This window comes from Paludibacterium paludis, assembly GCF_018802605.1.
GTDB classification, from domain to species: domain Bacteria; phylum Pseudomonadota; class Gammaproteobacteria; order Burkholderiales; family Chromobacteriaceae; genus Paludibacterium; species Paludibacterium paludis.
The window spans coordinates 1,533,920-1,591,590 of record NZ_CP069161.1; the positions used below are offsets into that span (position 1 = coordinate 1,533,920).

At 64.3% G+C, this 57,671-nt stretch carries 44 protein-coding genes and 2 tRNA genes (2 of these 46 running past the window's edge); 25 read left to right on the plus strand and 21 right to left on the minus strand.

What is annotated here, in order from left to right; genetic code table 11:
- From JNO50_RS07005 to JNO50_RS07015, 3 genes are all read left to right on the plus strand, one after another.
- Window positions 1-374: the 3' portion of a hypothetical protein gene (locus JNO50_RS07005; RefSeq protein ID WP_189535454.1), read on the plus strand. It extends 217 nt beyond the left edge of the window; the window shows 374 of its 591 coding nt (coding positions 218-591); its start codon lies beyond the left edge, outside the window; it ends in the stop codon at window positions 372-374.
- 383 nt (window positions 375-757) lie between these two features.
- Complete coding sequence (locus JNO50_RS07010; protein WP_189535456.1) at window positions 758-1,351, plus strand: hypothetical protein; 594 nt, start codon at window positions 758-760, stop codon at window positions 1,349-1,351.
- Window positions 1,352-1,525: 174 nt separating this feature from the next.
- Window positions 1,526-3,394: a M48 family metallopeptidase gene (locus JNO50_RS07015; RefSeq protein ID WP_189535458.1), complete on the plus strand. Its 1,869-nt coding sequence runs from the start codon at window positions 1,526-1,528 to the stop codon at window positions 3,392-3,394.
- A 41-nt stretch (window positions 3,395-3,435) separates the two neighbouring features.
- Here the strand turns inward: JNO50_RS07015 and JNO50_RS07020 are convergent, their stop codons facing one another.
- The 7 genes from JNO50_RS07020 to JNO50_RS07050 all read right to left on the minus strand — a co-directional run bounded on the left by JNO50_RS07020 (window position 3,436) and on the right by JNO50_RS07050 (window position 9,164).
- Window positions 3,436-3,903 (minus strand): outer membrane lipoprotein, encoded by a 468-nt coding sequence (locus JNO50_RS07020; protein WP_229804806.1) that lies wholly within the window; start codon window positions 3,901-3,903, stop codon window positions 3,436-3,438.
- Window positions 3,904-3,908: 5 nt separating this feature from the next.
- Window positions 3,909-4,961: a quinone-dependent dihydroorotate dehydrogenase gene (locus JNO50_RS07025; RefSeq protein ID WP_189535462.1), complete on the minus strand. Its 1,053-nt coding sequence runs from the start codon at window positions 4,959-4,961 to the stop codon at window positions 3,909-3,911.
- A gap of 70 nt (window positions 4,962-5,031) precedes the next feature.
- On the minus strand, window positions 5,032-5,622 hold the full coding sequence (locus tag JNO50_RS07030; RefSeq protein ID WP_189535463.1) for a malonic semialdehyde reductase: 591 nt from the start codon (window positions 5,620-5,622) through the stop codon (window positions 5,032-5,034).
- Window positions 5,623-5,646: 24 nt separating this feature from the next.
- A complete protein-coding gene (motD, locus tag JNO50_RS07035) occupies window positions 5,647-6,480 on the minus strand; it encodes a flagellar motor protein MotD (protein WP_189535465.1) in 834 nt (277 codons plus the stop codon).
- Between the two features lie 48 nt (window positions 6,481-6,528).
- Window positions 6,529-7,479: a S49 family peptidase gene (locus JNO50_RS07040; RefSeq protein ID WP_189535466.1), complete on the minus strand. Its 951-nt coding sequence runs from the start codon at window positions 7,477-7,479 to the stop codon at window positions 6,529-6,531.
- 94 nt (window positions 7,480-7,573) lie between these two features.
- Complete coding sequence (locus tag JNO50_RS07045; protein ID WP_189535468.1) at window positions 7,574-8,233, minus strand: HAD-IIIA family hydrolase; 660 nt, start codon at window positions 8,231-8,233, stop codon at window positions 7,574-7,576.
- Window positions 8,217-9,164 carry an RluA family pseudouridine synthase gene (locus JNO50_RS07050; protein ID WP_189535470.1) on the minus strand — a complete coding sequence of 316 codons (948 nt, stop codon included), beginning with the start codon at window positions 9,162-9,164 and terminating at the stop codon, window positions 8,217-8,219. Before JNO50_RS07050 ends, JNO50_RS07045 begins: the two co-directional genes overlap by 17 nt.
- A gap of 518 nt (window positions 9,165-9,682) precedes the next feature.
- On the opposite strand from JNO50_RS07050, the gene JNO50_RS07055 reads away from it, so the two are divergent.
- Window positions 9,683-12,661: an Rne/Rng family ribonuclease gene (locus JNO50_RS07055; protein ID WP_189535472.1), complete on the plus strand. Its 2,979-nt coding sequence runs from the start codon at window positions 9,683-9,685 to the stop codon at window positions 12,659-12,661.
- 92 nt (window positions 12,662-12,753) lie between these two features.
- A tRNA-Asn gene (locus JNO50_RS07060) sits at window positions 12,754-12,829 on the plus strand.
- Window positions 12,830-12,883: 54 nt separating this feature from the next.
- Here JNO50_RS07060 and JNO50_RS07065 read toward each other — a convergent pair.
- Together JNO50_RS07065 and JNO50_RS07070 are read right to left on the minus strand one after the other, a co-directional pair.
- Window positions 12,884-14,308 (minus strand): hypothetical protein, encoded by a 1,425-nt coding sequence (locus JNO50_RS07065; RefSeq protein ID WP_189535474.1) that lies wholly within the window; start codon window positions 14,306-14,308, stop codon window positions 12,884-12,886.
- A gap of 182 nt (window positions 14,309-14,490) precedes the next feature.
- Window positions 14,491-15,120: a beta-ketoacyl synthase chain length factor gene (locus JNO50_RS07070; RefSeq protein ID WP_189535476.1), complete on the minus strand. Its 630-nt coding sequence runs from the start codon at window positions 15,118-15,120 to the stop codon at window positions 14,491-14,493.
- Window positions 15,121-15,517: 397 nt separating this feature from the next.
- Between JNO50_RS07070 and ugpB the strand changes: the two genes are divergently transcribed.
- From ugpB to JNO50_RS07105, 7 genes are all read left to right on the plus strand, one after another.
- Window positions 15,518-16,849: a sn-glycerol-3-phosphate ABC transporter substrate-binding protein UgpB gene (ugpB, locus tag JNO50_RS07075; RefSeq protein WP_189535478.1), complete on the plus strand. Its 1,332-nt coding sequence runs from the start codon at window positions 15,518-15,520 to the stop codon at window positions 16,847-16,849.
- Window positions 16,850-16,903: 54 nt separating this feature from the next.
- Window positions 16,904-17,785 (plus strand): sn-glycerol-3-phosphate ABC transporter permease UgpA, encoded by an 882-nt coding sequence (ugpA, locus tag JNO50_RS07080; protein ID WP_189535481.1) that lies wholly within the window; start codon window positions 16,904-16,906, stop codon window positions 17,783-17,785.
- The gene (gene ugpE / locus JNO50_RS07085) at window positions 17,785-18,624 is read left to right on the plus strand and encodes a sn-glycerol-3-phosphate ABC transporter permease UgpE (protein WP_189535483.1); all 840 of its coding nucleotides are present in this window, start codon (window positions 17,785-17,787) and stop codon (window positions 18,622-18,624) included. Before ugpA ends, ugpE begins: the two co-directional genes overlap by 1 nt.
- Before the next feature lie 35 nt (window positions 18,625-18,659).
- Window positions 18,660-19,769 (plus strand): sn-glycerol-3-phosphate import ATP-binding protein UgpC, encoded by a 1,110-nt coding sequence (locus tag JNO50_RS07090; protein ID WP_189535485.1) that lies wholly within the window; start codon window positions 18,660-18,662, stop codon window positions 19,767-19,769.
- Entirely contained in the window at window positions 19,729-20,478 is a 750-nt protein-coding gene (gene ugpQ, locus JNO50_RS07095; protein ID WP_189535487.1) for a glycerophosphodiester phosphodiesterase, read from the plus strand. Before JNO50_RS07090 ends, ugpQ begins: the two co-directional genes overlap by 41 nt.
- 117 nt (window positions 20,479-20,595) lie before the next feature.
- Window positions 20,596-22,155 (plus strand): thioredoxin family protein, encoded by a 1,560-nt coding sequence (locus JNO50_RS07100; protein WP_189535489.1) that lies wholly within the window; start codon window positions 20,596-20,598, stop codon window positions 22,153-22,155.
- Between the two features lie 108 nt (window positions 22,156-22,263).
- On the plus strand, window positions 22,264-23,577 hold the full coding sequence (locus JNO50_RS07105; protein WP_189535491.1) for a hypothetical protein: 1,314 nt from the start codon (window positions 22,264-22,266) through the stop codon (window positions 23,575-23,577).
- Here JNO50_RS07105 and JNO50_RS07110 read toward each other — a convergent pair.
- The 4 genes from JNO50_RS07110 to JNO50_RS07125 all read right to left on the minus strand — a co-directional run bounded on the left by JNO50_RS07110 (window position 23,570) and on the right by JNO50_RS07125 (window position 28,881).
- Window positions 23,570-25,621: a putative bifunctional diguanylate cyclase/phosphodiesterase gene (locus JNO50_RS07110; RefSeq protein WP_189535493.1), complete on the minus strand. Its 2,052-nt coding sequence runs from the start codon at window positions 25,619-25,621 to the stop codon at window positions 23,570-23,572. The genes JNO50_RS07105 and JNO50_RS07110 overlap by 8 nt on opposite strands.
- 12 nt (window positions 25,622-25,633) lie before the next feature.
- Window positions 25,634-27,436: a PAS domain S-box protein gene (locus JNO50_RS07115; RefSeq protein WP_189535495.1), complete on the minus strand. Its 1,803-nt coding sequence runs from the start codon at window positions 27,434-27,436 to the stop codon at window positions 25,634-25,636.
- A 69-nt stretch (window positions 27,437-27,505) separates the two neighbouring features.
- Window positions 27,506-28,456, minus strand: a complete 951-nt coding sequence (locus tag JNO50_RS07120; protein WP_189535497.1) for an SPFH domain-containing protein — start codon at window positions 28,454-28,456, stop codon at window positions 27,506-27,508.
- A complete protein-coding gene (locus tag JNO50_RS07125) occupies window positions 28,456-28,881 on the minus strand; it encodes an NfeD family protein (protein ID WP_189535499.1) in 426 nt (141 codons plus the stop codon). Before JNO50_RS07125 ends, JNO50_RS07120 begins: the two co-directional genes overlap by 1 nt.
- 544 nt (window positions 28,882-29,425) lie before the next feature.
- Between JNO50_RS07125 and JNO50_RS07130 the strand changes: the two genes are divergently transcribed.
- The 8 genes from JNO50_RS07130 to JNO50_RS07165 all read left to right on the plus strand — a co-directional run bounded on the left by JNO50_RS07130 (window position 29,426) and on the right by JNO50_RS07165 (window position 40,559).
- The gene (locus tag JNO50_RS07130; protein WP_189535502.1) at window positions 29,426-30,592 is read left to right on the plus strand and encodes an efflux RND transporter periplasmic adaptor subunit; all 1,167 of its coding nucleotides are present in this window, start codon (window positions 29,426-29,428) and stop codon (window positions 30,590-30,592) included.
- 15 nt (window positions 30,593-30,607) lie between these two features.
- Window positions 30,608-33,760, plus strand: coding sequence for an efflux RND transporter permease subunit (locus JNO50_RS07135; RefSeq protein ID WP_189535504.1), 3,153 nt, complete (start codon window positions 30,608-30,610; stop codon window positions 33,758-33,760).
- 1 nt (window position 33,761) lies between these two features.
- Window positions 33,762-35,201, plus strand: coding sequence for an AdeC/AdeK/OprM family multidrug efflux complex outer membrane factor (adeC, locus tag JNO50_RS07140; protein WP_229804809.1), 1,440 nt, complete (start codon window positions 33,762-33,764; stop codon window positions 35,199-35,201).
- 77 nt (window positions 35,202-35,278) lie between these two features.
- Window positions 35,279-35,929 carry a TetR family transcriptional regulator gene (locus JNO50_RS07145; protein ID WP_189535505.1) on the plus strand — a complete coding sequence of 217 codons (651 nt, stop codon included), beginning with the start codon at window positions 35,279-35,281 and terminating at the stop codon, window positions 35,927-35,929.
- Between the two features lie 115 nt (window positions 35,930-36,044).
- Window positions 36,045-38,429 carry a phosphoketolase family protein gene (locus JNO50_RS07150; RefSeq protein ID WP_189535507.1) on the plus strand — a complete coding sequence of 795 codons (2,385 nt, stop codon included), beginning with the start codon at window positions 36,045-36,047 and terminating at the stop codon, window positions 38,427-38,429.
- 127 nt (window positions 38,430-38,556) lie between these two features.
- Entirely contained in the window at window positions 38,557-39,105 is a 549-nt protein-coding gene (locus JNO50_RS07155) for a SycD/LcrH family type III secretion system chaperone (RefSeq protein WP_189535509.1), read from the plus strand.
- Window positions 39,106-39,180: 75 nt separating this feature from the next.
- Window positions 39,181-39,996, plus strand: coding sequence for a hypothetical protein (locus JNO50_RS07160; protein ID WP_189535511.1), 816 nt, complete (start codon window positions 39,181-39,183; stop codon window positions 39,994-39,996).
- Between the two features lie 77 nt (window positions 39,997-40,073).
- Window positions 40,074-40,559 (plus strand): SRPBCC family protein, encoded by a 486-nt coding sequence (locus JNO50_RS07165; RefSeq protein ID WP_189535513.1) that lies wholly within the window; start codon window positions 40,074-40,076, stop codon window positions 40,557-40,559.
- Between the two features lie 54 nt (window positions 40,560-40,613).
- Here the strand turns inward: JNO50_RS07165 and JNO50_RS07170 are convergent, their stop codons facing one another.
- The 6 genes from JNO50_RS07170 to glnE all read right to left on the minus strand — a co-directional run bounded on the left by JNO50_RS07170 (window position 40,614) and on the right by glnE (window position 46,880).
- A complete protein-coding gene (locus JNO50_RS07170) occupies window positions 40,614-41,189 on the minus strand; it encodes a hypothetical protein (protein ID WP_189535515.1) in 576 nt (191 codons plus the stop codon).
- Between the two features lie 118 nt (window positions 41,190-41,307).
- Window positions 41,308-41,904 (minus strand): TetR/AcrR family transcriptional regulator, encoded by a 597-nt coding sequence (locus JNO50_RS07175; protein ID WP_189535517.1) that lies wholly within the window; start codon window positions 41,902-41,904, stop codon window positions 41,308-41,310.
- Window positions 41,901-42,869 (minus strand): lipopolysaccharide heptosyltransferase II, encoded by a 969-nt coding sequence (gene waaF, locus JNO50_RS07180; RefSeq protein ID WP_244976383.1) that lies wholly within the window; start codon window positions 42,867-42,869, stop codon window positions 41,901-41,903. The genes JNO50_RS07175 and waaF overlap by 4 nt, the downstream gene beginning before the upstream one ends.
- 113 nt (window positions 42,870-42,982) lie before the next feature.
- Entirely contained in the window at window positions 42,983-43,183 is a 201-nt protein-coding gene (locus tag JNO50_RS07185; protein ID WP_189535522.1) for a zinc-finger domain-containing protein, read from the minus strand.
- 43 nt (window positions 43,184-43,226) lie between these two features.
- A complete protein-coding gene (locus JNO50_RS07190) occupies window positions 43,227-44,150 on the minus strand; it encodes a branched-chain amino acid transaminase (RefSeq protein ID WP_189535524.1) in 924 nt (307 codons plus the stop codon).
- 39 nt (window positions 44,151-44,189) lie between these two features.
- Window positions 44,190-46,880 (minus strand): bifunctional [glutamate--ammonia ligase]-adenylyl-L-tyrosine phosphorylase/[glutamate--ammonia-ligase] adenylyltransferase, encoded by a 2,691-nt coding sequence (gene glnE / locus JNO50_RS07195; protein WP_189535526.1) that lies wholly within the window; start codon window positions 46,878-46,880, stop codon window positions 44,190-44,192.
- Window positions 46,881-46,937: 57 nt separating this feature from the next.
- Here glnE and JNO50_RS07200 point away from each other — a divergent pair, with 57 nt between their 5' ends.
- The 3 genes from JNO50_RS07200 to tldD are packed head-to-tail and all read left to right on the plus strand — an operon-like array spanning window position 46,938 to window position 53,031.
- Window positions 46,938-50,768 carry a YhdP family protein gene (locus JNO50_RS07200; RefSeq protein ID WP_189535529.1) on the plus strand — a complete coding sequence of 1,277 codons (3,831 nt, stop codon included), beginning with the start codon at window positions 46,938-46,940 and terminating at the stop codon, window positions 50,766-50,768.
- Window positions 50,765-51,571, plus strand: coding sequence for a carbon-nitrogen hydrolase family protein (locus tag JNO50_RS07205; protein ID WP_189535531.1), 807 nt, complete (start codon window positions 50,765-50,767; stop codon window positions 51,569-51,571). The genes JNO50_RS07200 and JNO50_RS07205 overlap by 4 nt, the downstream gene beginning before the upstream one ends.
- 14 nt (window positions 51,572-51,585) lie before the next feature.
- Window positions 51,586-53,031: a metalloprotease TldD gene (tldD, locus tag JNO50_RS07210; protein WP_189535533.1), complete on the plus strand. Its 1,446-nt coding sequence runs from the start codon at window positions 51,586-51,588 to the stop codon at window positions 53,029-53,031.
- A 76-nt stretch (window positions 53,032-53,107) separates the two neighbouring features.
- On the opposite strand, the gene fumC is transcribed toward tldD, so the two are convergent.
- The gene (gene fumC / locus JNO50_RS07215) at window positions 53,108-54,493 is read right to left on the minus strand and encodes a class II fumarate hydratase (RefSeq protein ID WP_189535535.1); all 1,386 of its coding nucleotides are present in this window, start codon (window positions 54,491-54,493) and stop codon (window positions 53,108-53,110) included.
- Between the two features lie 137 nt (window positions 54,494-54,630).
- On the opposite strand from fumC, the gene acnA reads away from it, so the two are divergent.
- On the plus strand, window positions 54,631-57,336 hold the full coding sequence (gene acnA / locus JNO50_RS07220; RefSeq protein ID WP_189535537.1) for an aconitate hydratase AcnA: 2,706 nt from the start codon (window positions 54,631-54,633) through the stop codon (window positions 57,334-57,336).
- Between the two features lie 121 nt (window positions 57,337-57,457).
- On the opposite strand, the gene JNO50_RS07225 is transcribed toward acnA, so the two are convergent.
- Window positions 57,458-57,542 (minus strand) — tRNA-Tyr (locus tag JNO50_RS07225).
- A 120-nt stretch (window positions 57,543-57,662) separates the two neighbouring features.
- Between JNO50_RS07225 and JNO50_RS07230 the strand changes: the two genes are divergently transcribed.
- A protein-coding gene (locus tag JNO50_RS07230) for an endonuclease (RefSeq protein ID WP_189535539.1) crosses the window boundary here: on the plus strand, window positions 57,663-57,671 show its start. Its footprint extends 780 nt past the window's final position; 9 of the gene's 789 nt are visible here — the first part of the coding sequence; its start codon is at window positions 57,663-57,665; its stop codon lies off the right edge, out of view.

Sequence of the window (57,671 nt, forward strand, 5' to 3'; positions counted from 1 at the left end):
GTGAGTCTCTTGAGCAAAGTTTGATCAAAGCAAATGCATCGGATTCCTCGGTGGGACTATTTGGTGGCAACACGTTAATCGCCGTTGCTCGATATGAAGCGAATCCTATTTGCGTAGCTTCCGCCGCAAGCGATGCGCGAGATCAAGTGTTTTTGCTGGACACGATGAGTTCACCGAACTGGAAGCTAAGGTCCATTGCTACAAACTTCGAGCAGTTCTTGGCTCTCGCGGCAAATGTGCATCGCATATCCGACATGTATGATGGAGAGATTAAAGCTGGACAGGAGGAGATGGGTCGTTGCTGCGAAGCGTTGGCCTGTAGCCCAGAGCAAACTGCCTTCTGGCAAAGCCGGATAACGGAAATGCTTGCTTAGAGCCGTAGGTGCGGATAGCGCAGCGTATTCGCACGCATGCCAATACCAAAAAAATAGGCCGGTATCCCGTAAACGGATGTCAGCCTGTTTTTGTTGGAAATGCCAAAATCCACTCAGAATAACCGCCTCGACTCCGTCGATAGCCGCGCAGTAGCAAGCCGGCCGTTTTCCATCCATGGCTTGCGCCGAATCTGCTACCTCGAAGTAGCAGAGCGTTTCTCCGCCGTAAAACAATTCCCTCATTTAATCAGCTGTAGAAGTTCAGACTTGATCTGACCATCTGGCCAGATCTAAATTTCTATACATTGCGCAAAAATTCCGTTGCCGTGTTCGATTTTGGCGCTTAGCCTTCCCGTGTTTCCCCTCGCTTTATGCCCTGTGTCATGAATAAAAAAATTCTGCTGACCTTCCTCTCCATGGTGTTTTCCGGTTCCGTCGCTTTGGCTTCGGAGGCGGCTCGCGCGGATGACGCGCAGGCGGTTCCGCAATCGAGCGCGCGTATCCGCCTGTTCGGCCAGAACGGTGTGGGTGTCTGGTTCTATCGCAATATGGCCTGTTACAAAACCGGCATGTGGGGCCCGACGGACGCCGAGACGGTCTCAGGAGGCCTTGGGGACGCGTTCGCCTCGTTTGTCGGCGTTGCCTCCAACTCCGGCATCGGCATGCCGGAAACCACGACTACCCGGGAAATCGCCAAGCGCAATGGTATGCTGTCCAAAGCCTTTTTCCGCGAGTATTCCGTGGACGCGGACAAGCCGCTGACGGTGCTTGTGTCATTTGGCGATGTGTCGGGCATGAGGTGCGGCTACCTGTCGGCCAGCTTCGTTCCGAAGGCCGGCAAGGATTACGAGGGCGTGTTGAATATCTCGGTGGCCGAACGCGTGTGCCGCCTGGAAATCAAGGAAATCACCGGCACCCCGGAAGCGACCGAGCTCAAGCTTGTCGATGATATGAAACCCGCCGGAAAATGTCGCTGACCCTCTGGTCGTGGTGTGAAGTGCGGCGCCCGGTACCGGTCGGATTGCCTTTGCCCCCGGTGCCGGGTGCCGTTACCATACGGTTCGTTAACCTTGCGCGCTAGACAGGGTTCCAAACCAGCCGAAGAGCTGGTTTTTGTTTGACCGGATGTTGACTTGCTAATGGAATAATTGATGAAAGAAGAAAAATTTGCCGCCATGGTCGAGCGCCTGGAGCGGCTGGCCGTGGCGCAGCCGGGTGGCTATCGCGTCAGGGTGGTCCTGCTGGCCATGCTCGGCAACGCGTATCTCGCCACCATGGTCGGGCTGGTGTTGTGCGGCCTTTTGGTGTCGATCGTATCGATCACCCGCTTGCACTTCGTGGGCGCCAAGCTGACCCTGATCATGGGGTACCTGCTGTGGCGCGTCATCAAGGCGATGCGTGTTTCCGTGCCCGAACCGCAGGGCATTCCGCTTGACCGCCGCCGTTCCCCGGAGCTGTTCGCCATGCTCGACGGGCTCAGGAGCGAGCTTAAGGCGCCGGCGTTCCACGAGGTGCTGCTGACCGATGAGTTCAATGCCGCCGTGGTGCAGCGTCCGCGTCTTGGCGCGCTCGGCCTGTGGCAAAACTCGCTGCTGATCGGTCTGCCGCTTCTGAAAATGCTGACCCCCGATCAGTTGCGCGCCGTGCTGGCGCATGAAATGGGGCACCTGTCGCGCGGGGATGGCCGGATGTCCAACTGGATTTACCGCCAGCGGGTGCGTTGGGGGCAATTGCTCTCCGAACTGGAAAAGGATGACGGGCGCGGCAACTGGCTGTTCAAGCCGTTCCTTAACTGGTACGCGCCCTATCTGAACGCCTACGCGTTTCCGCTCGCCCGCGCCAACGAATACGCCGCCGACGCGACAGCGGCGCGCCTGACGTCGCCCAGGCTGATGGCCCAGGCGCTGAGCGCCTTGCCGGTGCGCGGCGGTTACCTGTCGCAGGAGTTCTGGCCACAGATTCACCGCGAAGCGGACGACACCGTCGAACCCCGTTGCCGGCCGTACCGGCAGATGAGCGGCGCGAATGTCGTCGGGCAGGAGGAGGTGGAACGCTGGTTGTCGGTCGCCTTGCAAGAGGAGACCGGGCTTGGCGATACCCACCCTTGCTTGCGGGAGCGCCTGGAAGCCCTGGGCGAGGAGGCCGACTGGCAGCCGCCCAAAGAGGGCGAGACCGCCGAGCGTCTGCTCGGGGAGGCGCTGCCGGGCCTGATGGACCGACTGGATGACGATTGGCGTCGCCGCATCTCGGACGGCTGGCGGGAGCATTACCAGACCACCTCGCGCAATCGCGCAAGACAGGTCGAGCTTGAGCGGCAACTCGCCGACACGGGCACGCTGGAAGAGCGCGATATGGTGGATCTGGCCTTTTTGCGGGAGCGGACCGCCAAAGACGAGGAAGGCGCCCTGGCGCTATGGCGCCGTCTCGCCGATGCGTCTGTGGACGAGCCTTACTTCTCTTACATGCTCGCCATGCGCCTGCTGGATCGTTCCGACGAGGAGACCGCCGAGGGCGAGAAGCGTCTTGCCGATTTGGTTAGCCACCATCCGGACTGGATCCTGCGCGCGGCCGAAGCGCTGCGCGATCACTGCTGGACCGAGGGGCGGGAGGACGAGGCGCACGAATGGCACCGTCAGTGGAGCGAGCGGGCCGAACTGGAGGCCTTGGCCGAAAGGGAGCGGGAAACGGTCTTGCTGGCCGACAGCTTCGCGCCGCATGGCCTGAGCGATGAGCGGGTAACCGCGCTGCGGGAGTTTTTCTCGTGCGTCGAGGAGCTGGGCGAGGCCTGGCTGGCCGCCAAGGAAGTGCGGTACCTGCCCGAGCGTCCGAGCCTGGTGCTGGCCGTGAGCGTGAGAGGCTGGTGGCAGCGCAAGCGGCGCGGCGACGAGCTGGTGGCGGGAATACTGCAGCGGAACGTGCCGTTGCCGGCGGGCACGCTGGTCGTGAGTCTGGAAGGGGGATTCAGCTGGGTGCGCCGACGGTTCCGAAAGATTCCGGACACTTGCCTGATCAAGCGGTAAGGGAGAGCCGCCAGGCCCGGTTTCGGGCCTGGCGCGCCGGATCAGTAGGGCATGATGCGGTCTGTGCCGCCGCCACGCATCACGCGCACGCGCTGGCCGACGGCGATCGGCACGTCGGGCGCCTGCACGATGGAGAGCATTTCACCCGTCCGGTCGAGTTTGACGGTGACTTCCACCGACTGTTTGCCCCCGATCGACTTCTGCGCCGCGTCGGCCGCGACGCCGCCCGCGATCGCGCCGACGATCGCGCCCACCGCGGAGCCCTTGCCCTTGCCGATCGAGCTGCCGGCGATGCCGCCGACGGCCGCGCCGCCGAGGGTCAGCAGTTCGTTCCTGTTGCCTTCGACTTTCACGGCCTGCACCGACACGACGGTGCCGATCTGCACGGTTTGCGCGCGTTGCGTCTGCCGGCCGGAGTAGACCATGGCCGAATCGGGGCTCGCGCAGCCGGCGAGCACGCCGACGGCCAGCAACGCCGCGATCACGGATTTACCAGAGTATTTGATCATCTTGTTCAGCTCCCTGTTCCTGGGTGGGGTTCTTGACGGGGGCGATCCTTGAGCGCGCGTGCGCATTCGGCGACGAGACCCGGGCCGCGGTAGACGAGGCCACTGTAAAGCTGGATCAGGCTCGCGCCAGCGTCAAGTTTTTCCTGGGCATCCTTCGCGCAAAGAATACCCCCTGCGCCTATGACCGGCAGGGCGCCGTCAAGTTCCCGCGCCAGACGCGCGATCACCCGTGTGGCGCGCTCGCGTACCGGCGCGCCGGACAGTCCGCCCGCTTCGTGTCCGTGAGGGTGACCCTCCACCGCTTCGCGCGCGAGCGTGGTGTTGGTGGCGATCACACCGTCGATGGCATGGCGCGCGAGCGAACGGGCGATGGCCGAGACACCTTCATCGTCGAGGTCCGGCGCGATCTTCACGGCGAGCGGCACGTAGCGGCCATGCGCATCGGCCAGCTCCGCCTGGCGGGCCTTGAGCCGCCCGAGCAGGACATCCAGTTCGTCGGCCTGCTGAAGCTGGCGCAGGTTGCGGGTATTGGGCGAGGAGATGTTCACGGCGACATAGCTGGCCGCCGGATACACCTGGGTGAGGCAGGTCAGATAGTCGTCGGCCGCCGACTCGATGGGCGTGGCGGCATTCTTGCCGATATTGATGCCGAGCACCCCGCGGAACTTCGCGTCGGCGACATTCCGGACCAGCGCGTCGACGCCCAGGTTGTTGAATCCCATCCGGTTGATGATGGCTTCGTGCTCCGGCAGCCGGAACAGCCGGGGTTTGTCGTTGCCCGGTTGCGGACGGGGCGTGACCGTGCCGATTTCCAGAAAACCGAAGCCGAGCGAGGCCAGCGCGTCGATATGGGCGCCGTTCTTGTCGAGCCCGGCGGCGAGACCCACCCGGTTCGGGAACTCGATGCCCATCACGGTGACGGGATCGTGAACCATGGTGCCGGCGGCAAGACCGGACAGGTGCAGGGCGTGGGCGACATCGATGAGTTTGAGCGTGACTTCGTGGGCCTGCTCCGGATCGAGGCGGAACAGCAGGGGACGCATCAGCGGGTAGAACATGGCGGGCCTCGGACAAGAAAATGCCCGGCATTATAACCGGGCATCGGGATGTCGGGCGAGCGGCGCCTTGTCACAGCACGGAGCAGACCGTGTCGAATTCGAAGCGCGGGTTGCGCGGGTAGAGCTTGCTCGCGTCGCCATAGCCGAGGTTGACGAGGAAGTTGGCCGAGAAGCGCCCGTCCGGGAAAAACTCGGCATTGAGCCTGGCCGGGTCGAAGCCGGACATCGGACCGCAATCGAGACCCAGCGAACGGGCGGCCAAGATCAGGTAGGCGCCTTGCAAGCTGCTGTTGCGGAAGGCGGTGGCATCGATCAGCGGCTGATTGCCCTCGAACCAGCTTCTGGCATCCGCATGGGGGAACAGGAACGGCAGGTGCTCGTAGAAGCGGTTGTCCAGGGCGACGATGACGGTGACCGGCGCGGCCAGGGTCTTTTCGACATTGCCTTCGGCAAGGCAGGGCTTGAGCCGGGCCTTGGCTTCGGGGGTCTTGACGAACACCAGGCGCGCGGGCGAACAGTTGGCGCTGGTCGGGCAGTGTTTCATCAGATCGAACAGATGAACAAGCACGGAATCGGGGACCTCGCGGGCCTGCCAGTGGCTATGGGTGCGGGCATCCAGGAACAGTTGCTCCAGAGCGGTTTTGCTGATCGGGGTACTCATCGTTTGTGTCTCCACGTGGGCATGCTAGGGCCGGCTGTTCTGGGAATCCGGCGCCGTGTTGGCCGGGGCCGCCAGTTCGCTGGTGACTTCGGCCGGAAGGGTGCGTTCGTCGTCCTGGGTGTTGGCCAGTACCGTGATGGACACGCGCCGGTTCCTGGCGCGGCCATCCGCCGTGGCATTGCTGTCAACGGGCTGATTGGCGGCCCGGCCGATGGCCACGAGCCGGTCCGGACTGATGCCGCTCTCTTCGAACAGCCGCACCACGCTTCCGGCGCGGGCGGCCGACAGTTCCCAGTTGGACGGGAACACCGGGTTGCGGATCGGCACATTGTCGGTGAAGCCCTCGACGCTCACCGAATTGTCGACCGTCGAGAGCACGTTGGCCATCTGCCGCAGTGTTTCGAAGGATTGCGTGGACAGCTGGGCCTGGCCGACCGCGAACAGCGCGGTGTCCTTGACTTCGATCGCCACGCCCTTTTTGGTCTGGGTGATGTTGACCTGACCGCTTTTCACCAGCGGATTGAGCACCTTGTTCAGATCGGCGGCGAGATTGCCGAGGCGCGCCTGCTCGGAGAGGGGGGAGCGGCTTTTGACCGCTTTGGAGATCGGTTTGGTCTGAGGTACCTCGACCATGGTGTTGGCGCCGCCGCTGGGACGCGGGTTGACGCTCAGGGTCGAGCCGGTGCGGAAGGCGTCGACGATGGCGAGCGACAGTACCCGGTATTTCCCCTCGTTGAGGGAGGAGATCGCGTACATCACCACGAAGAACGCGAACAACAGGGTGATGAAGTCGGCGTAGGAAACCAGCCAGCGTTCGTGGTTCTCGTGTTCCTCTTCCGGTTGGCGTCGGCGTGACATCGGCTCGGTCCTTGCATCGGAGCCCGCCCGCGGGGGCGGGCGGTGGCATCAGAAGAAGCGGGTATCCAGCAAATTGCGTACCCCGCCCTTGAATTCTACGCCAAGTCGGCGGGCAAAGCGGCTGCCCAGATCATCCTGCGGCGTGAGGTCGACGGTTTTTTCCGCGTGGATCACGTCGCGGGCCACGGAGTCAACCGTGCCATACCCGTCGGCGAGGCCAAGCGGCAGGCTCTTCTCTCCCAGCCAGACCAGCCCGCTGAACATCTCCGGGGTCGCCTTGAGGCGGGCGCCACGTCCGTCCCTGACCGCCTTGATGAACTGCTGATGGATGTCGTCGAGCAATTGCTGGCGGATGGCTTCGTGCTTGGGATTGACCGGCGAGAAGGGGTCGCCCATCGCCTTGTTCTCGCCCGCCGTTCTCAGGCGGCGCTCGACGCCGAACTTGTCCATCAAGCCGGTAAAGCCGAAGCCGTCGGACAGCACGCCGATCGAGCCGACGATGCTGGCCTTGTCGACATAGATCTTGTCGGCGGCGGCGGCGATGTAATAGCAACCGGAGGCGCAGACTTCCTCGACAACGACCACGATGGGCAGGGCGGGGCGCAGTTTCTTCTGGCGGCGGATTTCATCGTAGACCATGCCGGACAGCACCGGGCTGCCTCCGGGGCTGTTGGCCTTGATCACGATGCCGCGGGTATTGCGGTTCTCGGCGGCGTCGCGCAGGCCCGCGATCAGTTTGTTCGCGGAATCGTCCTCGCTGTCGATCACGCCGGACAGCTGGATGACCGCCGTGTGGCCGGAGCCGCCGACGGACAGCTTGCCGTCTTCTTTTTCGATGAAGGTGGATTTGAAGATCGCCGAGGCGATGACGCCCATGACCAGCAGCCAGGCCAGCCGGAAGAAGATTTTCCATTGGCGGGCGCGGCGCTGCTCTTCGAGCGAGGCGGCGGCGAGTTTCTCCAGCAGGTTGCGTTCCCAGTTCGGATTGTTGTCACTCACTGTGTGTCATGCTCCATGCGATGTTGGTGGCGTGCTGCCCGTATGTCATGGTACCCCAGGCTTTTTCCCCGGAAAAGCTCCATGAGCCGGGAGGTCAGGTCCGGTAGTCGGACAACCAGCCGTAAAAGTCGGCGAAGGTATCAAAGACACCCAGCGACGGACACAACTCCAGGATGTCCGCGTCGTGAGCGCCCTGGGTCAGGCCCGCGCCATGAGTACCGGCGTTGGCGGCCATCAGCAGGTCGTGCGTGGTGTCGCCGACCATCAGGGTGCGCGTCGGCGTGGCGCCCAGTTGCTCCATCAGCGCTTCGAGCATCGCCGGGTGTGGCTTGGACGGGCATTCGTCGACGGTGCGTGTGGCATCGAAGCAGTCGGCAAGGCCGGTGGCGGTCAGCGCGCGGTCGAGGCCCCGACGGCTTTTGCCGGTGGCGACGGCCAGCAGATAACCTTGCTGCGCCAGCGCCCGCATGGCTTCGCTCACGCCCGGGAATAGCTCGATGGTTTCGTCGGCGCTGAAATAATAGCGCCGATAGGCGTCGACCATGGCCGGATAGCGCTCCGGGGGCAAGTCGGGGCAGGCCTTCTGCAGGGCTTCGGCAAGGCCCAGACCGATCACGTGACTCGCCGCGGCGCGATCCGGAATGGCCGCGCCGACATCGCGCGCGGCGTTCTGGATGGAGTGGACGATATGGGCGGTGGAATCCATCAGGGTGCCGTCCCAATCGAAAACGATCAGATCAAAGGGAAGTGCCATGGTTTTTTCTCAGTTGGTCGAGATAGCGTTGCAGTTCGGCCGGCAGCGGCGCTTCCAGCACAAGCGATTCGCCGCTGACCGGGTGGGGCAGGGTGAGGCGGCGGGCGTGCAGGAACATGCGCCGCAAACCGTTCTTGGCGAATTCGCGGTTGCGCGCCGGGTCGCCGTATTTGTCGTCTCCGGCGATCGGGCAGCCGTTGGCGAGCATGTGCACGCGGATCTGGTGAGTGCGGCCGGTCTTGAGGCGGGCCTCGACCAGAGAGAGGTCGCCAAAGCGTTCTTCGACGGAGAAAATGGTGTGCGCGTGCTGGCCGTCCTCGGCCACGCGAACGCGGCGCTCGCCGTCGGGGGTGGTCCACTTGAACAGGGGTAGCCGCACATGGCGGCCGTTGGCCGGCCAGTGTCCGTCGCCCAGCGCGATGTAGCGCTTGTCCGGGACATTGTCGCGCATCATGTCGTGCAGCTTGAGCAGCGTCGAGCGCTTCTTGGCGAGCATCAGCAGGCCGGAGGTTTCGCGGTCGAGCCGGTGCACGAGTTCGAGGAAGCGGTACTCGGGATGCGCCTGGCGGAGCTGTTCGATCACACCGAAGGAAATGCCGCTGCCGCCATGGACCGCCACGCCGGCCGGCTTGTCGATGACCAGCATGAAGGGGTCTTCGTAAACGACGGGAAACTGGCCCGGCGGCGCGTCGGGGCCATCGCGGCGGGCGACGCGCACGGGAGGCAGGCGGATTTCGTCGCCCTCCCGCACGCGGTAGGACGCGTCGATCCGGCCCTTGTTCACCCGCACTTCACCCGAGCGCAGGATGCGGTAGACATGGCTTTTCGGGACGCCCTTGAGCAGCCGGGTGAGGTAATTGTCGATGCGCTGCCCGGCGCTGCCGTCGTCGACAGTGTGAAAGGTTACAGAGTCTTTGCGAATATCAGTCATTTTGCTTATACTTCATGCGCCGGACGGAGCGTTGTGTAACGTTCCTGGCCGGCGATCCGGATGATGGTCCCGGGAGCCGATCGCCCCCTGGACGCCGCTGCGGGGAAACAGCCCGGCCGGCAGGGTAGGACCCTGACCTGACGCCGAGTCTACCACCGGCCGCAGCCGCGGTTATCTCGCTCACCGAAAAGCAGCGATGGTAATGCATTTGGACGCATAGCGCACTCACGAGCATTCCATTTTCTGACGAAAAGCCCGTCAGGAAATTCCGCAGCAAAGTTTGACCCGGCATGATCCTGCCCCCCGTCGCCGCCGTCGCGCACCCCATGTCCGGTGCCCGGCAGGCGCCGGCCCCCGGGTTCGGGGACGTATCATGTGATGCATTCAGGAAGTCGGCTTATCGAAACCGTTACCTACGCTCTTTATACGAACACTTCTTTCGGAAAGCGCCCATTTTCAGACACTGGGCCGTCAAATACTTGCTGTGTCCTTGCGTGAGTGCCGCGCAGGGAACATACATGAAACGTATGCTGTTTAACGCGACGCAGGCCGAAGAGCTTCGCGTCGCCATTGTCGACGGGCAAAAGCTCATCGACCTGGATATCGAAACCGTCGGGAAGGAACAGCGCAAGGGGAACATCTACAAGGGTGTCATCACCCGGATCGAACCTTCGCTGGAAGCCTGCTTCGTCGACTACGGTACCGACCGACACGGCTTCCTGCCGTTCAAGGAAGTGTCCCGCAGCTACTTCCAGAACTACGAGGGCGGCCGCCCCCGCATTCAGGACGTGCTGCGCGAAGGCATGGAAGTCATCGTCCAGGTGGAGAAGGACGAGCGCGGCAACAAGGGCGCGGCCCTGACCACCTATATCAGCCTTGCCGGCCGTTATCTCGTGCTGATGCCGAACAACCCGCGCGGCGGCGGCGTTTCGCGCCGTATCGAGGGCGAGGAGCGTCAGGAACTCAAGGATCTGCTCGGCCAGCTCGAAGTGCCGTCCGGCATGAGCCTGATCGCCCGCACCGCCGGTATCGGTCGCAGCTTCGAAGAGCTGCAGTGGGACCTGGGCTACCTGATGCAGCTGTGGCGCGCCATCGAAGGCGCGGCCGGTGCGCAGAACGCGCCGTTCCTGATCCTGCAGGAAGGCAGCCTCGTCATTCGCGCGATCCGTGACTACTACCATCCGGACATCGGCGAGATCCTCATCGACACCGAGGAAATCTACGAGCACGCCCGCCAGTTCATGGCCCATGTGATGCCCGCCACGCTCAACCGCGTGAAGCTTTACAAGGATCACGTGCCGCTGTTCTCCCGCTTCCAGATCGAGCATCAGATCGAAACCGCCTTCTCGCGCAGCGTGCAACTGCCGTCCGGCGGCGCGATCGTCATCGATCACACCGAGGCGCTGGTGTCCATCGACGTGAACTCGGCGCGCTCCACCAAGGGCGCCGATATCGAGGAAACCGCGCTGCGGACCAACCTCGAGGCGGCCGAGGAAATCGCGCGGCAACTGCGTCTGCGCGACCTGGGCGGCCTGATCGTCATCGATTTCATCGACATGGAAAGCCAGAAGAACCAGCGCGATGTGGAAAACCGTCTGCGCGAAACGCTGAAGCACGACCGTGCCCGCGTCCAGATGGGCAAACTGTCGCGTTTCGGCCTTCTGGAGCTGTCGCGCCAGCGCCTGCAGCCGTCCCTTGGCGAAACCAGCCACGAGCCGTGCCCGCGCTGCCATGGCATCGGCTTCATCCGCGGCACCGAGTCGTCCGCGCTGCACATCCTGCGCATCATCCAGGAAGAGGCGATGAAGGAAAACACCGGGGCGGTGCATGCCCAGGTGCCGGTCGACGTGGCCACTTTCCTGCTCAACGAGAAGCGCGCCGAAATCTATGCGATCGAGTCGCGGCTCGACGTGAGCGTGGTGCTGATCCCGAATATCTATCTCGAAACGCCTCACTACAAGATCGCCCGTGTCCGTCACGACGACCTGGCCGAACTGGGCGAAGAGCCGAGCTACAAGCGCGTGGATATCCAGGAAGAGGACGTGACGACGAATTTCGGCCAGGAAAAGCCGAAGGTCGAGCGTCAGGAAGCCGCGGTGAAAGGAATCACCCCGCAGCAGCCCGCTCCGGTGGCCAGCGACAAGCCGGCGGCGCCGCGCAAGGCGGCCCCCGGTCAGAAAGCCCCGGAAGCCGGACTCTTCAGCCGTATCGCCGCCTGGTTCAAGAGCCTGGGCGCCGAATCCGCCGAGCCCGCCGCCGAAGAGAAGAAGCCCTCCCGTTCCGATCGCAACGGCCAGCGCCGTGGCAACCGCCAGAATGCGCCTCATCGCCGCGAGCGCGATGATCGTCGTCAGGGCAATCAGGACGAGCGTCGCCGTCAGCCTGCTCAGAACGACGAACGGAAGGAATCCCGCGAACCGGCCCGTCAAGAACGTGCGGATCGCCAGGATCGCTCCGATCGCCAGGATCGTGCCGACCGTCAGGAGCGTACCGATCGTCAGGAGCGTGCCGAGCGCCAGCCTCGTCAGCCGCGCCAGCGTCGCGAGCCGCGCGAGAATCGCGAAGCCCTCGAGCAGCGCGATGTCGCCGGTTTGAATGTGCCCGCCGTCGAGGAAAAGAAGGAGACCGCGCCGCGCCAGGAGCCGCGCCGTCGCCGCGAGGAGAAGCCGGTCGTACCGGCCGCCGAAGAGATTCGTGACGAGTCCGTGAGCGAAGTTCCGGCCGAAGCCGCCGCCGGCGGCGAGGCCGATGGTCAGGAGCGCGGTGAGCGCCGCCGCCGCCGCAGCCGTCGCAGCCGCCGCGAGTCGACCGACGTGAACGGCAGCGTGGTGACCGCTGAAGGCGCCGAAACCGATATGGCCGACAGCGCGATTGACGTCGCCGCACCCGTGGCCGAGAGCGAAGCGGTAAAAGAAACGGTAGAGCCGGCCGCTCGTCCCGATACGGAAAACGTCGCGGCGCGGATTGACCCGCCGGCTGTCGAGGCTGTTGAGACGGAACCTGTTGTGGAGGTCGCCGAAGCGGCGTCCGCCCCGGAACCCGTGCTCTCCGAACCAATCGCCGTTCCCGCGGCGGACACCGTTGTCGCCGAGACTCCGGTCATCGAAGCCGAGCCGGTGGTGGTTGCCTCCGAATCCCCTGTTGCTGTCGAAGTCGTTGCTGAAACGCCGGTGGTGGAAGAGGCCGTGGCGGACGTGCCCGCCGCCGAGCCGGTGATTGCCAAGGCTCCGATCGACGAGGCTCCGATTGCCGAGACCCTCGTGGCGGTGGCCGAGGTGGCAGCCAAGCCCGCCGTCGTGGCTCCGGCCGTTGCCGAACCGGTCGATCTGGGGGGGTTGGTGATGGTTAGCACCAAGGCGCATGTCGACATGACGACCGAAACCGAGGCCGCCGCTCCGCAAGGACCGCGCCGCCGCGATGTCGTTCGCCAATCGGGTGATGTCGCCGCCGAAGCGGCTCCGCTGCAGCAGGTGGAAACCCGTCGCGAAGACGCATAACGGGAAGTATCGGCCCCTCGCAAAAAAGTACGGCGAGGGGCTTGACTCCTGATGAAGGCATCCCTATAATTGCCTTCTCTGTTGAGAGCGATTCCCTGATAGCTCAGTTGGTAGAGCGACGGACTGTTAATCCGCAGGTCGCAGGTTCGAGCCCTGCTCGGGGAGCCAAAATACAAAAAGCCTTGTGGTGCGCCACAAGGCTTTTTTCATTTTCCCGGCGGATTAGTCGTCCGTGTCCGACATCCAGTCGTCGGAGTATTCCCCTGACACGTTGCCTTCCGAGATCTCGTCCTCCGACATGGCATCCTGGTTTTCCTCGCTCTCGCTTTCCGCATCGCTTTCTTCATTAAGCAGTTTGGCGTAATTGACCCTCTCGACCCTGGCGCCTAGCGGCGGGGCTTTGGGCTGCGTTGCGATATAGGCTTCGGCGGCTTTGAGCGCTTGGTTCCATGCACTGATGCTCCATCCGTCGCGTAACGCGATTGTATCGATGTCCTCAAAGGCAAGGGTCGCCGCGTCAAGCAACCGTGCTTTCATCATATGCGAGCAGCCGTGTATATTGGCATTGTAAAAGCGTTGTTCGTTGCTGCTGTCTCGCAGCCATTCCGCGCTTTCCTGATCGTTGAACCATTCCAGTTCTGCGCCGTCGGTCGGTTTTTCGATGTCGTCGCGGCTGTAGCCCGCCAGCTTGTGTTGATTGGCCGGCAAGGCGTGGATTCCGCTTGCCCTCCAAGGGAAACTCTCCGTGGCACTGTTATGCTCCGGATCCGACTCGATGGTTTGCGTGACCGGAGTGCCGACCGTTTGGCCGGTGGTGGGATTATAGGACCATAACTTGCAGTCGAATGTGGAAATCTGGGAGGTGCTATCGGGGCCGGTGGCGTCGACCTCGTACTTTACCGCCAGCAAATGATTATTGACCCAGTTTTTCGCGACATATTCGATGCCCTGACGATGCAAGGCGTTGGCCTGGGTGGTGATCGGGTAGAGATTGGCGACATGATTCGGGCCGCCCAGGTTGGCGTTGAGCAGATGTCCCTTGACCAGAGTGGTGCCTTGTTGCTTGTAATACGCGATATAGGGATGGTTTTTCATGACGGAGTCAGAGGTTTCCGCCCCCAACGGGTGATCCGGTCCAAGGATCGCCGACATGTGGCGCCCCGCCTTGCCCGTGCTGTTGTTCGGCGCGGTGATGTCGCCTTCGGTGAAACTGGCGGAAAACACCCGGCCGAGCGACGGATTATGGTTGGCATGGTCGCTTTTCGTATCGCTGGTGTAGGTCTGCTGATTGGGCGGCGCTTGCCTCGTGAGGCTGATTTTCGCCAATTGAACCGGCGGCGCGCCATCCGGCCGGATGGCCCGGGCTTGTACCGGCATCACTGCGGCATGGGCTCTCGCCGCTTGCGCTCCCATCGCATCGGCTTCCCGTTCCAGTCCGGGGTCGGTATTGAGCGCGATACCGCTCGGGCGAGCGTCGGCAAGGCGCTGCGCGGCATGCAACTGTGCGACGCGAGGACTCGCGTCGGCCATGGCTTGCCAGGGACTGCGCGCAAGGGGAGGGGCGTGTTGGGTGTTCGAAGCGGGAAGCGCTTCCCGCGCCCGGGCATCCGTGCGAGAGCCGGGGATGGTCTGGAGGTAGCTGGCCATGGATTCCCGTTCTGCCTGCCCGGTCATGCAGCAACATGACCGCCGCCGAGACGTGGAGTTAACGATAAGGGTTTATGCGAATCGTATCGCCAGTGGAAATATTGCGCAATATGGATCATGGCCGGACGGTGTGAACCCATCGCCTCCGGCGCCGAATACGGAAAACGCGATAGCGGTGGCGATCAGGCGCCAGTCATGATGAAACCATTTAATAATGCTTTTGCCATGCCCATTGGCGTTGTTCGGTGCAATGACGGCAGCGGTCGGTCTGTCCGGCAAAAAACGGCGCGAGCGATTCGCGCGGCAGGACGGTTCCGGATGGCGGACTTGTTTTCGTAGTGATCGTAGGGAGCCGGCATCGGGGCATCATAGACAATCAGCCGAACCGCTGGCGCCCCATCGTCAAGCAGGGCCGACGCCTCGCACAGGGCGTGTTCGGCCGTTTCTTCCCCGGCGGAGATCGCGGTGTAATGTCCCTTGTCGCCATTGAGGATGCTGAAGAGCGCGCCGATCGCGTTATGCACGGAAAGTCCGAATTGAGTCGGAGACAGATCGGAGCCCTGGGTCAGTTGGTCAAGCAGGGTGATGGAGCGGGACAGGTCGCCGTGACGGGAGGTGAAAATCAGCGGTGCATTGTCAACGGGGATCCGGTCCAGTTCGAACGCCACGTGAAGCGCGGCTTTGCCCAAGGCGCTGATGCGTCTTCTCTGCAACGGTGGAACGTGGGGCAGGGGAGGCGCGGCGGAATCCTCTGGAAGAGACGCGGGGGGCCAGGCTGCCCAGTCCTCGAGAATGAAACGGATGGCATGCATGGAGTGAGGCGAAATAGCGAAAGCGACGTGTCTGTGTCCCTGATGTTTAAGACATATTGATTTTTTAATTTCTAGCGCAATATTTTGTGGGTGGATAACTTGATGCTGGTCATGGCCAGAGTATTGATTTTAAAGGGATTCGCCCGGTTTTTTGCATAAAACCGGCGAGAGATGGCGCATCGGTCAACGCTAGGGGCCGGTGCGGTCAGTGTGGCTGACGCGCCATTGCCACAACCTGACTGACCTTTCGGACTACTGCCTTCGGCGTGCGGATTGCGCTGACTTGTTTTTGTCATATTAATGCCATTCAATCGTAAAAAACCGGTGAGACAATCCGCCGATTGATTCAAAGCCGCCCCCGGTTCTTTTACTCACGCTTACAGTCAGGAGTCCAAGCATGCGTTCTGCCGTTTCTCCCGATTCGCTGCGCCATATCGCCGGCGCACTTGTTCTCGCATCGCTCGCCGGCGCTGCCCACGCCACGACGGAAATCCAGTTCTGGCACGCGATGGAAGGCCCGCTGGGCGACCGGGTCAACGCCATTGCCCAGGATTTCAACGCCTCCCAGAAGGATTACAAGGTCGTTCCGGTGTTCAAGGGCAACTACGATGAAGTGCTGTCGGGTGCCATTGCCGCGTTCCGCAGCGGCAATGCTCCGCATATTGTGCAGGTGTTCGAGGTGGGAACGGCGACCATGATGCAGGCCGGCAAAGCGATCAAGCCGGTCGGCCAGGTCATGAAGGACGCGGGAGAGCCGTTTGATGAAAAGCTCTTCATCCCGGCTGTGGCGGGTTACTACTCCGATGCGAAGACCGGCCATCTGGTCTCTATGCCGTTCAACAGCTCGACGCCCATCCTGTATTACAACAAGGATGCGTTCAGGAAAGCCGGCCTGAATCCCGAGCAGCCGCCCAGAACTTGGCCGGAGCTGGCCCAGGCCGCCGCGAAGCTCAAGGCATCCGGCATGAGTTGCGGTTACACGACCGGTTGGCAGGGCTGGGTTCTTCTGGAGAATTTCAGTACCTGGCATGACCTGCCGTTCGCCAGCAAGGACAATGGTTTTGGGGGGGCCGGCGCGGAGTTGCGCTTCAATAGCCCCGCCCATGTCCGGCACATCGAGTTTCTGGCGAAAATGGTCAAGGACGGTACGTTCAGCTATGTCGGCCGCAAGGACGAGGCCACGCCCAAGTTCTATTCCGGCGAGTGCGGCATCATGACCGGCAGTTCGGGCTCCCAGGCCGCCGTACGCAAGAATGCCAAGTTCGCTTTCGGCATGGGCATGATGCCCTATTACCCGGATATGAAGGGCGCGCCGCAAAACGCCATCATCGGCGGCGCCAGCCTGTGGGTGATGGGGGGCAAGAGCGCGGCCGAATACAAAGGGGTTGCGCGTTTTCTCAAACGGGTCGCCGCGCCTGAAGTCGCGGCCGCCTGGCATCAGCAGACCGGTTACCTGCCGGTGACCGGCGCCGCGTTCGAGCTGACACGCAAGCAGGGCTTCTACGAGAAAAACCCGGGCGCGGACATCGCGGCGCGGCAGATGATGAACAAGCCGCCCAAATCCTATACCCGGGGCCTGCGTCTTGGGTACATGCCGCAGATCCGCAGTGTGGTCGACGAGGAGCTCGAGAGCGTCTGGAGCGGCAAACAACAGGCCCGGCCGGCGCTTGACCAGGCCGTCGCGCGCGGTAACGAACTGCTGCGCCGTTTCGAAAAAACCGCCAACTGACGAAGGGTCGCGCCACGGTGTCCGCCGTGGCGCGTCCCCCCTAGCGGATATCCGATGCAGCACAGATTCCATTTTTCCGGCAAATGGCCCGGTATCCTGCTGATGGCTCCCCAGTTGGCCATCACGGTGGTGTTTTTCGTGTGGCCGGCGGCCCAGGCGCTCTGGGAGTCGACCCGCATGCAGGATCCTTTCGGCCTGTCCGCCACGTTTGTCGGCCTCGAGAATTTCCAGCGGCTGGTCCGGGACCCCCTGTATTTGGGCACGATCCATACCACCTTGCTGTTCAGTGTACTGGTGACGGCGCTGGGCATGAGTTTCGCGCTGATTCTGGCCGCGATGGCCAATCAGATCCGGCGCTTCAGGCCGCTTTATCAGACCGTGCTGATCCTGCCCTACGCGATCGCGCCGTCGTTGGCCGCCGTGCTCTGGCTATTCCTGTTCAATCCCGGCATTGGCTGGATCGCGTACCTCTTCGGGCTGGTCGGCTATGACTGGAATCATGCCCTCAACGGCGGGCAGGCGCTGGCGCTGGTGGTGCTCGCGTCGGCCTGGAAGCAGGTCAGCTACAATTTCCTGTTTTTTTATGCGGCTTTGCAGGCCATTCCCGCTTCGCTGATCGAAGCCGCGGCGATCGATGGCGCCGGCCCCATCCGGCGTTTCCGCGATCTGGTGTTTCCATTGTTATCGCCGACCACGTTCTTCCTGCTGGTCGTCAACCTGGTCTATGCCTTCTTCGACACCTTCGCGGTGGTCGATGCCGCGACCGGCGGTGGACCGGGCAAGTCCACCGAGACCCTGATCCTCAAGGTCTACGCGGAAGGGTTCAAGGGGTTGGATCTTGGCGGGTCGGCCGCGCAGTCGGTGATCCTCATGGCCATTGTCGGGGTGTTGACCATCGTGCAGTTCCGCTACGTGGAAAGAAAGGTCCAGTACTGATGATCGAGAATCGCAAGGCTCTGGATATCTTCTGCCATTGCGTGCTGACGCTGGGCATGCTGCTGGTGTCGTTTCCGCTCATCCTGATGGTGCTGGCGGCCACTCATCGCGCCGATGTGGCCCTGCCGGGCCCCGTGTCGCTGGTTCCCGATGCCTACCTGTGGGAAAACCTCGTACGCGTCATGACACGGGCCGAGGGGGGGCTGACCGTTCCCCTGTCCCGCACGCTGTTCAACAGTTTTGTCATGGCCATGGTGATTTGCGTTGGCAAGATCGTCATTTCCGTACTGTCGGCGTTCGCCATCGTGTATTTCCGCTTCCCGCTGCGCCGTACCGGCTTCGTGCTGATTTTCGCGACGCTGATGCTGCCTGTCGAAGTGCGGATCTTTCCGACCGTGGAAGTGATCAGCCGACTGGACATGATCAATAGCTACGGCGGTTTGACCGTGCCGCTGATCGCATCGGCGACCTCGACGTTCCTGTTGCGGCAATTTTATCTGTCGCTGCCGGTGGAACTGGCCGAGGCCGCGAGAGTGGACGGGGCGGGGCCGATGCGTTTTCTGTTCGATATCGTGCTGCCGCTGACCCGGACCACCCTCGCTTCACTCTTCGTGGTGAATTTCATCTACGGGTGGAACCAGTATCTGTGGCCGCTTCTGGTCAGCCACGATCCGGCGATGTCGACCGCGGTGATCGCCATCAAGGGCATGCTGGGGGAGGGCGCCATCAACTGGCCGCTGGTGATGGCCGGCACACTCCTGACATTGCTGCCGCCGCTGGCCGTGGTGATCGGAATGCAGCGCTGGTTCGTCAAGGGGCTGGTGGACAGCGAGAAATGACAATGGCCGTGGACGGCCATGAAATGGAATGAACGATGGCGACACTTTCTTTGCATCATGTTGGCAAATCCTATCCCGGCGCGGCGCGGGCGGCGCTCGAGTCGATCGATGTCGAGGTGGCGGACGGGGAGTTCGTGGTGATCGTCGGTCCGTCCGGATGCGGCAAATCGACCCTGCTGCGCATGGTCGCGGGGCTCGAGGCGATCAGCGAGGGCGAGATCCGCGTGGGCGGCCGCCGTGTCAACGAGCTGGAGCCAAAAGACCGCGATATCGCCATGGTGTTCCAGAACTACGCGCTGTATCCGCATATGAGCGTGGCGGACAATATGGGCTATGCCCTGAAAATCCGCGGCATGCCCAAACGCGAGATCGCCGAGCGGGTCGGCCGCGTGGCGGCGATTCTCGAACTGGAGCCGCTGCTGGCGCGCAAGCCGCGCGAACTGTCCGGCGGGCAACGCCAACGCGTGGCGATGGGGCGCGCCATCGTCCGCGAGCCGGCCGTATTCCTGTTCGACGAGCCGCTCTCCAATCTCGATGCCAGGCTGCGCGGCCAGATGCGCCAGGAAATCCAGGCTCTGCACCGCCGCCTGCGCACCACCAGCCTCTATGTGACGCACGATCAGGTCGAGGCCATGACGCTGGCCGATCGTGTCATCCTGCTCGACAAGGGCCGCATCGAGCAGATCGGCACCCCCGAGGCCATTTATGACAGCCCGGCGTCGATGTTCGTCGCGGGCTTTATCGGCTCTCCACCGATGAATCTCTTGCCGGCCAGGATCGGCGCGGATGGACGGTCGCTGGTGTCGGGCGCCGGACGCATCGCCTTGCCGGAAGGCTGTGCGCCGCTAGCCGGGCGCGATGTGGTGTTCGGTATCCGCCCCGAACATCTCCGGCCGGACGATCACCCCGATGCCCTGATCCTTGAGGTGACCAGCGTCGAGAAGCTCGGTGCCGACAACCATGTGTTCGGGATGGCGGGCGGGCACGCCCTGACTCTGAAAGTGCCCCATCATGTCGCCCCCGAGCCGGGAAGCCGCTTGCCGGTCATGCCGGATGTGCGCAGACTGCATGTGTTCGATCCCGTCTCGCAAAGGAGAATCGCCGATGTCCGCACCGCATCGGATCCGGCCCTGGCCGTATCCTGAGTACCTTGCCCACCGCGGCGGCGGCACGCTCGCCCCGGAAAACACCCTGGCCGCCTTCCGGGAGGGAACCCGTTACGGCTACCGCGCGGCCGAGTGCGATGTGAAACTGTCCGCGGACGGCGTGAGTTTTTTGCTGCACGACGATACCGTGGATCGGACCAGCAACGGCACCGGGGAAGCGAAAGCGCTGACCATGGCGCAGATCGCGCGGCTTGACGCGGGACGCTGGCGTGGCGCCGCTTTCGCCGGGGAACCGATGCCGACGCTCGCGAGCGTGGCCGCGCATTGCCTCGCGCAGGGCATGGCGCTCAATATCGAAATCAAACCCTGCCCCGGGCGGGAGACCGAAACCGGCGCCGCCGTGGCGCGCGAGGCGGCCGCGCTGTGGCAACACGCCGCCATGGCGCCGCTCCTGTCCTCCTTCTCTGTCGAGGCCCTGCGCGCGGCGCGTGATGAGGCGCCCGGATTGCCGCGCGCGATGCTGTTCGAGCGTGTGCCGGACGACTGGCGGGCCGTACTGGAAGAACTCGGCGCGGTTGCCGTGCATTGCGATCACCGGGAGCTCGACGAAGCGCGGGTTCGGGAGATCAAGAGCGCCGGCTATGCCGTGATGTGCTACACGGTCAACCGTCGGGAAGATGCCGAACGTCTTTTGGCATGGGGGGTGGACGCCATTTGCACGGACCGGATCGATCAGTTGGGGCCGTGACCGTAGCCGTTTCCCGGCGTTAGGTTTTGTTGAAGATTGCTTATTCCTTTCGGCACTTTATTCCTTGGGCATGAGTGGTATACGATAGTCCAAATAGATAATGAGAAAGGGAAACGCATGAAGCAAACCATCCGTGCCGCCGCCTGGCTGGCCTTCTCGCCACTGGTTCTGCCGGTATCCCCGGCGCTGGCCGCCGCGCCGGAAGCCTCCAGCCATGTCTTGCCCGCCGGCATCGATTGGCGTCAGGGGGATGTCGATGCCGCGTTCGCCCAGGCTCGAGCCTCGGGCAAGCCGCTGTTCCTCTATTGGGGCGCTGTGTGGTGCCCGCCCTGCAATCAGGTCAAGGCGACCATCTTCAATCGGCAGGACTTCATCGATCGCACCCGCCAGTTCATCCCCGTCTATCTGGACGGCGACAGTCCCGGCGCCCAGAAACTGGCCAGCCGTTTCAAGGTGCGTGGCTATCCGACCATGATCCTGTTCCGTCCGGACGGTACCGAGATCACCCGCCTGCCGGGCGAGGTGGAGGGAGAGCGTTATCTGCGCACGCTGGAGCTCGGATTGGCCGCCGCCCGTCCGGTCAAAGCCCTGCTGGCGTCGGCGCTCAACGGCGATGCGCTAAGTGCCGGTGACTGGCAGCTTTTGGCCGATTATTCCTGGGATACCGATCAGACGCAGATCATCGCGGACGGGCAGCTCGCCGTCACCCTGCAGCGGCTCGCGGCCGCCGTGCCGGGCGGCGAAAGCGCCACGGCGCGCCGCCTGGCCTTGAAGGCGCTGGTGGCCACGGCCTCCGACGACAAGGCGCCGGCGATCGACAAGGATGCGGCGCGCGCCGGCTTGCGCCAGGTGCTGGCCGACACGAAACTGACCCGCGACAACTTCGATGTGCTGGCCAACAACGCCACGGAAGTCACCACTTACCTGACCGGGCCGGGGGCGCCGCGCCTCGAGCTCATCCATGACTGGAACGGCGCGCTTGTCAGGCTGCAGAACGATGCCGGCTTGTCGACCACCGATCGCCTGACCGCGCTGTACGCCGAGGTCGAGCTGGCGCGGCTGAGTGATCCCAAGGGGGCGATTTCTCCGGCTCTGCAGGACAAGGTGCGGCGTCAGACGGCCGAAGCCGACCGGCGCACCACCAACGGCTACGAGCGTCAGTCGGTGGTCAGCATGGCCGCTCATGTGCTGAGCCAGTCCGGTCAGATCGCCGAATCCGACACCCTGCTGCTGGCCGAACTCAAGCGCTCCCACTCGGCGTATTACCACATGCTCTCCCTGGCGGCCAATGCGCGCTCGCGCGGTGACAAGGCCGCCGCGGTCGACTGGTACCAGAAAGCCTGGGAGAGTTCGACGGGACCGGCCACGCGCTTGCAGTGGGGGGTTGGCTATGTCAGCGGCGCGATCGATCTGGCTCCGTCCGAAGAGGCCCGGATCGAAAAGGCGGCCACCCGTGTGGTGGCCGAGGCCGGCAAGACGCAGAACGCCTTTTACGAGCGCAGCCGCCGTTCGCTGGAGCGGCTGGTCGGCAAACTGCGCACCTGGAACAAGGACGGCAGCCACCGCGCCTCGGTCGGGCGCGTTCAGGCGGAACTGTCCGGGGTGTGCGGCAAGCTGCCCGCTTCCGATGCGCAAAAGCCGGTCTGCGATGCGCTCGCCTCTTCATTGAACGGCTGATACGCCCGGCGCGGGCGGACGGCGCATGTGTCCGCCCGCGAACATCCTGCTGTCATCCTCGCGCCGTACACTGCCGGCATCGCTTCGTTTTTCAAGGGGTTTGCCTCGATGTCCGCATCCGTTCGTCCGCGTCCCGCCCTGGCGGCGATTCTTGCCGCCGTCTTCCTGTCCTGCGCTCATGCGCAACCGGCCATCGCCGACCAGACCCGGCCGGGGGAGGGCAACCGCGCCGCCGCCGCGCTGGCGTCGGCATCCCCGCTGGTGAATTCGGCCCACCGCCTGCTGCTGGCGAATACCGCCCTGGTGAAGGATCCGCAGATCCGCCGCGAAACCCTCGATCTGATCCGCAATCCCAAGGTTTGCGTCAAAAGCCGCGCCGGGCTGACCGAAACCGACAAGGACGCGCTGATCGGCGAACTGACCGCGGCGGGACTGATCGACAGCGCCGACTCGGCGGCGTTTCCGGGAGGCTTGAAAGCCGGGGTGTTTCCTCCGCTGACCGATGACGGCTCGGCATGCCCCGCGTTGCCGCAACCCTTCCTCGCCGCGCCGGGCAGCGCGTACGGCGGTCACCATTCGATGCCGGGAGGCCTGGTGGTGCACGAGGCGTTCAACGATCTGTCGGACATCGCACTGGCGGGGCATTATCAGGCGGTGTACGGCACCATGGGGCGCAACGGGTTGCCCGTGGTGGTCGCGCGCGCGGGCAAGCAAACCGTCAAGGGCGATCTGCCGATCGATCGCGACCTGATCGTTGCCGCGCCGATGTGGCACGATTTTGCCAAGACCTGGGTGTTTCAGTGGAACGCCGACGGCAGCGAGTTTCAGGAACTGAACTTCGGCGGCAACGGCAAGACCGACAACGGGGGGCGTCCGGGCAACAGCAAGACCGGCGCCCATCATATCCTCGGTCTTGCCGAGGCGATGGCGCGGGGCATGCCGCCCGCGTTCGTGGTGACCCAGGCGTCGGCGCATGCCGCGCCGGGTGGCGGCAACGAGTACAAGGTCGCCAACTGGATCCGCGCGGCGGCGATACTCTCCCGCGTCGACCCGCTCAAGGCCGGCTACCTGATCCGCCGCGGCGACGAATGGCGGCTGCCGCCGTTGCGGGGCATGGCGAGCGTCGATCTGCAGGCGAAGCATCCGTCGCATACCCATCTGATGGTGGAATACGTGCTGCAGAACCTCTCCGACGCGGATTATATTTTCACGGGTCCGGCGGTCTCCGGCAGCGAGGCGCTGCTGGCCGAGCTGGCGCCGCCGTTCGGTTATCCTTCCGACGGCGCGCGTTTCAACACCGGGTTCCGCAATCCCGTGCTCAGCTATCTGAGCGCCGAACGCTTGTGGATTCTCTACACCGGCAAGGGCATCGGCGCGGTGCGCTCTGAGATCGCCAAGCTGCGCCGGCTAAAACTCATCTGAGCGGACGGGACGCCGCGAAGCCGGGAATCGCGTCCGCCGGGAGGGCGGGCGCGAACAGAAAACCCTGGCCGTGCGCGCAGCCGAGCGAGCCCAGCTGCTCCTGCTGCATCGGTGTTTCGATGCCTTCGGCGACAATGTCCAGCCCCAGGCTGTGGGCAATGGACACGATCGCCAGGGTCAGCGCGAGGGAGCTGCCGTTGTCGGGCAGGCCCTGAATGAAGGACTTGTCGATCTTGAGCCGTTCGATCGGCAAGTGCTGCAGCAGGCTCAGGCAGGAGAACCCGGTGCCGAAGTCGTCGATGGACAGGGTCACGCCCCTTTCGCGGATGCTTTCGAGCGTGCCGCGCGTCTTGTCCAGCGACAGCATGGCCGTTTCGGTGATTTCCAACTCCAGCCGGCCCGCCGGAAAACCGCTGCGCTCCAGCGCCGCATCGAGGATGTCGATGAATCCGCTCCCGGTCAGTTGGCGCACCGACACATTGACCGACAGATGCAGATCCAGACCGGATGCCCGCCAGATCGCGCCTTGCCGGCAGGCTTCCTCGAGCAGCTGGGCGCCCAGCACTTCGATCAGGCCGGTTTCCTCGGCGACCGGAATAAAGACATCCGGTTCGACCACGCCGATCTCAGGGTGGGTCCAGCGCGCCAGCGCTTCCACTCCGGTCATCGCGCCGTCGGCCAGGCGTATCTGCGGTTGGTACTGCAATGTCAGCGAATGATCGTGCCGCGCCTGCAGAAGCCCCTGTTCCAGCACCAGACGCTGTTTTGCCCGCGAGGCCATCTCTTCCGAGAACCACGCGTACCCGTTGCGGCCCGCCGCCTTGGCCGAATACATGGCGGTGTCGCACGCCTTGAGCAGCTCGTTGCTGCTGCGCGCATTGTCCGGATACACCGCGATGCCGATGCTGGCCGTGATGCTGACCGGATCGGGGGTGTCGGTCAGGGCGACCGGCTGGCTGAGCGCGCCAAGCAAGTGGTTGGCGATCACCGCGCAATGCTCCGGCCTGTCCAGGTCGGGAATGATCACGACAAACTCATCGCCGCCGATGCGCACCGCGACATCGCTGCCGCGCAGGACGCGCTCGAGCCGCCGCGCCATTTCAATCAGCAGGCAGTCCCCGGCGTCGTGGCCGAGCGAGTCGTTGATGATCTTGAAACCGTCAAGATCGATGAATAGCAGGCCAAGGCGGGTCTGGCGCCGTTCCGCCCGCTCGATCTCGCTGTCCAGCTTTTCCTGGAACAGGTGCCGGTTGCCGAGTCCCGTCAGGGCATCGTGATACGCCAGATGGTTGATGCGGTCTTCCGCCTGGCGGATGGCGCTGATGTCGCTGATGACCCCGATGATGCGGCGGTGCTCGCCAAAATAGCGGGCGTACAGGGATATCCAGCGCATTTCTCCAGAAGTTACGAACATTCGGATCTCGCCGCTGAATTGGCCGTCCCTGGCCAGCGCTTCGCTCAGCGCGTCGCGGTCGGCGCTGTGTATCATTTGCAAGAAGGCGTCCCGCCCTTCGTCGAAGTAGGTCGGCACCGTGCCAAGGATGCTCATGAAGTGGCCTTCGGCGACGAATCGGCGCGATGCGACCTCCCATTCCCAGACCCCCAGACCCGCCGTGTCGATGGCCAGTCGCAGCCGCTCTTCGCTGCGCATCATGCCTTCCTCCGCTCTGCGCCGCGCCAGCGCCATGCGCAATGTGGCTTCCAGTTCGCGCAGTTCGAACGGCTTGAGCAGATAGCCGTAAGGCATGCTGTCTTCGGCTCGCCGCAGCACGCCTTCCTCGGAGTACGCGGTCAGAAAAATGATCGGAATGTTGTTCTCGCGGCGGATTTCGCGCGCCGCGTCCGTGCCGTCCATCATGCCTTCCCCGAGGTTGATGTCCATCAGCACCAGATCGGGACGGATTTCACGGGCTTTCGCGATGGCGTCTTCCGCACGGGCGCACAAAGCTCCGACCTTGTAGCCGAGATTTTCCAGATTGTGCTTGAGGTCGAGCGCGACGATCAGCTCGTCCTCGACGATCATGATGCGGGTATGTTGCGGCATGACCGTTTCTCCTCAGGGGTAGGGCAGCACAATGTCGAAACGCGTGCCGCCCCCGACGTTCAGTTCCAGGCGCCCGCCGGCCTGGTCGACCAGCAACGGGATCAACTGGAACCCCAGCGTGGACGAAGTGCCGGGACGAATGTCGGCCGGCAGACCTATGCCGTTGTCGGCGACGCTGATCCTGACCTCTTCGGGCGTCGGCTGGCTGACCCTCACATCGATACGGCCGCCGCGGTGGTTGGGGAAAGCATGCTTGACCGCATTGGTGACCAGCTCGTTGACCAGCAGTCCGCAGGGCACCGCCCGGTGCAGGCTGAGCGTTACCGGCGCCGGCCCGATGTCAAGGGCGATGCTGACTCCGTCGCGCAGCGTGATGCTGTCCGACAGCAGGCGGCACAGCTGCTGGCAATAGACGGCGAAGTCCAGATCCATGAAGTCGCTGCGTTCGTACAGCAGCTGATGGATCAGGGCCATGGCCCGCACCCTGTTCTGGCTTTGCTCGAGCACCTCGCGGGCTTCGGGACTGGCGATGCCCGATTGCAGGCGCAAGAGACTGGATATCACCTGAAGGTTGTTCTTGACGCGATGATGAACCTCGTTGAGCAGCACGGTTTTTTCTTCGAGAGCCCGTTCGATCAGCATTTGGTCGGCCCTGCGCCGGGTGATGTCGGCCACGGTCGCGAGCGCCATGGTGCCCCGGGAGGTATCCAGCGCGTTCAGGCCGACCTCGACGGGAAACAGGCTGCCGTCCTTGCGGCGGCCGTGGATATCGTTGCGCTGGCTCATTTCCCGGTTGTGCGGCGCGCGCATGTAGCCGCTGAAATAGCCGTCGTGGTGAGTCCGTTGCGTTTCGGGCACCAGCATGGCCAACGGATGACCGACCAGTTCGTCCCGCTCGTAGCCGAACAAATGGGACATGCGCTGGTTGACCAGTTCGATCTGTCCTGACGTGTTGACGACCACCAGCCCTTCCGGCACGGCCTCGACCACCTGGCGGAAGCGTTCCTCCGACAGACGCAGCGCTTCTTCGCTGCGTTTGCGCTGGCTGATGTCAATGCTCGAGGCGATCAGTTCCGATATACGGCCGTGCTCGTCCCTGACCGGGGAGAGCATGAAATCCACCGCCACCAGTTCGCCTTGCGCCATGCGCGAATCGGTGTCGAAACGCGACACGCTGCCACTGGTCGCTTGTCCGACGGCATGACGGATGCACGCCTGGACAGCCGGGGAGTGGTTCCACCAGTAGCATTCCCACAGGGGACGGCCGATGACTTCGGCGGCGGCAATCCGCGCCGCGTCGAGCGGCGCCCGGTTCGATTCGAGCAGGATACCGTCGGGCGACAGGATGCCGACAAAGATCGACAGACTGTCGAGCATGCGCCGCGCGCGCGCCTCGGTGGCCTGTCTGAGTTTTTCCGCTTCGATCTGGGCGGTGACATCGGCAAACGTGCAAATGAGTCCGGCGATGGCGCCATCCCGGAGCAGGGGGCGGTAGGTTCCGCGCCAGAATCTGGGGCTGCCCGGCTGGGCCGGGATTTCGGCGGGAAATTCGAAGTTCGCCACCGTCTCGCCGCTGTCGAGAATTCCCCGCAGCGTTGTCTCCAGCGCATCGGCGATATCCGGAAGGATGTCGCGCAGCGAGCGCCCGAGGTGATCTTCGACGCTCAGCCCGTTGAGGCTCGCCGCCAGCGGTGTGATGAAACGGAAGCGCAGCTCGCGGTCGAACAGGCATACCCCGGTATCGATGGCGCCGGTCAGCGCATCGAGAATATCGGGCTTGGCCAGGAACTCTGGCAAGGAGGAATCAGGTTGCACGGCGTCGACCAGTCCGGCGTGACCATAACAACCTGATTTATAGGATACAAACCGCCAGACGGCGCTCTGTCAGTTTTGCCGGGGACCGGTGTTTTTCACCACGCTCATCGCCGAGGCGACCAGCGAGCCGATGTCGGAGACATTGGCCGGCAGAATCAGCGTGTTGTTCTCCTTGGCCAGTTGGCCGAAGGCGGTGACATACTGTTCGGCGACCTTCAGCCCGGCCGCTTCCATGCCGCCCTCGCGGCGCAGCGCCTCGGCGACCGTCGCGATGGCGCTGGATGTCGCGGCGGCCATCAGCTTCATCGCTTCGGCTTGCCCTTGGGCCCGGTTGACCGATGCCTGACGCTCGCCCTCGGACTGGTTGATCGTCGCTTGCATCTGGCCTTCGGACTCCTGAATGGCCGCTTCGCGGGCACCGCTGGCAAGGTTGATCTGCTCGGTCTTGCGGCCTTCCGACTCGGCGATGCGGGCGCGTTTTTCGCGTTCGGCGGTGATCTGGCGCTGCATCGAGTGCAGGATATCCTGCGGCGGCACGAGATCCTTGATCTCGTAGCGCAAAACCTTGACCCCCCAGCTGACGGCCGCCTCGTCGAGCGCGGCGACCACCGCGTGGTTGATCCCCTCGCGTTCCTCGAAGGTCTTGTCCAGCTCCATGCGGCCGATCACCGAACGAAGGGTGGTCTGAGCCAGTTGCGAGATGGCGACGATGTAGTTGCTCGTGCCGTAGGAGGCGAGCTTCGGATCGGTCACCAGGAAGTACAGGATGCCGTCGACGGTCAGCTGGGTATTGTCGCGCGTGATGCAGACCTGGCTTGGCACGTCCAGCGGCACTTCCTTGAGGGAGTGCCGGTAGGCGATGCGATCGACGAAGGGAATGATGAGGTTCAGGCCCGGCACCAGCGTGGCGTGGTAGCGGCCCAGCCGTTCGACGATCCAGGCATGCTGCTGGGGCACGACCTTGACGGACTTGATCACGAAAACAATAACGGCGACGAGCAGGATAATGGCGATTTCCATCAGTGTTGTCCTGTGGGATGAGTGGTCAGCAGTAGGCGGTTGCCCTCGCGGCCGGCGATCAGCGCCGTCTCGTCCGGGCCGGGAGGCTCCCCGGTGAAGCGCGCGTCCCATTGCGTGCCGCGGTAAGCGACGCGCCATAGTCCGTCGTGCTCCGAAATCAGTGTCACCGGCTGGCCGATGTCGGGATCGTCGGCCACCGGGTCCGACGGGCCAAGACGCCGTTTCAGGCGGCGCACGACAACGAGCGAGGCAAGTCCCGCCGCGCTCGCGCAAACGGCCTGCGCGATGCCTTCCATTCCGGCGAGGGCGGCAAGGCCGCCGGCCGCGAAGGCGGCCGCGAGCACCAGCAGATAGAAAGTGCCGGTCAGGAATTCGGCGATCAGGGCGACAAGGCCCAGAAGCCACCAGAAGGCTTGGGAAGTCATGGACTAATCCTTTTGACGGGAGTTCACGATAGCGCAATGAGTTTTGTTTGTCATTTCATGTCTGTTCCATTTATGATTTTTGGCCCGCTTCCGGTCAGTTCGAGCGGGGGGCCGTCAGTGGGCTTGTCAGGACACCCCGGCCTTGGATGAGAATTTTTTTCATTGGTTTCCTTTCCCGATGAAAATTTCCCTCCCGGATGGCGAATCGCCTGCTGAGTGTTGCGTAAATACCAATGCCAGCCGACGCCGCCGGGCGGGATGATTCCCATTCCCGCCCGGCGGGAAACCGCGCCGCCAGATGGTCGAGGAATCGCCGTTGTTGCCCGCGCGATGAGTTGTCCGTCCCGTGCCGGTTAGGGTTTTTCCGTATTTCTGCTCATGTGAGTGGTGGTCATCTGCGCTTCATCTTTAACCTGTTTGCCTATGGCACTATAAATAAGTTTGTTAATAATCGAGACATATACATACATGCTCGACTGTATGTATACTGCCTGCCTGATTTTCCCAGTTTCGTAACGTTTGTATCCTGCTATCGGGGAGTTTCATGCAAAACAAGCAACGCTTTTCCCCTCGGGTAACGGTCCTCGCTTTTGCAACGGCGCTTGCCTTGACCGGCTGCGGCAACAAGAACGGACAGCAAGGGCCGCAAACCGGCCCGCTCGAGGTCGGGGTTCTGACCCTGCAAACCGATTCCGTGCCCTTGATCCGGGAACTGCCGGCCCGTACCTCGGCCTTGCGGGTGGCGGATGTCCGTCCCCAGGTCGGCGGTGTCGTCGTCAAGCGGCTCTTCCAGGAGGGGGGAGTGGTGAAGGCCGGCCAGCCTCTTTATCAAATCGATCCGGAAACCTACCGGGCCGCCTACGAGCAGGCCCAGGCCAATCACGCCAAGGCCCAGGCCAATCTGACCACCGCGCGCCTGAAGGCCAAGCGCTATGCCGAGCTCGTCGAGATCAAGGCCGTGAGCAGCCAGGAGTTCGATGACGCCCGCGCCGCGCTGCAGCAGGCCGAAGCCGACGCCGCCGCCACCGCCGCCGCCGCCAAAACCGCGCGCATCAACCTGAACTATTCCACGGTGACCTCTCCGATCACCGGACGCATCGGCAAATCGTCGGTGACCGAAGGTGCGCTGGTGACCGCCAACCAGCCGACGGCGCTGGCGACCGTGCAGGAAATCGACCGGATGTATGTCGACCTGACCCAGTCGAGCAGCGAACTGCTCAAGCTGCGTCACGACTTCGAAGCCGGCCGCGTGAAGAACGGCGCTGGCCAGGCCAAGGTCAAGCTGATCCTGGAGGACGGCAGCGAATACCGCGAAATGGGCTCGCTGGCCTTCTCCGACATCACCGTTGACCCGACCACGGGCTCGGTGCTGCTGCGCGCGGTGTTCCCGAACCCCCGCCACGAGCTGTTGCCCGGGATGTTCGTCCGCGCCCGCCTCGAGCAGGGTATCGCCTCCAACGCCATCCAGGTGCCGCAGCAGGCCGTGACGCGCACGCCCAAGGGCGACGCGATGGTGCTGGTTCCCGACAGCCAGGGCAAGGTGACGCCGCGGATCATCAAGGTCGCCGGCACGGTGGGCCAGAACTGGCTCGTGACCGACGGCCTCAAGGCGGGCGACCAGGTAATCATGGACAACCTGATGAAGATCCGCCCGGGCATGCCGGTCAAGACCGTGCCGTACAAACCGGCCGCGCCGGCTGCGCAGAAATAACCAGGAGCAGGCTTCATGTCACGATTTTTTATTGATCGTCCGATTTTTGCGTGGGTGATCGCCATCGTCATCATGCTGGCCGGGGCGCTGTCCATCCTCGAGCTGCCGGTGGCCCAGTATCCGGCCATCGCCGCTCCGCAGGTCGCCATTTCGGCGAACTACCCTGGCGCATCGGCCAAGACAGTGGAAGACACCGTGACGCAGGTCGTCGAACAGAAAATGAACGGTATCGACCACCTGCGCTACATGTCCTCCACCAGCGATGACTCCGGCGGCGTGACCATCACGCTGACCTTCGATGCCAACACCAACCCGGATATCGCCCAGGTGCAGGTGCAGAACAAGCTGCAGCTGGCGATGCCGCTCTTGCCACAAGAGGTGCAGCAGCAGGGGATCCGCGTGGCCAAAGCCACGAAAAACTTCCTGATGGTGCTCGGCTTCGTCTCGGCCGACGGGAGCATGACCAAGAACGACATCTCCGACTATGTCGCCGCCAACCTGCAAGACCCCCTGAGCCGCGTCCCCGGCGTGGGCGACTTCCAGTTGTTCGGCGCGCAGTACGCGATGCGCATCTGGCTTGACCCGAACAAAATGACCAACTACAAGGTCACGGTCGCCGATATCGCCAACGCCATCAAGGCGCAGAATGCCCAGGTTTCGGCCGGGCAACTGGGCGGGCTGCCGGCGGCCAAGGGTGTCGCGCTGACAGCGACCATCGTGGCGCAGACGCGTCTGACCACCGCCGAGGAGTTCGGCCGTATCCTGCTGCGCGTCAACCAGGACGGCTCGCACGTGCTGTTGTCCGATGTGGCGCGCGTCGAGCTGGGCGGCGAGAACTACTCGATCGATACCTACTACAACGGCAAGCCGGCCGCCGGTATCGGCCTGAAGCTCGCCACCGGCGCGAACGCGCTGGACACCGCGGCGGCGATCCGCGCCAAGGTCGACGAACTCAAGCGCGATTTCCCGACCGGGCTGACGGTGGTGTATCCGTACGACACCACGCCGTTCGTGAAACTGTCGATCGAGGACGTCGTCAAGACCCTGGGCGAAGCCATCGTGCTGGTGTTCCTGGTGATGTACCTCTTCTTGCAGAACTTCCGCGCCACGCTGATTCCCACCATCGCGGTGCCGGTGGTGCTGCTCGGCACCTTCGGCGTGTTGGCGGCCTTCGGTTTCTCGATCAACACGCTGACCATGTTCGGCATGGTGTTGGCGATCGGTCTGCTGGTCGACGACGCGATCGTCGTGGTCGAGAACGTCGAGCGGGTGATGAGCGAGGAAGGGTTGCCGCCCAAAGAGGCGACGCGCAAATCGATGGACCAGATCACCGGCGCGCTGATCGGCATCGCGCTGGTGCTCGCGGCGGTGTTCGTGCCGATGGCGTTCTTCGGCGGCTCGACCGGCGTGATCTACCGGCAGTTCTCGATCACCGTGGTGTCGTCCATGGTGCTGTCGGTGATCGTCGCGCTGGTGCTGACGCCCGCCCTGTGCGCCACGATGCTCAAGCCGGTGGAGAAGGGGCATGCGATCGGTCACGATCACACCGGTTTCTTCGGCCGCTTCAACATCATGTTCGAGAACGCCACGGCGCGTTACGAGGCGGCGGTTGGCCGCATCCTGGGCAAAACCCTGCGCTACATGCTGATCTACGGCCTGATCGTCGGCCTCATGGCGTTCCTCTTCGTGCGCATGCCGACCTCCTTCCTGCCGGACGAGGACCAGGGGATCCTGTTCGGGCAGGTGCTGCTGCCGCCAGGCACACCGCAGGCGAAAACGCTCGAGGTGATCCGCAAGGCGGAGCACCATCTGATGACCAAGGAGAAGGATGCCGTCGACTCCGTGTTCGCGGTGGCGGGCTTCAGCTTCGCGGGTAATGGCCAGAACGCCGGTATTCTGTTCATTCGCATGAAGGACTGGAGCCAGCGGCGCGACAAATCGCTGAGCGTGCAGGCGGTGGCCGGCCGTTTCATGGGGGCGTTCTCCCAGGTGCGCGACGGGCTGGTGCTGGCGTTCGCTCCGCCCGCGGTGATGGAGCTGGGCAACGCGACCGGCTTCGACCTTGAACTGCAGGATGTCGGTGGCGTCGGGCATGAGCGCCTGATGGAAGCGCGCAACCAGTTCCTGATGCTCGCGGCCAAGGATCCGGTGCTCGCCGGGGTGCGTCCGAACGGCCTGAACGACACGCCGCAGTACCGCCTGGACATCGATCAGGAGAAGGCCAGCGCGATGGGTATCTCGTTGGCGGACATCAACCAGACGCTGGTGGCGGCCTGGGGGTCGAGCTATGTCAACGACTTCCTGGATCGGGGCCGTGTGAAGAAGGTCTACATGCAGGCCGACGCATCGCACCGCATGACGCCCGAAGACCTGAACAAGTGGCACGTGCGCAACGCCAGTGGTCAGATGGTGCCGTTCTCGGCCTTCGCCACGGCGCACTGGACCTATGGTTCGCCGCGTCTTGAACGGTACAACGGGGTTTCCTCGCTGGAAATTCTCGGCCAGCCGGCGCCGGGCAAGAGTACCGGCGAAGCGATGACCGCCGTGGAAAACATCATCAAGCAATTGCCGCCCGGTATCGGTTACCAGTGGACCGGTCTTTCCTATGAAGAACGCATGTCCGGCTCGCAGGCGCCGGCGTTGTTCGCGATCTCCATCCTGATCGTGTTCCTGTCGCTCGCAGCGCTGTACGAGAGCTGGTCGGTTCCGTTCTCGGTGATGCTGGTGGTGCCGCTCGGCGTGATCGGCGCGCTGGCGGCGGCCGGATTGCGCGGTCTGAACAACGACGTGTATTTCCAGGTCGGTCTGTTGACGACTATCGGCCTGTCGGCGAAAAATGCTATTTTGATTGTCGAGTTCGCCAAGGAACAACAAGCGCATGGGAAAGGCCTCATCGAGGCCACACTCGAAGCGGTCCGCATGCGTCTGCGTCCGATCCTGATGACCTCGCTGGCCTTCATCCTCGGGGTGTTGCCGCTGGCCATCAGCAACGGCGCGGGTTCTGGCAGCCAGAACGCCATCGGCACCGGCGTGATGGGCGGGATGATATCGGCGACCGTATTGGCGATTTTCTGGGTTCCTGTGTTCTTCGTTGTGGTGCGCAAGCGGTTCCCGCCCAAGCAGGCGCAAAGCCCGCAGGCGGCCGTCACCACCGAAGGGGAGCAATGATATGTTGAAACGACCTTCCCTCCTGGGCGCTTCCGTGGCCGCGGCGTTGCTCGCCGGCTGCACGATGGCGCCCGATTACCAACGCCCGGCGCTGCCGGTGGCGGGCGCCTTTCCGGCCGGCGACGCGTACGCGCCGGCGACGGACACGGGCGCGGCCGCCAGCGAGTTGCCGTGGCGCGATTTTTTCCGTGATCCGGCGCTGAAGACCCTGATCGGAATGGCGCTCGAGAACAACCGCGATCTGCGCGTCGCCGCCCTCAATATCGAGGCGGCCCGCGCGCAGTACCAGATCGCCGGCGCGCCGCTCTTTCCGGGCATCAACGCGAGCGGCGGCCAGTCCGCCCAGGGAACGGCCGATGCCTACCGCGCCGCCGGCCAGCCCCGGGTGTCCCGCAGCTACACCGGTGGCGTGGGGTTCAGCGCCTATGAGATCGATCTGTTCGGCCGTCTGCGCAGCCTGAAGGAATCCGCGCTCGAAAGCTATTTCGGCAAGGAAGAGACAAGAAAGAGCACGCAAATCAGTTTGGTGGCCGAAGTGGCCAATGCCTGGTACGCGCTCCTGGCAGACCGCGACCGGCTGGCCTTCGTCAGGGATACCCTGAAAACCCGTCTGGACTCCCAGGCCCTGATCCAGCGGCGCTTCGAACTGGGTTCCTCGTCCGCGCTGGATCTGGCCCAGGCCGACTCCCTGGTGCAATCGGCGCGTTCGGACATGGCGTCGCTGACCAGCCAGGTCGCGCGCGACGAAAACGCCCTGACGCTGCTGGTCGGCGCGGCCGTGCCGGCCGACCTCCTGGGCAAGGGCTCGCTCAAGGATCAGGCGGACTTGCCGGATCTGCCGGCCGGCCTGCCGTCCCAGGTGCTGCTGAACCGTCCGGACGTGTTGCTGGCCGAGCACCAGCTCAAGGCCGCCAACGCCAATATCGGCGCCGCGCGGGCCAACTTCTTTCCGAGAATCACCCTGACGGGCAGTGTCGGCAGCGCGAGTCCCACGCTGTCCGGATTGTTCGACAGTGGTTCGGGAACCTGGTCGTTCGGCCCGTCGATTTCGCTGCCGATCTTCGATGGCGGAGTGAACCTGGCCACGCTGCGCACCTCCAAGGTGCAGCGCGACATCGCGGTCGCCCAGTACGAAAAGACCGTGCAGACGGCGTTCCGCGAAGTCGCCGACGCCCTGGCTGTGCGCGGCACCATCGAGGAGCAATGGTCGGCCCAGCAAAAGCTCGCCGAAGCGGCGCGGCTGAGCTACGGCTTGTCGAACGCCCGTTACAAGGCCGGCGTCGACAGCTATCTGACCTTGCTGGATGCCCAGCGTTCGCTGTACAGTGCCGAGCAGTCGCTGATTGTGACGCGCCAGGCGCGTCTTGCCTCCCGCGTGACCCTGTACAAGGTCCTGGGCGGCGGTTGGCAGCCGGAGCCCGGCGCCGTGAAAGGTTCCTAAGGCTCGATCCCCCGGTTAAGACCGGGGGATTTTTTTAACGGGAGTGCGCACAAGACAGGGGAAGGCAAAGGCAGCACATGGCACGCAAGACCAAGGAAGAAGCCGAACTGACGCGGCAACGGCTGATCGATACGGCGCAACGCCTGTTCTGGGAAAAGGGCGTGAGCCGCACGTCGCTCGCCGATATCGCTCAGGCCGCGGGGGTGACGCGGGGCGCGATCTACTGGCATTTCACCGACAAGATCGCCCTGTTCAACGCCATGTGCGAACGCATCATCCCGCGTTTTGACGAGCTTGACGCCAAACTTTCCCGGGCCGGGTCGCCCGAGCGGGCGGTGCGCTGCCTGTGGCAGCACAGTCAGGACGTGCTGCGCTGTTTCGCCGAACATCCCGACATGCGCTGCGTGATCGGCATCCTCAACCTGCGCTGCGAGTTCGTCGGGGAAATGGCGAACGTGCTGATCATGGACCGTTCGTTCATGACCGAGAAATTCGACCGGCTGGAGAAGATTTTCGCGAGGGCCGACCAGGAGGGCGATCTGTTGCCGGGGCTGACCGCGCGCCAGGCCGCGCACATTTACCACTCCATGGCGCGCGGGCTGATCGACATCTGGCTTTTGCATCCCGAGCGCATCGATCTTTCGGCCGAAGCCGACACCTGGTTCCTGCCGTTTTTCCGGGGGACCTTCAGGCTGGACTCCTGGTTGCCCGACAGCTCCTGTCCCTGATTCCGGCGAGGCGCCACCGGGCCTCCTCGCCCCGATTCCGGGCTTGATCATCATCAACGTGCACCCGCACAGGCTCTTCCACAATGGTTACGAACCCGAAGAGGACGATGTTGTTATGACAAATCCACTAACATCCGCAGAACTCGACCTGATGCACGCCTGGTGGCGCGCCGCCAATTACCTGTCGGTCGGTCAAATCTACCTGAAAGACAACCCGCTCTTGCTCGAACCGCTCAAGCGCGAGCATGTCAAGCCGCGCCTGATGGGGCACTGGGGGACCACGCCCGGACTGAATTTCATTTATGTTCACCTGAATCGCCTGATCCGCCGCGAGCGCCAGCCGATGATCTACATCACCGGACCCGGGCATGGCGGACCGGGGTTGGTGGCCAACACCTGGCTGGAAGGCACGTACAGTGAAATCTATCCGGACGTCGATCACAGCCTCGAGGGCATGAAAAAGCTGTTCAAGCAGTTTTCCTTTCCGGGCGGCATTCCATCGCACGTCGCGCCGGAAACCCCGGGGTCGATGCACGAAGGCGGGGAGCTTGGCTATGCGCTGTCGCATGCCTTCGGCGCCGCCTTCGACAATCCCGGTCAGGTCGTGGTGGCGGTGGTGGGCGACGGGGAAGCGGAAACCGGCCCCCTGGCGACGAGCTGGCACTCCAACAAATTCCTCAACCCGATCGATGACGGAGCGGTGCTGCCGATCCTGCATCTGAACGGCTACAAGATCAACAACCCCACGGTGCTGGCCCGCCTGGACGATGCCGAACTGCTCGACCTGTTCCGCGGCTATGGCTATACCCCGCACGTGGTCGAAGTGGCCGATCCGGACGACACGGCGCCGACGCATCAGCGGATGGCCGAGGTGCTCGACACCTGCATGGCGAGTCTTGCCGCGATCCGCGAGCAAGCCGCCGCCGAGCGCGCGCGCGGCGAGGCGTTGTCGCGTCCGCGCTGGCCGATGATCATCCTGAAAAGCCCCAAGGGCTGGACCGGACCGAAGAATATTGACGGCAAAAAAGTCGAAGGCTATTGGCGCAGCCACCAGGTGCCGTTCTCCGATATGACGCCAGAGCATGTCGCCGCCCTGGAAAAATGGCTCAAGAGTTACCATCCGGAAGAACTGTTCACCCGCGACGGCGCCCTGATGCCGGCGCTCTCCGAACTGGCCCCCGAAGGCGCGCTGCGCATGGGCGCCAATCCCTGCGTGCATGGTCTGGTGTCCCGTGATCTGAAAATGCCGGACTTCCGCCAGTACGCGATCGATGTCGACGTTCCCGGCACCCGTGTCGCCGAGGCGACGCGGGTGATGGGCAAGCTGTTGCGCGATGTGATGCGCGACAATGCCGCCGCGCGCAACTTCCGCCTGTTCGGTCCGGACGAGACCGCCTCCAACCGTCTTAACGATGTGTACGACGTGTCGGGCAAGGCGTGGATGGCCGGTGTCCATGCCGAGGATGAGGACAACGACCTGCTGCAGCAGAACGGCCGCGTCATGGAGATCCTGTCGGAGCATACCTGCCAGGGCTGGCTCGAGGGTTATCTGTTGACCGGGCGGCACGGGCTGTTCAGCTGCTATGAGGCGTTCATTCATGTCATCGACTCGATGTTCAACCAGCACGCCAAATGGCTGAAGGTGACGCGCGACATGCACTGGCGAAAGCCGCTGCCGTCGCTCAACTACCTGCTGACCAGCCATGTCTGGCGCCAGGACCACAACGGTTTCAGTCACCAGGATCCGGGCTTCCTCGATCACGTGGTGAACAAGAAGTCCGAAGTCATTCGGGTTTACCTGCCGCCCGATGCCAATACCCTGCTGTGCGTGACCGACCACTGTCTGCGTTCGCGTCATTATGTGAACGTGATCGTGGCGGGCAAGCAGCCGGCGCTGCAATACCTGACCGTCGATCAGGCGATCCGGCATTGCACCAAGGGGCTGGGCATCTGGGAGTGGGCGAGCACGGACGCGGGTGTCGAGCCCGATGTGGTGATCGCGTCGGCCGGCGATGTGCCGACAATGGAAGCGCTGGCGGCGACCCGGTTGCTGAACGAGCATTTCCCGGACCTGAAGATCCGATTCGTCAACGTGGTGGACCTGATGACGCTGCAACCGTCCAGCGAACATCCGCACGGCCTGGACGATCACGAGTTCGATGCGTTGTTCACCACCGACAAGCCGATCATTTTCGCGTTCCATGGCTATCCGTGGCTGATCCATCGTCTGACCTACCGCCGTCGCGGCCATGACAATCTGCATGTCCGAGGCTATGTGGAGGAGGGCACCACGACCACGCCGTTCGACATGGTGGTGCTCAACCAGGTGGACCGCTTCAACCTGGCCATCGACGTGATCGACCGGGTACCGCGTCTTGCCAACCGCAGCGCGCACGTGCGCCAGCTCTTCCTCGACAAACTGATCGAGCACAAGAACTACATTCATGCGGCCGGCGATGACATGCCGGAAATCAAGAACTGGACCTGGAGCAAGCCGTAGGCGGGTTTGGGCCGGTTTGCCGTCGGGGCGTCTTCGGACGCCCTTTTTCTTTGTCGAAGAGCGTGGCTGAAAACTGCAAGTCATATCCGGCGTCCTGCGCGACACTGTGCCAAAAGGAGCCTATGACATGAACCACCATACCAAGCAAACCGCCCGGGATCTTTGTGACGCCCGGTTTTTCGGGGGCGAGGCCGACATCGACACGGCGTTCGCGGATCCCGTCCAACGCGAACGGGTCATCGAATCCTGCCGCCAGGCGATCGAAGGCGGCGAAGTGCTGGCCACGTTGCTCGGCATCGGACCCGCCGATCTCGAGGAGATTTACAGCCGGGGTTTTCAGGCCTACATGGTCTGCGATTTCGAGAAGGCCGCGCTGGATTTTGCCAGTGCCACGCTGCTGCAGCCCTACGACCGGCGTTTTCACATGGGGTTCGCCAGCAGTCTGCAGCAGCTGGGCCATCATCAGGACGCCCTGCAGTTCTTTTTGCATGCCACCCACCTGCAATCGGACGATCCGGGCGCGGTGTTCCGCATCGGCGAATGCCTGATCGCGCTGGAGAATCCGGAAGAGGCCATCGAAGCGTTCGAGGTGACGCTGGAATTGTGCGCGGCGGATGACCGGCACACCGCGCTGGCCGGCAAGACGGTGGAATACCTTGAGCAACTGCGCCGATAGGAAAAAATCATGAGTAAAGTGGATTCGGTGTGCTCATCAATTCAGTCGGGTGGTTCATTGCCAGCGGAAGACGTTTTGAAAGAGAAAACAAACGCTCTGCGAAACCCATCCCCCGACACGGTTTCACTGGATACGCCGGTAGAACAGCCTGCCGCTGTCCGTCCGGACGACGTCAGGAAGCGCGCTACCCGGGCCCAGAAAACCGCTGCGTGGTTGGGGCTGACCAAGCGTCTGGCGATGTTGGCGCTCGGCAGTCTGGCGCTGGTCGGCAGCGCGGTTTCCATCCCGTTCACCGGACCGATCGGCATCGCCGGAACGGCGCTCTCCGGAGTGGGCGTCGCGCTGGCTGTGGCGGATGTCGCCGTGGCGCTGAAAACCTTGGTGGGCGTGCATCGCGACGGCTCGTCCGGCGGCGGCAACGATGCTTTGGCATCGTTTCTGATGTGGGTGTCCGGCAAGCTTGGCAAGCCGCTCGATGCTCCCCGGGCGGAAATGATCTCGTTCATGGCCCGCCTGGCGCTCGGTACCGTGTCGACCGCGGTCGGCGCCCTCGGCACCCAGGGGCTGGTTCATGCCGGCGCGGCATTCGATAAACTGGAGCATTACGGGCCTATGGTGCTTAATGCCGTCTCGACCGTGCTGCTCGGGCTGGAGATCATGTTCAGCAGTGTCGCCGCGCGTGGAGCGTTCGCGGCGAAAGAACGCGCCACTAACGAACGGGAATACCGGCTTCGTGAGGAGCGCGATGCCTTGCGCGCTCGACTGGACGCCTTGGAGGACGGGCGGGCCTCCAAAGAAGGCTTGGTCGTTTCCCTGGCCGCGAATGTCGGCGAGCTGGAAAAACACTATGCGCTCTGGAGTCAGGGTAAAGGGGTGATCATGCCCTGCTAAGCGAGGTTATCGCGCTTGAACGGAGTCCGGGTAATTCCTAGAGTGAAATTCCAAGAGGTTACGCAAGGAGGTTCGCCATGAATGTGTCAAATGAGGCGCCCGCCCGGCCGGACGAGCGCGACCTGGTGGTCACACGGCTGATCCGGGCTCCACGCGACAAGGTGTTCCGTGCCTGGACCGACCCGGAGTGGCTGAAATTGTGGTTCGCGCCCAACCCCTGGACCGTGACGGTTGCCGAAGCGGATGTCCGTCCGGGTGGCGCGAGCCGGATCGTCATGCGCTCGCCCGAGGGCGAGGCGTTTCCGGCGCACGGCGTGTATCTGGAAGTGGTGCCCAACGAGCGGCTGGTGTTCACCGATGCCTATGTCCAGGCCTGGGAACCCTCCGCCAAACCCTTCATGACCGTGATCGTGACGCTGTCCGACGAGGAGGGGCAGACCCGCTACACCGCGCGGGTACGGCACTGGACCGTGGAGGACCGCGAAGCGCACGAAAAGATGGGATTTCACGAGGGCTGGTCGCAGTGCGCCGCGCAATTGGCGCAGTTGGTCGAAAACCATTGAAACGGGAACGAAAAGGGCCGGCGGACCGGCCCGGTTCTGTGGGGCGAGGCGGAGCTAGGCCGTGGCCGAGATGCGGTTGGCCGGAGTGGTCGTCGATTCGGGCAGTACCGAGGTCTGCGCGCTCTGGTATTGGGCAACGGCCTGCAGGCTCGCCTGGCTGGCAGGCGGGGTCCGGGCCGGGCGCTGCGCCTCTTCCGCTCTCCGGGAGGCGGTGTCCGCCTCGCGGGTCTGCCGGGCTTCGCGCTGCTGGCTGGCCTGGGTGTTCTGACGCGCGGCCTGGGCGCGATCGGTTTGCGCCTGATTATCGGTCCGGTTCTGGAGGTTTTCCGGGCTGCCGGGGGTGGCGACCGCCTGGCGGGTGTCGGTTTTCACCGCCGGAGAAGGCTGGGTCGGCGCCTGGGTGAGGCTTTGCGTCTTGCTGGCGGTCAACTGGCGGTTAAGCTCGTCGGCGACCCGGTTGGTGTCGGCGTTCTGCCTGGGCTGCGCGGACGAGGCGACCGCGGCTTCCGCCGCGCGTGTCTCGCCGGCGCGGGCGGCCGCGCCGCCTTGCTGGTCGGCGGCTTCGTTCCTGCGCACCGTGGTCGACGGGTACGCGCTTTGCAACTGGCTGGTGGCGGTAATGGGAGTCATGGCAATCCCCTTGCGGAGTTATCAGCTTGATTCTAGTGCATATTTCCCGCCATGACGAAAAATTCCGTCATAACGGCGCCGGTCTTGCGCGGATTGTGTTGCGCCGGGGGCAACACAATCAGTCTGTCAGCACCAGCGCCATCATGCGTTCGGCCAATTGGTCGACGGTCAGCTCCCCATCCTCGCGGTACCACTGGACGGACCAATGCAGGCTGCCAAGCAAGGTGCGGCGCAGCAGGCGGGTATCGGTCTTGACCAGGCCCTGGCTTGCGGCTTCGTCGAGCACGCTCTGCCACAGCGCTTCGTAGCGGTCGCGCAGCACAATCAGACCGGGGCGGGACGATTCCGATACACTGCGCCATTCGTAGAGCATGACCTCGAGCGCGGCCTGGTTGTCGCCCAACAGCGAATTGAGATGGACGTGGAACAGCGCCGCGAGTTTTTCCCGCGCGCTGCGCGCGGCGGCGATGGCCTCGGCGAGCTGTTCGGTGGTGCGGCTGATGCCAAGGGCCATGACCGCGACGAGGATCTCTTCCTTGGTGCGGAAATGGTAGAACAGGCTGCCGGACTGCAACCCGACGGCATTGCCGAGATCGCGCACGGTGGTGCGCTCGTAGCCCTGGTCGCGGAACAGCCGCGCGGCCGCCTCGATCAATTCCCTGCGGCGGCTGTTTTCTTCGGGAGGGGAGACGTTCAGCGTTTCGAGTGTCTTCATCGTGGTTCGATCAGGCGCATGGCCGCTTGCCATGCGAGGCCGGGCTCAAGGGTTTCCAGGCAGTCGGTGTGACCATAGGGGCAGGTGCGCTCGAAGCAGGGGCTGCAAGGCAGATCGAGGTTCACGATGGCGGCCCGGTCCGACAGCGGCGGCGTGAAATCCGGGCTCGACGATCCGTAAAGGGCGACGAGCGGTTTTTCCAGCGCGGCGGCGACGTGCATCAGCCCGGAGTCGTTGCAGATGGCGATATCCGCGCAGCCCATCAGGTCGATGGCTTCGTCCAGTCCCGTGCGTCCGCACAGATTGACCGCGAGGCCGCCCGACAGGGCGGCGATGTCGTCGCCGATGGCGGCGTCCTTGTTCGATCCGAACAGCCACACCGCATAGCCAACCTCGTGAAAGCGCCGCGCCAGCGCCGCGAAGTGCCGCGCGGGCCAGCGCTTGGCCGGGCCGTATTCGGCGCCCGGACAGAAGGCGGCGACAGGTCGGGCAAGATCCAGTCCCAGCCGCTGGAGGACGTCGTTCCTCGCCGCTTCGTCCACCGTCAGCGACGGGTGGGGAATCGGTCGGGGAATGGCGTGATGCTTGTCTTCGGCGAGCGCGCAAAAGCGCTCGACCATCATCGGCAGGCTCTTTTCGTCAAGTTCGCGCGCATCGTTGAGGATGCCGTAGCGCGACTCGCCGATGAACCCGGTGCGCAGGGGGATGCCCGCCATCAGCGGGATCAGCGCGGATTTGAGCGAATTGGGCAGAACGATGACCTGATCGAATTTTTCGCGGGCCAGCCGGCGCGCGATTTTCCAGCGGGCGCCGAGTTTGAGCGCGCCATGGCCGAACGGATTCAGATGGGCTTTCGCCACTTCGGGCATGCGGGCGAGCAGGGGGAGTGTCCATTGCGGCGCGAAAACGTGCAGCTCCAGCCCCGGATGCCGTTCGTGCAGCCGCCGGTAGAGGGGTTGGGCCATGACGCTGTCGCCAACCCAGGAAGGACCGATAACCAGTATTTTTTTCATGTCAGAACAAGCAAAAAAGGTGCGGCAAGGCGCCGCACCTTTCAAAACGGAAGGCCCGCAGCGGCTCAGTGGTGACCCTTGACCGGGCCGACCAGTTTATAGCGGGTGCCGCAATACGGGCACAGCGCCTCGCCGGTCTTGTGAACCGGCAGGAACACGCGCGGGTGCGCGTTCCATTTCACCATGTCGGGCATCGGACAGTGCAGCGGCAGATCGTCGCCGGTCACTTCGATCTCGCGTCGGGTATTTTCTTTCAATTCAGCCATGGTCTTCCTTGCGGGCCCGCAAACGGGCCTCTTTTTCGGTCAATTATTCGATATAGGTCAGCCAGCGCGCGCTGTCGCCATCCACGCCCTTGACCGCATCGAAGTAGCGTTTCTGGATGTCGGCGGTGACCGGGCCGCGACGGCCTTCGCCGATCATGCGGTTGTCCAGTTCGCGGATCGGGGTGATTTCCGCCGCGGTGCCGGTGAAGAACGCTTCGTCGGCGCTGTAGACTTCGTCGCGGGTGATGCGCTTCTCGACCACCTCGAGGCCCATGCGCGCCGCGATCTGGATGACGGTGTCGCGGGTGATGCCTTCCAGCGCGGAGGTCAGATCCGGCGTGTAGAGCTTGCCTTTGCGCACCAGGAAAATGTTCTCGCCCGAACCTTCGGCGACATAGCCTTCGACGTCCAGCAGCAGGGCTTCGTCGTAGCCGTCGCGCGTCGCCTCGGTGTTGGCGAGGATGGAGTTCATGTAGTTGCCGTTGGCCTTCGCCTTGCACATCGTGATGTTCACGTGGTGCCGGGTGAAGGACGAGGTCTTCACGCGGATGCCCTTTTCGAGGCCGTCCTCACCGAGGTAGGCGCCCCACGGCCAGGCCGCGACGATGACGTGCACGTCGTCGGCGGGCGGCGCCACGCCGAGCTTGCCCGAGCCGTAGAAGGCCATCGGCCGGAAATAGCAGGACTCGAGCTTGTTGGCCTTCACCACATCAAGATGGGCGCGGTTGATCTCGTCCTTGGAGAACGGCAGCTTGATGCCGAGGATATGGGCGGAACGGAACAGGCGATCGGTATGATCCTGCAGACGGAACACCGCCGGGCCGCGCGGCGTGTCGTAGGCGCGCACTCCTTCGAAAACGCCCATGCCGTAATGCAGCGTGTGGGTCAGCACGTGGGTCGTGGCGGAGCGCCAGTCGACAAGCTGGCCATCGTACCAGAGAAAACCATCGCGATCGGACATAGACATCTCGAATTTCTCCACATTTTTGACGAGTTATGACAGCGATTATACCGTCCCGCCGGGGCTTGTGAACGGGGTGGCCAACAAATCTTGCCACAGGCGCCGTCCCGCCTCGTAGTGCGGCGCCGCTTCGGCGCCGATGCGGTCGTGTCCGCCCAGGCGCGCCGCGTGCTGAAGCCGCCGCAACTGGCGGTAGGCATCCTGTCCGGCGCGGGCGAGCGCGGGGTCGATCAGGCCGTTTTCCGCCGCCTCGCCGAGCAGGGCGATGTTGCCGCTGTTGCGGGTCAGCGCCGGCACATCGCGGGCATGGCACAGAATCAGCCACTGCACGAGGAATTCGATGTCGACGATGCCGCCGCGGGCGTGCTTAAGATCGCTGTCGCGGGCCGGGTGGGTCTTGAGCATGCGCTCGCGCATCGCCACGACCTCGTCGCGAAGCCGCGCGGGATCGCGTTGCTGCGTCAGCACCGCGTGGCGCACCGCTTCGAAACGCTGGCCGACCCCGGCATCCCCCGCCACGAAACGCGCCCGCGTCAACGCCTGGTGTTCCCAGACCCAGGCCGTTTGCGCCTGGTAGTTTTCGAAGGCCTGCAGCGAGCTGACCAGCAGGCCGCTCGAGCCGTTCGGCCGCAAGCGCAGATCGATGTCGTACAGCACGCCGGCGCTGGTGGCGCTGGTCAGCCAGGCCACCATGCGCCGCGCCAGGCGCGAATACACGTCGGCGGCATCCGGGTGATCGTCTTCGTAAAGAAAAATCAGGTCGAGATCCGAAGCGTAGCCCAGCTCCTTGCCGCCCAGCTTGCCGTAGCCGATCACGGCGAAACGGTGCGTGTCGCGGTGGCGGTTGCCAAGCAGGCGCCAGACATGCTCGAGGGTGCGGTCGAGCACCAGATCCGCCAGCGCCGAGAGCTCGTCCGACAGCGCCTCCAGCGTCCACATGCCGGCCAGATCCTGCGCCACCAGCCGGAAGGTCTGGGCGTGCTGGAAGTGCCGCAGAGTATCCATCTGCGCTTCGACATCGTCGCCGGCCGCCAGCATCGCGTCGTTCAGTTGCGCGCCAAGCGCCCGCCAGTCGGGCGCGGCGTACAGCACGCGCGCGTCCAGCAATTCGTCGAGCAGGATCGGGTGCCGGTTCAGATAGGCGGCGACCCAGGCGCTGGATGAGCACAGCGCGGCCAGACGCTGCAAGGTCTGCGGATATTCGGTCAAGAGGGCAAGGTAGGAGGCGCGGCCGCTGATGGTTTCCAGTAAGTCGAGAATGCGCGCGAGCGTCGGATCCGGGTCGGGCTGGGCGGCGGCCACTTCGATGAGCGGCCCGATCAGGGCGTCGAACTTCTTGCGATTGGCCTGGGCCATTTGCTGATAGCGCTGGCTGGCGGCGAGACTTTTTAGGCGGCGTTCGACATCGTCGGGCGCAAGATAGCCAAGTTGGGCGAGTTCGTCGGCGATGCCGGTTTCGCCAAGGTCGCGCCACAGACGCGAGAGCGGATGATCCGGCGCGCCTTCGGTCGGCAGGAAAAACACCTGTTCGAAGTGGCGCGTGACGCGGCGGCGCTGTTCGTTCAGCGCATCGAGAAAGCTCGCGGTGTCGGCAAAGCCAAGGCTGTGGGCGAGGGAGAGCAGGGCGGGCCCGTCGTCCGGCAGCGCCTGGGTCTGCTGATCGTCGCGGTATTGCAGCCGGTGCTCTAGCGCGCGCAGGAAGGCGTAGGCTTCCTGCAGTTCATCGACCGCGCGGTTTTCCAGAAGCCGCAATTCGCGCAGCCGCTCGAGCGTCTCGCGGGTGCCGCGCAACTGCAGGCTGCGCTCGCGTCCTCCGCGGATCAACTGGAATACCTGGGCGATGAATTCGATCTCGCGGATGCCGCCCGGGCCAAGCTTGATGTTGGTCGCCATGTCGCGGCGCGCGACTTCGCGGCGGATCTGGGCGTGCAGGTCGCGCATCGCGCCGTAAGCGCCGTAGTCGAGGTATTTGCGGTAGACGAACGGCCTGACCAGATCCGTCAGCAGCGAAGCGTCGCCGGTGATCACCCGGGCCTTGATCCAGGCATAGCGTTCCCATTCGCGCCCCTGGGCCAGCAGATAGTTCTCCAGGGCGGCGAGGCTCATCACCAGCGGGCCGGAGTCGCCGTAGGGCCGCAGGCGCATGTCGACACGGAACACCCTGCCATCGATGGTCGGTTCGTCGAGCAAGGCGATGACTTTCTTGCCCAGCTGGGTGAAATACTCGTGATTGGACAAGCCGCGCCCGCCGCGGGTTTCCCCGCTTTCCGGATACAGGAACACCAGGTCGATGTCGGAGGAGGCGTTCAGTTCATTGCCGCCAAGCTTGCCCATGCCGATCACGATGAGCGACTGGATTTCCCCGCTCTCTTCGCCGACCGGTGTGCCATAGTGAGACAAGGACGCGGCCGCGGCGTCGACGGCCAGGCGAATGGCGAAATCGGCCAGCGCCGAGAGGGTGGTGACCACCTCGTCAAGCGTTGCGAGTCCGGCCAGATCCCTGACGATCAGCCGGGAGAACACCGCTTCGCGCAGGCGCCGCAGCTCCGGGGCGAGGGCGTCGGCGCCGGGCAGGGCCCGCCAGTCGGCGAAGGCGGCCATCTCGCCGGCGGAGAATGGACGAAGGGTTCCGTCAAGCAGCGAAGCACGCAGCGTTTCGCTGGCCGTTAGCCGGCGGGTCAGGAATCCGGAAAACTGCCCGGCTTTGGCGATGGCGTCCTCGGCAATTGATGGCATAATGTCGCAATCCTTTTTGGGTGTCCCCGATCATCACATTGTAATGGTTTAAGCCTTTTGGAAAAGCATCCGGAACGCGTTCCCGACTGGCGCGTGATCGCCACACTGCGCCGCTTGGTCAAAACACTCGCTGTGGCGGGGGGGCTGGCCGCGCTGCTCATATCGCTGGCCTTCGCCGTGTTCACCTGGTGGTTCTTGCCGCGACTTGACGACTATCGCCCCGGACTCGCGGCGCAAATCAGCCGGGCCGTCGGCCGGCCGGTGAGCATTCGCGACCTGTCGGGGCAATGGGAAGGGGTCGCGCCGCGACTGACCCTTAACCGGGTGAGCATCACCGATCCCATGGGCGGGCAGGCCCTGACCCTGGCGCGTGTCGACATCAAACCGTCCTGGATGAGCCTCGTGCGTTTTGAACCGCAGCTCGCGCTGATCGAAATCGCCGGCCCGTCGCTGGAAGTGCGGCGCACCCGCGCCGATGCGCTCATGCTCAACGGGTTCCCGCTTACCCAGGGGAAGTCCGACGGCCGGCTCGGCAACTGGCTGCTGCGCCAGCCCCGCATTCTGGTCCGCGGCGCCAGGATCGACTGGCAGGACGATTACCTGGGCTTGCCGCCGCTCGGTATCGCCCAGGGCGAGCTGGAGTTGACCAGCGGCCTGCTCGGGCATCGGCTGCGTGTCGCCGGACAGCCGGTTTTCAGTCCGGGCACCACCGCCGAACTCACGGCGCGCTGGAGCGGCGACGATCTTCATCAGTGGCGGACCTGGAGCGGCTCCGTTTCGGCCCGGCTGAGCGGTGCCCGCGTTGGGGCGTGGAACCGCTATCTGTCGGCATTCGGCCTGTTGCGCTCGGGCGAAGGCGACGGCACGCTCTCCGCTTCGTTCAGCGAAGGACGGCTGGACTCGCTGGAAGCCGATGTGCGCGTCAAGAACGCCGCCTGGCGCATTCCCGACGGCAAAGAACTGGTGTTTCCCGAACTGGGCGGGCGCCTGTCCCTGCAACGCCAAGGGGAGCGTTACCGGATCCATGCGTCGGATCTGACGCTGGCGAGCCAGACCGGTCTCGCCTTCAACCACACCGGCATCGAAGGGCAATGGCAGGGCGGCGCGCAGGGGTTCGGCGAATTGACGCTGGATAACGCCGATTTGCACCACCTGACCCCGTTCATTCACGCACTGGGCGCGGACAATAATCCGCTGTTCGCCCGGTTTTCACCATCCGGCACCGTCGCCGCGCTCAAAGTCAGCTGGAAGGGGCCGCTGACGGCGCCGACCCATTATGCGCTGCAAAGCCGGTTTTCCGATCTGGCCTGGGCGCCTGTCGACACCCTTCCGGGTGTGGCCGGCGTCAGCGGCAGCGTGCGCTTTGACGAAAACGGCGGGCAATTGATCGTGGCGGGCAGCAAAGCGCGCATCGACATGCCGCGTGTATTCCCGGAGGCGTTGGGATTCGAGGTTTTCGATTCGGATGTGGTGTGGAAACGCGAGCAGTCCGGTGTCGGCATCACGATCCGGACCGCGCGTTTCGCCAACGCGGACCTGAAAGGCTCGTTGAAGGGTAGCTACCGTTATGCCGGCACGGGCGCCGGAACGGCCGACCTGACGGCTTCGCTGACCGGATTGCCGGCCAACCGCGTGGTGCACTATCTGCCCTACGCGGCGGGCCAGGATACCCGCGCCTGGCTGGGCAAGGCGCTGGGCGCCGGCCGGCTGAACAATGTGTCCATGGTGCTCAGGGGCGATATGGACGCCTTCCCGTTCAAGGGCGGCAAGGGCGGCGAGTTCCTGGTCAAGGGCGATGTCGAAAAAGCCAGCCTGCTCTTCGAAACCGGCTGGCCGACTCTCGATGGCATCGATACCGCGCTGGTGTTCCACAACGAGCGGATGGAGGTTCTGCCCAGAACGGTGTCGACGCTCGGCGTACCGCTGTCGGGCGTGAAAGTGATCCTGCCGGATCTGACCGCGGACAACGCCTGGCTGGACATTACCGGCCGGGCCGACGCGCCGCTGGCCAAAATGCTGACCTATACCACGCGCAGTCCGGTGGACAAATGGCTGTCCGGTTTCACCGGGCAGATCCGCGCGAGCGGGGATGCCACGCTCGCCCTCGAATTGAAAGTGCCGCTATCGGGGCCGGATACGACCCGGGTGCGCGGCCGCATCGGTTTTGTCGGCAACCGGCTGGAAATGACGCGCTTGCCGTTGCCGCCGCTGGATACCGTGCGCGGTCCGCTGATCTTTACCGAGAAAGGCGTCGAAAGCCCCGGTCTTGCCGTTTCGGCGTTCGGCGGCAATTTCGCCCTCACCGCCAAAACCGCCAGGGCCGGGCGCATGGAGTTCGCGCTGGACGGCGAGGCGCCGACCGGCACGATCCTGTCGCGCTACGCGGACTTTCTGGTGCCGCATGTGTCGGGCAAGTCGCGGTTCGCCGCCCGTTTCGCCGTGACGCACGGGCTGGAGTCCCTGCTGGTGACCTCCGATCTTGCCGGCACCGCCATCACGGCGCCGGCCCCGGTGGGCAAGGAGGCCGCGGCGGCGCTGCCCCTGTCGCTCGAGTTGCGCCCCGAGACCGCCGGCATGGGACTGAGATTCACGCTCGGCGGGCGGGCAGCCGGGCACCTGCGGCTTGCCGACGACGGTTCGCTCAAGGCCGGCGCCGTGGCCGTCGGCCGTCCGGTCCCCGCCTCGTTGCCGGACGGCCTGCAAATTCTGGTAAGCGCCCCGAAGCTGGATCTGGCGCCGTGGGTCGGCGTCGTGCGCGGCGGCCGCGGCGTCTCCACGACCGAATGGCCGCTGACTGTGTCCATCGACAGCCCGCTGGTGACATTGGGGCGGTACCGTTTCGACAAGGTCAGCGCCGAAGTGCGCCATCTTCCCGGGGGTGACGACTGGCAGGCCCGGTTGCGGTCCGCGCAGATTTCCGGGCATCTGAGCTATCTTGCGCAAGGCGGCGGCCAGCTTCGCGCCCGTCTGCCCCGTTTCGATCTTAATGGCCTCGCGCCGCGCGGCGAAACCGAACCTTCGGCGCAGGGCGGCGGGATGGACGCCTTCGAATTGCCGGCGATGGATGTGCGAGTCGACGAGCTTTTGCTTGACGGCAATCCGGTCGGCAGCCTGGATTTGGCCGCGCGGCGCCAGGGGGATGACTGGTTGCTGGACAAGGTGTTGCTCAAGGCCGCCTATGGCACGCTCAGCGGCTCGGCTCGGGTGCAGGGCGGCGGCGGACCGTCGCCGCGCGCGGTGCACAGCCGTCTGCAACTGGATGCCGCGGATATCGGCAAGATGCTCGACCGCTTCGGCGTGCGCGACAGCTTCCGCAAGGGGCAGGGCCGTCTTTCCGGTGATCTGAGCTGGCCGGGCGGACTCGCCGACTTCCAGTTGGAGAAGGTCAGCGGGCAGGTCTCGATGGATCTGAAGGACGGTCGTTTCGCCAAGGTCGACCCCGGCGTCGCGCGCCTTTTGGGGGTACTCAGCCTGCAGTCGCTGACGCGGCGCTTCCGTCTGGATTTCACGGATGTCTTCAGCGACGGCTTCGCGTTTGATACGCTGAAAGGCGACGCGCGTGTGACGGCGGGCGTGTTCCGTTCGGACAACACCCAGATGAAGGGCCCGGCCGCGGACGTGGCCATCCGCGGGCAGGTCAATCTGGTGAACGAAACCCAGTCGATCAGCCTGCACGTCGAGCCGCACCTCGCCGAGAGCGTGGCGCTGGCGACCGGCGCGGCGCTGATCAACCCGGTGGTCGGCGTGGCGGCGCTCGCCGCGCAAAAAGTGCTCAAGGATCCGGTGGGACGGATCTTTTCGGTCGATTATGAAGTGACGGGCACCTTGCGCGACCCGGTCGTCAGCAAAAAAACCGCCAACCAGGAGAAACGGAGCCCGCAACCATGAAGACATCCTTTATCGCCGCATCGGTGCAGATGGTGTCCGGCACCGACGTCGATCGCAACATCGCCCGGGCCCGCGAACTCGTCGCCGAGGCGGCGTCGCGCGGCGCGACCCTTGTGGCGCTGCCGGAGTATTTCTGCCTGATGGGGCGCGCCGACACCGACAAGATCGCGCGCCGCGAAACTTTCGGCGCCGGGCCGATCCAGGAGGCGCTCGCGGCCATGGCGCGCGAGCATGGCGTCTGGCTGTCGGCCGGGACGGTGCCCCTGGTGTGTCCGGACGAGACGAAAGTCTACAATACCAGTCTGTTCTTCGATCCGGAGGGGCGGGTGGCGGCGCGTTACGACAAGATCCACCTGTTCGGGTTTTCCGGGATGGGGGAGCGCTATTGCGAATCCGATTCGATCCTGCCGGGTGGCGCGCCCGTCAAGGCCGAGACGCCTTTTGCCTCCATCGCGTTCGGAATCTGCTACGATCTGCGTTTCCCGGAAATGTTCCGGAGCCTTGCGCCTTTCGATGTTCTGATTCTGCCCGCCGCGTTCACCGCGGTGACGGGCGAGGCGCATTGGGAGACCCTGATCCGCGCGCGCGCCATTGAAAACCAGTGTTACGTCGTCGCCTCGGCGCAAGGCGGCGAACATGAGAACGGCCGCAAGACGCACGGGCAGTCGATGATCGTCGATCCGTGGGGACGCGTCGTGGCCGAACTGAAAAAAGGCGAGGGCGTGGTCACGGCCTCGATCGATGTGAATGTCATTCAATCGGTGCGCACCCGCTTGCCGGCGCTTGCCCATCGCGTACTGTGAAGAAAGAATCCGCCATGGAAGATGTGTTTACCACCGCCGAGTCCCTGCTGCTCAAACCGTTCGGGCTGGACGAGGGATCGCTTGAAACGACCCTGTCGCTGATCACCCGTCATGATGTCGATTATGCCGATCTGTACTTCCAGCACACCTGTCACGAGGCCTGGAGTCTGGAGGAGGGCATCGTCAAGTCCGGCAGTTTCAGCATCGACCAGGGGGTCGGCGTGCGCGCCGTGTCCGGCGACAAGACCGCGTTCGCCTACTCGGACGATATCAGTCTTGAAGCGCTGACGCGCACCGCGACCGCCGTGCGCGCCATCGGCCGCCAGGGCGGCGCGGGCTCGGTGGGCATGCCGGGCAGCCGGCACGGCTTTGACCGCCTCTATCCGGCGATCGATCCGTGCGCGAGTCTCGATGCCGCCGCCAAGGTGGCGCTGCTGGAGAAAGTGGAGCGCCTCGCCCGGGCGATGGATCCGCGTGTCATCCAGGTGATGGCCGGGCTGAGTTCCGAATACGACGTGGTGTTCATCGCCCGCCATGACGGCGTGCGGGTCGCCGATGTGCGCCCCCTGGTGCGCCTGTCGGTGTATGTCATCGCAGAGCAGAATGGCCGCCGCGAGCAGGGCGGCAGCGGCGTCGGCGGGCGCTACGACCTGACCCGCTTCGACGATGCGCTGGTGGAGCGCCACGTGCGCGAAGCCGTCGATCAGGCGCTCGTCAATCTGGATTCGCGCCCCGCGCCGGCCGGCCAGATGACCGTGGTGCTGGCGCCCGGATGGCCGGGCGTGCTGCTGCACGAGGCGGTGGGGCATGGCCTGGAAGGCGACTTCAACCGCAAGGGCACCAGCGCGTTTTCCGGAATGATCGGCCAGCGGGTCGCCGCGCCGGGCGTCACGGTGGTCGACGACGGCACCCTGGCCGACCGGCGTGGATCGCTGTCCATCGACGACGAGGGCAACCTGACCCAGCGCACCGTGCTCATCGAGGACGGCATCCTCAAGGGCTATATGCAGGACGCGATGAACGCGCGGCTGATGAACGCCGCGCCGACCGGCAACGGCCGGCGCGAATCGTACGCCCACATTCCGATGCCGCGCATGACCAACACCTACATGCTCGCCGGACAGCACGATCCGGCGGAAATCATCGCCTCGGTCAAGGACGGCCTTTACGCGGTCAACTTCGGCGGGGGCCAGGTCGACATCACCAGCGGACGCTTCGTTTTCTCGGCTTCCGAAGCCTGGCGCATCGAGAACGGCAAGCTGACCTACCCGGTCAAGGGCGCGACCCTGATCGGCAACGGACCGGAAGTGCTGAACCACGTGTCGATGATCGGCAGCGACATGGCGCTCGACAGCGGCATCGGCGTGTGCGGCAAGGAAGGCCAGAGCGTGCCGGTGGGCGTCGGTCAGCCGACGATGCGCATCGACGGCGGCCTGACGGTCGGCGGCACGGGCGCCTGATCCGCCGGCAACGGGGAGCCGTCCGGAGGCTCCCCGCGCCCCGTTTCTTTTCCTTTGGCCGGCGTGACGGCGCCGGTCACACCATCCTTTCCGGCCGCACCCAGCTGTCGAATTCCTCCGCCGTGACATAGCCCGATTCCAGCGCCGCTTCGCGCAGCGAAATACGCTGGTGGTGCGCCTGCTTGGCGATCCGCGCCGCCTTGTCGTAGCCGATATGCGGGCTCAGGGCGGTCACCAGCATCAGCGAATGGCCGACCAGTTCGCCGATACGCCGCAGATCAGGCTCCATGCCGCTCACGCAGTGCGTCTCGAATCCTTTCATGGCATCGCCGAGCAAGCGGATGCTCTGCATGAGATTGTGAATGATCAGGGGTTTGCAGACGTTCAGTTCGAAGTTGCCCGACGCGCCGCCCACGGTGATCGCCACGTCGTTGCCCATCACCTGGCAGCACACCATGATGAGCGCCTCGCATTGGGTGGGATTGACCTTGCCGGGCATGATGGAACTGCCCGGTTCGTTTTCCGGGAGTGTCAACTCGCCGATGCCCGAGCGCGGGCCGGACGCCAGCCAGCGGATGTCGTTGGCGATTTTCATCAGGGCGACCGCCAGGGTCTTCAGCCCCGCGTGGCAGGCGACCAGCGCGTCGTGCGCCGCGAGGGCCGCGAAGAAATTGCCCGCGCGCCGGAACGGCAGGCCGGTTTCGGCGGCCAGCTCGTGCGCCACGCGCGGGCCGAACTCCGGATGGGTGTTCAATCCCGTGCCGACGGCGGTCCCACCCGCCGCCAGTTCGAGCACGCCGTCAAGACTGCCGACGATGACGCGCCGGGCGTGATCGAGCTGGGCGACCCATCCGGAAATCTCCTGCCCGAGTGTCAGGGGTGTGGCGTCCTGCAGGTGGGTGCGCCCGATCTTGACGATGCCGGCAAAGGCGATGGCCTTGCACTGCAGCGCGTCCCGCAGCGAGCCGAGCGCGGGCAGGAGGTCGTGCGACAGCGCGAGCGCCGCGGCAACGTGCATGGCGGTGGGGAACATGTCGTTCGACGACTGGCCCAGATTCACATGGTCGTTGGGGTGCACGCGCCGGGTTTGCGCCGCGCCGTCGTCAAGATGGCGCGATGCGAGATTGGCCAGCACTTCGTTGACGTTCATATTGGTCTGGGTGCCGGATCCGGTTTGCCACACCGACAAGGGGAACGCGTCGCGGTGCTCGCCGGCGAGGATGGCCCCGGCGGCGCTGGCGATCGCGTCGGCGCGAACCGGATCGAGACGGTCGAGTCCCGCGTTGACGCGCGCGGCGATGCCCTTGATGCGGACCAGCGCCAGAATGAGCGCGTCGGGCATGCGCTCGGTGGAAATCTGGAAATTCATCAACGAGCGCTGTGTCTGGGCGCCCCACAGCGCGGCGGTGGGAACCTCGACCTCGCCCAACGAGTCCTGCTCGATTCTGTTGGTAGTGTTCATGGTCATGCCCTTGATGAGTAAAATAAAATGAACGTTTTGACGGAAAGTGAGTCTCGCTACAGTGTAGACCTTCCATGACCGGGGGCACTATCGCCGCCGGCCTGTCCTGAGCATCGCACCTTGGGGAGGTACCTCGCATGACCCTCGAACCGCATGATCTGCCGGACGATCTTCGGCAGCCTTTCGGGCCTTCCGCCCATTTCTTTTCCCTTCCCGCCCTGGAGCGCGCCGGCTTTGGCAGGGTGTCGCGCCTGCCTGTATCGCTGCGCATCGTACTGGAATCGCTGTTGCGCAACCGGGACGGTATCCGGATCACGGATGATCATGTCCGCGCGCTGGCGAACTGGCGGCCCGATGCGCCGCGCAGCGAGGAAATTCCTTTTGTGGTGGCGCGCATCGTGCTGCAGGATTTCACCGGCGTGCCGCTGTTGTGCGATCTGGCGGCGATGCGCGATGCGGCCGGTCGTTTCGGCCGTCCTCCGCGCCTGGTGGAGCCGCTCGTGCCGGTCGATCTGGTGGTCGACCACTCGGTGCAGATCGATCACTTCCGCGAACGGGACGCCCTGGATCTGAACATGCGCCTGGAGTTCCGGCGCAATGCCGAGCGTTACCGCTTCATCAAATGGGGCATGCAGGCGTTCGATACCTTCCGGGTGATTCCGCCGGGTGTCGGCATCGTGCACCAGGTGAACCTGGAATACCTGGCCCGGGGCGTGATCGAACGAGACGGAGCGGTGTTCCCCGATACCCTCGTCGGCACCGATTCGCACACCACGATGATCAATGCGCTGGGCGTGGTGGGGTGGGGCGTCGGCGGCATCGAGGCGGAGGCGGGCATGTTGGGCCAGCCGGTGTACATCCTGACGCCGGATGTGGTCGGGGTGCATCTGGCGGGCCGGCTGCGCGAGGGCGTCACGGCCACCGACCTTGTGTTGACGCTGACCGAAATGCTGCGCAAGGCCCGGGTTGTCGGCAAGTTCGTCGAGTTTTTCGGGGAGGGGGCGGCCTCGCTGTCGCTGCCGGACCGCGCCACCATCGCCAACATGGCGCCCGAGTACGGCGCGACCATGGGGTTTTTTCCGCCGGACGAGGAAACCGCCGCCTACCTTGCCGCCACCGGACGCAGCGCCGGCGAGGTCGAGCGCTTTCGCGCGTATTTCCAGGCCCAGGCGATGTTCGGCATGCCCGTGGCCGGGCAGATCGATTACAGCGAGGTGCTGACGCTCGATCTGTCGGGTGTCGTATCCAGCGTCGCCGGACCGCGCCGTCCGCAAGACCGGATTCCCCTGCCGGAACTGAAAACCGACTTGGCGCGGCTGCTCGCCGCGGACGCGGCCCAGGGGGGCTATGGCAAGGCGAAGGACGCGCACGCGCGCCACGCCCTGACACCGGACACGACGCTGGGTCATGGCGATGTGTTGATCGCCGCCATCACTTCATGCACCAACACCTCCAATCCCGGGGTGATGCTGGCGGCCGGTCTGCTCGCGAAAAAGGCCGTGGCGCGCGGTCTGCGTGTGGCTCCGCATATCAAGACATCGCTTGCGCCCGGCTCGCGCGTGGTGACGGATTACCTGACGCGCTCCGGCTTGCTGGAACCCCTCGAGGCGCTCGGTTTCGGCGTGGCGGCCTACGGGTGCACGACCTGTATCGGCAATGCCGGCCCCCTGAACGCGGATATCGAGCGTGTGGTGGCCGATCACGATCTGGTGACCTGTTCGGTGCTGTCGGGCAACCGTAATTTCGAGGCGCGCATCCATCCGGCCATCAAGGCCAACTTCCTGATGAGTCCGCCCCTGGTGGTGGCCTTCGCGCTGGCCGGACGGGCCGACATCGACATGACAATGGAGCCGCTCGGTCATGACGCCGAAGGTGAGCCGGTGTTCCTGCGCGATATCTGGCCAAGTCAGGAGGAAGTCGGCGAGGCGCTGCGCGGCGCGTCGGACGCCGACACGTACCGGCGGCTTTACGAATCGTTCGCCCGCGGCAATCCCTTGTGGGACGGCATCGAATCGCCGGCCGGGGAGACATACGGCTGGAATCCGTCGACCTATATCGCCAGGCCGCCTTTCTTCGAGGATTTCGCGCTCGAGCCGGCAACGCCCGAGCCGGTGCTCGGCGCCAGGGCGCTGGCGATTTTCGGGGATTCTGTCACCACAGACCATATCAGCCCGGCAGGTTCGATCAAGAGCGCGTCGCCGGCCGGCGATTTTTTGCGCGCGGCGGGCGTGGGACAGGATGAGTTCAACAGTTACGGCTCTCGGCGCGGCAATCACGACATCATGATGCGCGGCACCTTCGCCAATGTGCGTATCCGCAACCGCATGCTGCCGCCGGACGAGGAGGGCAAGCCCGTGGAGGGGGGGCTGACACTGATGCAGCCAGGGGGCGAGCGCCGCTTCATCTTCGATGCCGCGATGGCTTATCGTGACGCCGGCACGCCGACGCTGGTGTTCGCCGGCGAAGAGTACGGCACCGGTTCGAGCCGCGACTGGGCGGCCAAGGGCACGCGCCTCTTGGGCGTACGCGCGGTGATCGCCCGCAGTTTCGAGCGCATCCATCGCTCGAACCTGGTCGGGATGGGCGTGCTGCCGCTGCAGTTCACCGGCGAGGATTCCGCCGACCGTCTCGGTATCGCCGGGGACGAGCTCTTCGATCTCATCGGCCTGGACAGCGGCATCGCCCCGGGTCAGACCGTCACGTTGCGTATCCGGCGCGCTGCCGGCAAGGTGACGGAGTGCCCGCTGCTGTTGCGTATCGATACGCCGGTGGAAGTGGAGTATTACCGTCACGGCGGCATCCTGCCCTATGTGCTTAGGGGGCTGCTGAAGGGGGGCGAGTGACCCGTGCGAGCGGCGGTGTCGTCCGCTTTGAGGAAATCGGTGTTTTTTCGAGGGCAGAGCGAAGCGTAAAAGCAAACAGGCGGTGAACCGTAACCCGGTTCGCCGCCTGTTTGCGCGTGTCTGGTGGAGGGAGAAGGATTCGAACCTTCGAAGGCTGAGCCGTCAGATTTACAGTCTGATCCCTTTGACCGCTCGGGAATCCCTCCAGAGAGGCCGAATAATAACGGGGGACGGACTAGGGGTCAATAGGGCGCGGCAGTTTTTCTTGCAGGTCCGGCGTGGCGCGGTTAAGGTATCAGCCTTTTCCGAGACGCTCATCCTTTTCCATGCTGAAC

Coding starts and splice junctions, on each gene's coding strand:
- JNO50_RS07070 (WP_189535476.1), bottom strand. CDS start 15,120: ATGCATGCCATCCGTTTCATTCTCGAGGACTGGGCAGCCTGGCCCCCC.
- ugpB (WP_189535478.1), top strand. CDS start 15,518: ATGCGTTCTGCCGTTTCTCCCGATTCGCTGCGCCATATCGCCGGCGCA.
- JNO50_RS07170 (WP_189535515.1), bottom strand. CDS start 41,189: ATGACTCCCATTACCGCCACCAGCCAGTTGCAAAGCGCGTACCCGTCG.
- JNO50_RS07010 (WP_189535456.1), top strand. CDS start 758: ATGAATAAAAAAATTCTGCTGACCTTCCTCTCCATGGTGTTTTCCGGT.
- JNO50_RS07120 (WP_189535497.1), bottom strand. CDS start 28,456: ATGGAAATCGCCATTATCCTGCTCGTCGCCGTTATTGTTTTCGTGATC.
- adeC (WP_229804809.1), top strand. CDS start 33,762: ATGTTGAAACGACCTTCCCTCCTGGGCGCTTCCGTGGCCGCGGCGTTG.
- JNO50_RS07055 (WP_189535472.1), top strand. CDS start 9,683: ATGAAACGTATGCTGTTTAACGCGACGCAGGCCGAAGAGCTTCGCGTC.
- JNO50_RS07185 (WP_189535522.1), bottom strand. CDS start 43,183: ATGGCTGAATTGAAAGAAAATACCCGACGCGAGATCGAAGTGACCGGC.
- JNO50_RS07125 (WP_189535499.1), bottom strand. CDS start 28,881: ATGACTTCCCAAGCCTTCTGGTGGCTTCTGGGCCTTGTCGCCCTGATC.
- fumC (WP_189535535.1), bottom strand. CDS start 54,493: ATGAACACTACCAACAGAATCGAGCAGGACTCGTTGGGCGAGGTCGAG.
- glnE (WP_189535526.1), bottom strand. CDS start 46,880: ATGCCATCAATTGCCGAGGACGCCATCGCCAAAGCCGGGCAGTTTTCC.
- JNO50_RS07025 (WP_189535462.1), bottom strand. CDS start 4,961: ATGTTCTACCCGCTGATGCGTCCCCTGCTGTTCCGCCTCGATCCGGAG.
- JNO50_RS07135 (WP_189535504.1), top strand. CDS start 30,608: ATGTCACGATTTTTTATTGATCGTCCGATTTTTGCGTGGGTGATCGCC.
- JNO50_RS07090 (WP_189535485.1), top strand. CDS start 18,660: ATGGCGACACTTTCTTTGCATCATGTTGGCAAATCCTATCCCGGCGCG.
- ugpA (WP_189535481.1), top strand. CDS start 16,904: ATGCAGCACAGATTCCATTTTTCCGGCAAATGGCCCGGTATCCTGCTG.
- JNO50_RS07205 (WP_189535531.1), top strand. CDS start 50,765: ATGAAGACATCCTTTATCGCCGCATCGGTGCAGATGGTGTCCGGCACC.
- JNO50_RS07190 (WP_189535524.1), bottom strand. CDS start 44,150: ATGTCTATGTCCGATCGCGATGGTTTTCTCTGGTACGATGGCCAGCTT.
- JNO50_RS07110 (WP_189535493.1), bottom strand. CDS start 25,621: ATGCCGCAACATACCCGCATCATGATCGTCGAGGACGAGCTGATCGTC.
- motD (WP_189535465.1), bottom strand. CDS start 6,480: ATGTCACGCCGACGCCAACCGGAAGAGGAACACGAGAACCACGAACGC.
- JNO50_RS07020 (WP_229804806.1), bottom strand. CDS start 3,903: ATGATCAAATACTCTGGTAAATCCGTGATCGCGGCGTTGCTGGCCGTC.
- JNO50_RS07155 (WP_189535509.1), top strand. CDS start 38,557: ATGAACCACCATACCAAGCAAACCGCCCGGGATCTTTGTGACGCCCGG.
- acnA (WP_189535537.1), top strand. CDS start 54,631: ATGACCCTCGAACCGCATGATCTGCCGGACGATCTTCGGCAGCCTTTC.
- JNO50_RS07175 (WP_189535517.1), bottom strand. CDS start 41,904: ATGAAGACACTCGAAACGCTGAACGTCTCCCCTCCCGAAGAAAACAGC.
- ugpQ (WP_189535487.1), top strand. CDS start 19,729: ATGTCCGCACCGCATCGGATCCGGCCCTGGCCGTATCCTGAGTACCTT.
- JNO50_RS07130 (WP_189535502.1), top strand. CDS start 29,426: ATGCAAAACAAGCAACGCTTTTCCCCTCGGGTAACGGTCCTCGCTTTT.
- JNO50_RS07015 (WP_189535458.1), top strand. CDS start 1,526: ATGAAAGAAGAAAAATTTGCCGCCATGGTCGAGCGCCTGGAGCGGCTG.
- JNO50_RS07050 (WP_189535470.1), bottom strand. CDS start 9,164: ATGACTGATATTCGCAAAGACTCTGTAACCTTTCACACTGTCGACGAC.
- JNO50_RS07100 (WP_189535489.1), top strand. CDS start 20,596: ATGAAGCAAACCATCCGTGCCGCCGCCTGGCTGGCCTTCTCGCCACTG.
- JNO50_RS07145 (WP_189535505.1), top strand. CDS start 35,279: ATGGCACGCAAGACCAAGGAAGAAGCCGAACTGACGCGGCAACGGCTG.
- ugpE (WP_189535483.1), top strand. CDS start 17,785: ATGATCGAGAATCGCAAGGCTCTGGATATCTTCTGCCATTGCGTGCTG.
- JNO50_RS07165 (WP_189535513.1), top strand. CDS start 40,074: ATGAATGTGTCAAATGAGGCGCCCGCCCGGCCGGACGAGCGCGACCTG.
- waaF (WP_244976383.1), bottom strand. CDS start 42,869: ATGGCCCAACCCCTCTACCGGCGGCTGCACGAACGGCATCCGGGGCTG.
- JNO50_RS07030 (WP_189535463.1), bottom strand. CDS start 5,622: ATGAGTACCCCGATCAGCAAAACCGCTCTGGAGCAACTGTTCCTGGAT.
- JNO50_RS07105 (WP_189535491.1), top strand. CDS start 22,264: ATGTCCGCATCCGTTCGTCCGCGTCCCGCCCTGGCGGCGATTCTTGCC.
- JNO50_RS07150 (WP_189535507.1), top strand. CDS start 36,045: ATGACAAATCCACTAACATCCGCAGAACTCGACCTGATGCACGCCTGG.
- JNO50_RS07045 (WP_189535468.1), bottom strand. CDS start 8,233: ATGGCACTTCCCTTTGATCTGATCGTTTTCGATTGGGACGGCACCCTG.
- JNO50_RS07065 (WP_189535474.1), bottom strand. CDS start 14,308: ATGGCCAGCTACCTCCAGACCATCCCCGGCTCTCGCACGGATGCCCGG.
- tldD (WP_189535533.1), top strand. CDS start 51,586: ATGGAAGATGTGTTTACCACCGCCGAGTCCCTGCTGCTCAAACCGTTC.